The sequence below is a fragment of the Atopomonas hussainii genome (assembly GCF_900109735.1).
Taxonomy (GTDB): Bacteria; Pseudomonadota; Gammaproteobacteria; order Pseudomonadales; family Pseudomonadaceae; genus Atopomonas; species Atopomonas hussainii.
In genome coordinates this window covers 1-56,105 of record NZ_FOAS01000002.1, presented here as the reverse complement: position 1 = coordinate 56,105, position 56,105 = coordinate 1, and the positions used below count along the sequence as shown (strand labels likewise).

55 protein-coding genes and 3 tRNA genes (1 of these 58 running past the window's edge) are annotated in these 56,105 nt (G+C 59.4%); 35 read left to right on the top strand and 23 right to left on the bottom strand.

Translation table 11 applies throughout. The features are described from left to right. The 3 genes in view from BMX80_RS01945 to BMX80_RS01935 are tightly spaced (at most 34 nt apart) and all read left to right on the top strand, a layout consistent with a single transcriptional unit that may run on beyond the window. Positions 1-226, top strand: the final stretch of a protein-coding gene (locus BMX80_RS01945; protein ID WP_074864506.1) for a DUF1365 domain-containing protein. The gene continues 572 nt to the left of window position 1, outside the view; only the last 226 of its 798 coding nucleotides appear in the window; its start codon lies beyond the left edge, outside the window; its stop codon occupies positions 224-226. A gap of 8 nt (positions 227-234) precedes the next feature. Further along, positions 235-1,521 carry an SAM-dependent methyltransferase gene (locus tag BMX80_RS01940; RefSeq protein ID WP_074864503.1) on the top strand — a complete coding sequence of 429 codons (1,287 nt, stop codon included), beginning with the start codon at positions 235-237 and terminating at the stop codon, positions 1,519-1,521. A 34-nt stretch (positions 1,522-1,555) separates the two neighbouring features. Further along, on the top strand, positions 1,556-2,077 hold the full coding sequence (locus tag BMX80_RS01935; RefSeq protein ID WP_074864972.1) for a DUF2878 domain-containing protein: 522 nt from the start codon (positions 1,556-1,558) through the stop codon (positions 2,075-2,077). A gap of 71 nt (positions 2,078-2,148) precedes the next feature. Here BMX80_RS01935 and ccoM read toward each other — a convergent pair whose 3' ends face one another. Then, on the bottom strand, positions 2,149-2,265 hold the full coding sequence (gene ccoM / locus BMX80_RS18030) for a cytochrome c oxidase subunit CcoM (protein ID WP_302848131.1): 117 nt from the start codon (positions 2,263-2,265) through the stop codon (positions 2,149-2,151). A gap of 296 nt (positions 2,266-2,561) precedes the next feature. On the opposite strand from ccoM, the gene BMX80_RS01930 reads away from it, so the two are divergent. Then, complete coding sequence (locus tag BMX80_RS01930; protein ID WP_074864501.1) at positions 2,562-4,442, top strand: methyl-accepting chemotaxis protein; 1,881 nt, start codon at positions 2,562-2,564, stop codon at positions 4,440-4,442. Between the two features lie 75 nt (positions 4,443-4,517). Here the strand turns inward: BMX80_RS01930 and BMX80_RS17660 are convergent, their stop codons facing one another. Next, entirely contained in the window at positions 4,518-4,697 is a 180-nt protein-coding gene (locus BMX80_RS17660; RefSeq protein WP_139213994.1) for a hypothetical protein, read from the bottom strand. Between BMX80_RS17660 and BMX80_RS01925 the strand changes: the two genes are divergently transcribed. Continuing rightward, positions 4,696-6,849: a TonB-dependent receptor gene (locus tag BMX80_RS01925; RefSeq protein WP_074864499.1), complete on the top strand. Its 2,154-nt coding sequence runs from the start codon at positions 4,696-4,698 to the stop codon at positions 6,847-6,849. The two genes, BMX80_RS17660 and BMX80_RS01925, sit on opposite strands and share 2 nt — an antisense overlap. A 112-nt stretch (positions 6,850-6,961) precedes the next feature. On the opposite strand, the gene BMX80_RS01920 is transcribed toward BMX80_RS01925, so the two are convergent. After that, a complete protein-coding gene (locus BMX80_RS01920; RefSeq protein ID WP_074864498.1) occupies positions 6,962-9,106 on the bottom strand; it encodes a 3-hydroxyacyl-CoA dehydrogenase NAD-binding domain-containing protein in 2,145 nt (714 codons plus the stop codon). A 14-nt stretch (positions 9,107-9,120) separates the two neighbouring features. Continuing rightward, the gene (locus BMX80_RS01915; RefSeq protein WP_074864496.1) at positions 9,121-10,326 is read right to left on the bottom strand and encodes an acetyl-CoA C-acetyltransferase; all 1,206 of its coding nucleotides are present in this window, start codon (positions 10,324-10,326) and stop codon (positions 9,121-9,123) included. Positions 10,327-11,059: 733 nt separating this feature from the next. On the opposite strand from BMX80_RS01915, the gene BMX80_RS01910 reads away from it, so the two are divergent. The 5 genes from BMX80_RS01910 (at position 11,060) to phnE (ending at position 15,311) form a co-directional block, all read left to right on the top strand. After that, complete coding sequence (locus BMX80_RS01910; RefSeq protein WP_074864495.1) at positions 11,060-11,992, top strand: LysR family transcriptional regulator; 933 nt, start codon at positions 11,060-11,062, stop codon at positions 11,990-11,992. A gap of 88 nt (positions 11,993-12,080) precedes the next feature. Further along, positions 12,081-12,932 carry a putative selenate ABC transporter substrate-binding protein gene (locus BMX80_RS01905; RefSeq protein WP_074864493.1) on the top strand — a complete coding sequence of 284 codons (852 nt, stop codon included), beginning with the start codon at positions 12,081-12,083 and terminating at the stop codon, positions 12,930-12,932. 3 nt (positions 12,933-12,935) lie between these two features. Further along, positions 12,936-13,730, top strand: a complete 795-nt coding sequence (locus BMX80_RS01900; RefSeq protein ID WP_074864491.1) for a phosphonate ABC transporter ATP-binding protein — start codon at positions 12,936-12,938, stop codon at positions 13,728-13,730. Position 13,731: 1 nt separating this feature from the next. Then, on the top strand, positions 13,732-14,550 hold the full coding sequence (locus BMX80_RS01895; RefSeq protein WP_074864489.1) for a PhnE/PtxC family ABC transporter permease: 819 nt from the start codon (positions 13,732-13,734) through the stop codon (positions 14,548-14,550). Then, entirely contained in the window at positions 14,547-15,311 is a 765-nt protein-coding gene (phnE, locus tag BMX80_RS01890; protein ID WP_074864487.1) for a phosphonate ABC transporter, permease protein PhnE, read from the top strand. Before BMX80_RS01895 ends, phnE begins: the two co-directional genes overlap by 4 nt. Before the next feature lie 15 nt (positions 15,312-15,326). Here phnE and BMX80_RS01885 read toward each other — a convergent pair whose 3' ends face one another. Further along, on the bottom strand, positions 15,327-15,680 hold the full coding sequence (locus BMX80_RS01885; RefSeq protein ID WP_074864485.1) for a DUF5064 family protein: 354 nt from the start codon (positions 15,678-15,680) through the stop codon (positions 15,327-15,329). 45 nt (positions 15,681-15,725) lie between these two features. After that, positions 15,726-16,043 (bottom strand): DUF2288 domain-containing protein, encoded by a 318-nt coding sequence (locus BMX80_RS01880; protein WP_074864483.1) that lies wholly within the window; start codon positions 16,041-16,043, stop codon positions 15,726-15,728. A 287-nt stretch (positions 16,044-16,330) separates the two neighbouring features. On the opposite strand from BMX80_RS01880, the gene BMX80_RS01875 reads away from it, so the two are divergent. From BMX80_RS01875 to BMX80_RS01855, 5 genes are all read left to right on the top strand, one after another. Then, a complete protein-coding gene (locus tag BMX80_RS01875; protein ID WP_074864481.1) occupies positions 16,331-17,449 on the top strand; it encodes a branched-chain amino acid ABC transporter substrate-binding protein in 1,119 nt (372 codons plus the stop codon). 208 nt (positions 17,450-17,657) lie between these two features. After that, positions 17,658-18,581 carry a high-affinity branched-chain amino acid ABC transporter permease LivH gene (livH, locus tag BMX80_RS01870; RefSeq protein ID WP_071871874.1) on the top strand — a complete coding sequence of 308 codons (924 nt, stop codon included), beginning with the start codon at positions 17,658-17,660 and terminating at the stop codon, positions 18,579-18,581. Beyond that, positions 18,581-19,834: a high-affinity branched-chain amino acid ABC transporter permease LivM gene (locus BMX80_RS01865; RefSeq protein WP_071871875.1), complete on the top strand. Its 1,254-nt coding sequence runs from the start codon at positions 18,581-18,583 to the stop codon at positions 19,832-19,834. The genes livH and BMX80_RS01865 overlap by 1 nt, the downstream gene beginning before the upstream one ends. Continuing rightward, complete coding sequence (livG, locus tag BMX80_RS01860; protein ID WP_071871876.1) at positions 19,831-20,598, top strand: high-affinity branched-chain amino acid ABC transporter ATP-binding protein LivG; 768 nt, start codon at positions 19,831-19,833, stop codon at positions 20,596-20,598. The genes BMX80_RS01865 and livG overlap by 4 nt, the downstream gene beginning before the upstream one ends. Positions 20,599-20,604: 6 nt before the next feature. After that, complete coding sequence (locus tag BMX80_RS01855; protein ID WP_071871961.1) at positions 20,605-21,306, top strand: ABC transporter ATP-binding protein; 702 nt, start codon at positions 20,605-20,607, stop codon at positions 21,304-21,306. A 130-nt stretch (positions 21,307-21,436) separates the two neighbouring features. Here BMX80_RS01855 and BMX80_RS01850 read toward each other — a convergent pair whose 3' ends face one another. The 6 genes from BMX80_RS01850 to hemA all read right to left on the bottom strand — a co-directional run bounded on the left by BMX80_RS01850 (position 21,437) and on the right by hemA (position 26,774). Then, complete coding sequence (locus BMX80_RS01850) at positions 21,437-21,952, bottom strand: acyloxyacyl hydrolase (protein WP_074864479.1); 516 nt, start codon at positions 21,950-21,952, stop codon at positions 21,437-21,439. An 87-nt stretch (positions 21,953-22,039) separates the two neighbouring features. Then, positions 22,040-22,840: a glutamate racemase gene (murI, locus tag BMX80_RS01845; protein WP_074864477.1), complete on the bottom strand. Its 801-nt coding sequence runs from the start codon at positions 22,838-22,840 to the stop codon at positions 22,040-22,042. Then, positions 22,830-23,588 (bottom strand): molybdopterin-synthase adenylyltransferase MoeB, encoded by a 759-nt coding sequence (moeB, locus tag BMX80_RS01840; RefSeq protein ID WP_074864969.1) that lies wholly within the window; start codon positions 23,586-23,588, stop codon positions 22,830-22,832. The genes murI and moeB overlap by 11 nt, the downstream gene beginning before the upstream one ends. Beyond that, a complete protein-coding gene (prmC, locus tag BMX80_RS01835; RefSeq protein WP_074864475.1) occupies positions 23,575-24,414 on the bottom strand; it encodes a peptide chain release factor N(5)-glutamine methyltransferase in 840 nt (279 codons plus the stop codon). Before prmC ends, moeB begins: the two co-directional genes overlap by 14 nt. Before the next feature lie 2 nt (positions 24,415-24,416). Next, complete coding sequence (prfA, locus tag BMX80_RS01830) at positions 24,417-25,499, bottom strand: peptide chain release factor 1 (RefSeq protein WP_074864472.1); 1,083 nt, start codon at positions 25,497-25,499, stop codon at positions 24,417-24,419. A gap of 6 nt (positions 25,500-25,505) precedes the next feature. Continuing rightward, positions 25,506-26,774, bottom strand: coding sequence for a glutamyl-tRNA reductase (gene hemA / locus BMX80_RS01825; RefSeq protein WP_074864470.1), 1,269 nt, complete (start codon positions 26,772-26,774; stop codon positions 25,506-25,508). A 171-nt stretch (positions 26,775-26,945) separates the two neighbouring features. On the opposite strand from hemA, the gene BMX80_RS01820 reads away from it, so the two are divergent. The 10 genes from BMX80_RS01820 to BMX80_RS01775 all read left to right on the top strand — a co-directional run bounded on the left by BMX80_RS01820 (position 26,946) and on the right by BMX80_RS01775 (position 34,438). Next, positions 26,946-28,679, top strand: a complete 1,734-nt coding sequence (locus tag BMX80_RS01820) for a tetratricopeptide repeat protein (RefSeq protein ID WP_074864469.1) — start codon at positions 26,946-26,948, stop codon at positions 28,677-28,679. After that, positions 28,676-29,296, top strand: coding sequence for a lipoprotein insertase outer membrane protein LolB (gene lolB / locus BMX80_RS01815; RefSeq protein WP_074864467.1), 621 nt, complete (start codon positions 28,676-28,678; stop codon positions 29,294-29,296). Before BMX80_RS01820 ends, lolB begins: the two co-directional genes overlap by 4 nt. A 2-nt stretch (positions 29,297-29,298) precedes the next feature. Continuing rightward, a complete protein-coding gene (gene ispE, locus BMX80_RS01810) occupies positions 29,299-30,150 on the top strand; it encodes a 4-(cytidine 5'-diphospho)-2-C-methyl-D-erythritol kinase (protein ID WP_074864465.1) in 852 nt (283 codons plus the stop codon). Between the two features lie 9 nt (positions 30,151-30,159). Further along, positions 30,160-30,234 (top strand) — tRNA-Gln (locus BMX80_RS01805). 15 nt (positions 30,235-30,249) lie between these two features. Beyond that, positions 30,250-30,324: transfer RNA gene (locus BMX80_RS01800), tRNA-Gln, on the top strand. A 42-nt stretch (positions 30,325-30,366) separates the two neighbouring features. Next, on the top strand, positions 30,367-31,308 hold the full coding sequence (locus BMX80_RS01795) for a ribose-phosphate pyrophosphokinase (protein ID WP_071871886.1): 942 nt from the start codon (positions 30,367-30,369) through the stop codon (positions 31,306-31,308). 91 nt (positions 31,309-31,399) lie between these two features. Then, positions 31,400-32,047, top strand: a complete 648-nt coding sequence (locus BMX80_RS01790; protein WP_071871887.1) for a 50S ribosomal protein L25/general stress protein Ctc — start codon at positions 31,400-31,402, stop codon at positions 32,045-32,047. 32 nt (positions 32,048-32,079) lie between these two features. Then, positions 32,080-32,664 carry an aminoacyl-tRNA hydrolase gene (gene pth, locus BMX80_RS01785; protein WP_074864464.1) on the top strand — a complete coding sequence of 195 codons (585 nt, stop codon included), beginning with the start codon at positions 32,080-32,082 and terminating at the stop codon, positions 32,662-32,664. Between the two features lie 29 nt (positions 32,665-32,693). Continuing rightward, the gene (gene ychF / locus BMX80_RS01780; protein WP_074864462.1) at positions 32,694-33,794 is read left to right on the top strand and encodes a redox-regulated ATPase YchF; all 1,101 of its coding nucleotides are present in this window, start codon (positions 32,694-32,696) and stop codon (positions 33,792-33,794) included. Positions 33,795-34,027: 233 nt separating this feature from the next. Further along, entirely contained in the window at positions 34,028-34,438 is a 411-nt protein-coding gene (locus BMX80_RS01775) for an HPF/RaiA family ribosome-associated protein (RefSeq protein ID WP_074864460.1), read from the top strand. A 64-nt stretch (positions 34,439-34,502) separates the two neighbouring features. Here BMX80_RS01775 and BMX80_RS01770 read toward each other — a convergent pair whose 3' ends face one another. Both BMX80_RS01770 and rlmE read right to left on the bottom strand, forming a co-directional pair. Further along, complete coding sequence (locus tag BMX80_RS01770; RefSeq protein WP_074864459.1) at positions 34,503-34,784, bottom strand: peptidylprolyl isomerase; 282 nt, start codon at positions 34,782-34,784, stop codon at positions 34,503-34,505. Positions 34,785-34,860: 76 nt separating this feature from the next. Then, positions 34,861-35,481: a 23S rRNA (uridine(2552)-2'-O)-methyltransferase RlmE gene (gene rlmE / locus BMX80_RS01765; protein WP_071871892.1), complete on the bottom strand. Its 621-nt coding sequence runs from the start codon at positions 35,479-35,481 to the stop codon at positions 34,861-34,863. 205 nt (positions 35,482-35,686) lie between these two features. On the opposite strand from rlmE, the gene BMX80_RS01760 reads away from it, so the two are divergent. The 4 genes from BMX80_RS01760 to BMX80_RS01745 all read left to right on the top strand — a co-directional run bounded on the left by BMX80_RS01760 (position 35,687) and on the right by BMX80_RS01745 (position 38,681). Further along, positions 35,687-37,318, top strand: a complete 1,632-nt coding sequence (locus BMX80_RS01760; RefSeq protein WP_074864457.1) for an NAD(P)/FAD-dependent oxidoreductase — start codon at positions 35,687-35,689, stop codon at positions 37,316-37,318. Further along, positions 37,315-38,052, top strand: coding sequence for a TrmH family RNA methyltransferase (locus tag BMX80_RS01755; protein WP_074864455.1), 738 nt, complete (start codon positions 37,315-37,317; stop codon positions 38,050-38,052). The genes BMX80_RS01760 and BMX80_RS01755 overlap by 4 nt, the downstream gene beginning before the upstream one ends. 91 nt (positions 38,053-38,143) lie before the next feature. Next, positions 38,144-38,220: transfer RNA gene (locus BMX80_RS01750), tRNA-Met, on the top strand. 80 nt (positions 38,221-38,300) lie between these two features. Next, positions 38,301-38,681 (top strand): DUF7079 family protein, encoded by a 381-nt coding sequence (locus BMX80_RS01745; RefSeq protein ID WP_074864453.1) that lies wholly within the window; start codon positions 38,301-38,303, stop codon positions 38,679-38,681. 15 nt (positions 38,682-38,696) lie between these two features. Here the strand turns inward: BMX80_RS01745 and BMX80_RS01740 are convergent, their stop codons facing one another. Then, positions 38,697-39,104 (bottom strand): hypothetical protein, encoded by a 408-nt coding sequence (locus tag BMX80_RS01740; protein ID WP_074864451.1) that lies wholly within the window; start codon positions 39,102-39,104, stop codon positions 38,697-38,699. 366 nt (positions 39,105-39,470) lie between these two features. Here BMX80_RS01740 and BMX80_RS01735 point away from each other — a divergent pair, with 366 nt between their 5' ends. From BMX80_RS01735 to BMX80_RS01715, 5 genes are read left to right on the top strand one after another with little or no spacing between them, the layout of a single operon-like run. Then, positions 39,471-41,708 (top strand): TonB-dependent receptor, encoded by a 2,238-nt coding sequence (locus BMX80_RS01735; protein ID WP_074864450.1) that lies wholly within the window; start codon positions 39,471-39,473, stop codon positions 41,706-41,708. 36 nt (positions 41,709-41,744) lie between these two features. After that, complete coding sequence (locus tag BMX80_RS01730; protein ID WP_074864448.1) at positions 41,745-42,512, top strand: ABC transporter ATP-binding protein; 768 nt, start codon at positions 41,745-41,747, stop codon at positions 42,510-42,512. A 5-nt stretch (positions 42,513-42,517) separates the two neighbouring features. Further along, positions 42,518-43,420: an ABC transporter substrate-binding protein gene (locus BMX80_RS01725; RefSeq protein WP_074864967.1), complete on the top strand. Its 903-nt coding sequence runs from the start codon at positions 42,518-42,520 to the stop codon at positions 43,418-43,420. Then, the gene (gene fhuB, locus BMX80_RS01720) at positions 43,417-45,387 is read left to right on the top strand and encodes a Fe(3+)-hydroxamate ABC transporter permease FhuB (RefSeq protein ID WP_074864446.1); all 1,971 of its coding nucleotides are present in this window, start codon (positions 43,417-43,419) and stop codon (positions 45,385-45,387) included. Before BMX80_RS01725 ends, fhuB begins: the two co-directional genes overlap by 4 nt. Then, positions 45,384-46,169 (top strand): hypothetical protein, encoded by a 786-nt coding sequence (locus BMX80_RS01715; RefSeq protein WP_074864444.1) that lies wholly within the window; start codon positions 45,384-45,386, stop codon positions 46,167-46,169. Before fhuB ends, BMX80_RS01715 begins: the two co-directional genes overlap by 4 nt. Here the strand turns inward: BMX80_RS01715 and BMX80_RS01710 are convergent. The 7 genes from BMX80_RS01710 to ppc all read right to left on the bottom strand — a co-directional run bounded on the left by BMX80_RS01710 (position 46,166) and on the right by ppc (position 55,121). After that, positions 46,166-47,164 (bottom strand): isocitrate/isopropylmalate dehydrogenase family protein, encoded by a 999-nt coding sequence (locus BMX80_RS01710; RefSeq protein WP_074864442.1) that lies wholly within the window; start codon positions 47,162-47,164, stop codon positions 46,166-46,168. The genes BMX80_RS01715 and BMX80_RS01710 overlap by 4 nt on opposite strands. A 44-nt stretch (positions 47,165-47,208) precedes the next feature. Beyond that, positions 47,209-48,099: a DMT family transporter gene (locus BMX80_RS01705; protein ID WP_074864965.1), complete on the bottom strand. Its 891-nt coding sequence runs from the start codon at positions 48,097-48,099 to the stop codon at positions 47,209-47,211. Between the two features lie 8 nt (positions 48,100-48,107). Then, positions 48,108-48,749, bottom strand: coding sequence for a carbonate dehydratase (gene can, locus BMX80_RS01700; RefSeq protein ID WP_074864440.1), 642 nt, complete (start codon positions 48,747-48,749; stop codon positions 48,108-48,110). Positions 48,750-48,827: 78 nt separating this feature from the next. Continuing rightward, on the bottom strand, positions 48,828-50,747 hold the full coding sequence (locus tag BMX80_RS01695) for a bifunctional metallophosphatase/5'-nucleotidase (protein WP_074864438.1): 1,920 nt from the start codon (positions 50,745-50,747) through the stop codon (positions 48,828-48,830). A gap of 111 nt (positions 50,748-50,858) precedes the next feature. After that, positions 50,859-51,545: a tRNA (adenosine(37)-N6)-threonylcarbamoyltransferase complex dimerization subunit type 1 TsaB gene (gene tsaB, locus BMX80_RS01690; RefSeq protein WP_074864435.1), complete on the bottom strand. Its 687-nt coding sequence runs from the start codon at positions 51,543-51,545 to the stop codon at positions 50,859-50,861. Between the two features lie 69 nt (positions 51,546-51,614). After that, positions 51,615-52,262, bottom strand: coding sequence for an adenylate kinase (gene adk / locus BMX80_RS01685; RefSeq protein WP_074864433.1), 648 nt, complete (start codon positions 52,260-52,262; stop codon positions 51,615-51,617). A gap of 222 nt (positions 52,263-52,484) precedes the next feature. Then, a complete protein-coding gene (ppc, locus tag BMX80_RS01680) occupies positions 52,485-55,121 on the bottom strand; it encodes a phosphoenolpyruvate carboxylase (protein ID WP_074864431.1) in 2,637 nt (878 codons plus the stop codon). A 187-nt stretch (positions 55,122-55,308) separates the two neighbouring features. Here ppc and BMX80_RS01675 point away from each other — a divergent pair, with 187 nt between their 5' ends. Next, complete coding sequence (locus BMX80_RS01675; protein ID WP_071872060.1) at positions 55,309-55,653, top strand: pilin assembly protein; 345 nt, start codon at positions 55,309-55,311, stop codon at positions 55,651-55,653. Positions 55,654-55,889: 236 nt separating this feature from the next. Here the strand turns inward: BMX80_RS01675 and BMX80_RS01670 are convergent. After that, on the bottom strand, positions 55,890-56,105 hold a 216-nt coding region (locus BMX80_RS01670; RefSeq protein WP_139213993.1), incomplete at its 5' end, for a transposase.

Below are 56,105 nucleotides of genomic sequence, written 5' to 3'. Positions count from 1 at the left end.
TGGCCAGCCTGAGCACAAGCAGTTCGACGCCACGCTGAAGCTAAGCCGCCAGCCACTCACCCGCGCCAGCGTGCACGCTTATCTGCGCCGCTACCCGCTCAATGCGCTGACCACCTTATGGCGCATTCACTGGCAAGCCCTGCGTCTACTGATCAAGCGCATCCCGATTACCGATCACCAAGCACTCACCGACATTCCGCATCTGCCCTTGCAGCGCAAGCCCTAGGAGGCACCATGAACGCTTCGGATAAGAGCCCCGTTTACCAAGTAAAACCCGCCCTGCCGTTGGCCAGCCAAGGGCTCGGCAGCGGTTTGCTCAAGCGTTTGGTCGAGCGCCAGCTGAATGCCTTACAACATGGTTTTCTAGAGGTTTGCGACAACGGCCAAGTCACCGGCTATGGCAACAGCAGCGCCGGCCTGCGTGCGCGGATCGAGATTCACGACAGCGCCTTGTGGGGCATGGTGGCCAGCAATGGCTCGATTGGCGCAGGCGAAGCGTACATTTTGGGTCATTGGTCGACGCCTGACCTTACCGCCGTGGTGCGCGTGTTTGTGCAAAACCTCGATGTGTTGGATGCCATGGAACGCGGCCTCGCCACCCTCGCCCGCCCGGCGCTGCACTGGCTGCATTGGCTCAATCGCAACACCCGGCGCGGCTCGCAGCGCAACATTCGCGCGCACTACGACTTAGGCAACGAGCTGTTTGAGGCCTTCCTCGACCGCACCATGATGTATTCCGCCGCGCAGTTCTTATCCCCCGACGACACCCTAGAGCAGGCGCAACTGAATAAGCTCGAACGCATCTGCCAAAAGCTTGAGCTTAAAGCCAGCGATCACCTGCTGGAGATCGGTACCGGCTGGGGCAGCCTGGCCATCTATGCCGCCACCCACTATGGCTGCCGCGTGACCACCACCACACTGTCGCACGAGCAATATGCCTACACGCAAAGCCGTCTCGAACAGCTGGGCTTAACCGAGCAAGTCACCCTGCTGCTTAAGGACTACCGCGAGCTAGAAGGCCAATACGACAAGCTGGTGTCGATTGAGATGATCGAAGCGGTCGGCCATCAGTTTTTACCCGACTACTTCGCCCGTTGCGGGCAGCTACTCAAGGCCGATGGTTTGATGCTGCTGCAAGCCATCACCATTCGCGATCAGCGCTTCGAGCAAGCCAAGCGCAGCGTCGACTTTATTCAGCGCTATATCTTCCCCGGTGGTGCACTTCCCTCGCCCAGCGTGTTGCTGGATGCCGCACACCGGCATGGCGATATGAACGTGCACCACCTCGAAGACTTCGGCCAGCATTACGCGCGCACCTTAAAGCTCTGGCACCAGCAGTTTGAAGCCGCTTGGCCACAACTGGCGGCGCAGGGTTACGACAGCTACTTCCGCCGTTTGTGGCAGTTTTACCTGTGTTACTGTGAGGGCGGTTTTCTTGAGCGCACCATTGGCACCGTGCAACTGCTGTTGGCCAAGCCGGATGCGCGCCCACAACCGCTGTTGGAAAAACTCAATGCCTGAACCCCTGCCGAGCACGGCCCTGCTCAGCACCGAGCTGCGCCGCACGCTGGCCAATGCCGCGTTGTTTCAACTGGGCTGGTTTGCCTGCGTGTTTAGCACCAGCTACCCGGCGCTAATCGGCGTGGCGGTGCTGGCACTGCTCTGCCACTTTATCTTCATCGGCAGTTGGGCACGCGAGGGCAAGCTAGTGGTTAGTGTGCTGTTAGCCGGCAGCGCGCTCGATAGCTTCTTGCTGCAACTGGGCGTGTTCGACTTTGGCGAAGAACGCCGCCTGCTGCCCGTGTGGCTAGCGCTGATGTGGGCCTTGCTGGCCACCACGCTCAATCACTGCCTCGCCTGGAGCGCCAAACCGTGGTGGCGCGCCAGCCTGCTCGGCGCTGTCGGCGGCCCTGCGGCGTATTACGCCGGCAGCCAAATCGCCGGGGTTAGCCTGCCATTGGGGCAAACCTTCACCTTAGGCTTATTGGCGATTATCTGGGCCATTGCCCTGCCCCTGCTGCATGGCTTTGCTCAGTTATACGAGCAGCAATTTCGCCTGCGCCAAACGCGGCGCTAAAACGAAAAAAGGCGGGCTTCCATGAGCCCGCCAAACCTTGCGTGGGTGTACCTGTGCTTCCAAAACGCCGGTTAAGACTTACGCTTACCCTGCGCATCCTTCCACACGAAATACCCCACAGCCCCGAGAAAACCGATCATCAGGCCAACGGTGATCACACCGGCTAAAACCACTTCATCAATAAACATGGCTCGCTCCTTAGGATGTCTGCCTGCTTGCTTTGCGATGGGCTCACAGTAAGGCGCGAGGCCCGAAAACTTATTGACCTTGATCAATAAATAATCAGTCGCGCGTTTAACCCCCTTGCAGGCGCAATGCGCCGTTAGCGTCTAGGCTCAATACACAAGCGCGCTGCTGATGCGGCACGTTCTGCTGCGAAGGAGTGCCAAGGCGCCACGCACAAAAACCGTGCAGCGCCCTCAAGGAAGTGCGGTATATGCCGATTTAAACGGCATCTAAGACATCCAACCAACAGGGCACCCCGATGAAAATCACCCATAAAGTGGGCCTTGCCGCCGCGACAGTGCTGTTTCTCACCGCCGCTTTGCTGTCGTGGTCGCAAGTCAGCCAAGTGCGTGACACCTTGCGCGCCGAAGCCAACTCTTCCATTCGCGAATCCAGCAGCGCGCTGGCCACGCAGATCGAAAACTGGCTGAACGGCAAACTGCACCTCATCGACATGATGGCGCAGAGCATCGACGGCAATTTCAGCGCCGAACAAATTCAATACGTGTTTGACCGGCCCATTTTGAAGGGTGAGTTCTTGCTCATCTTTGGTGGTCTAGAAACCGATGGCGCACGCATCACCAACGACACCTCGTGGAACCCCACCAACTGGGATGCCCGTCAGCGGCCGTGGTACAGCACCGCCAAGCAAGCCAGCCGCGCCGTGCTGACCGAACCGTATGCCGATGCCGGCACTGGCGAAATTCTGATTTCCGCCACCGCCAAGCTCACCGACAAGGGCCAGTTTATGGGTGCCTTTGGTGGTGACCTGTCGCTGCAAACGGTGTCCAAAGCGGTCAACACGCTGGACTTCAACGGCGCCGGTTATGCCTTCTTGCTGAGCAAGAACGGCAACATCATTTCCCACCCCGATGCCAAGCTAAACGGCAAAGCCTATAGCGAGTTGTTCGATGGTCAGCGCCCGGCGCTTAACCCCGAACTCACCGAAGTGAGCACCAAAGCCGGCGACCGTTTAGTGTCTTTTACCCACCTCGATAACCTGCAAGGCATGGACTGGTATATCGGCGTGGTGCTGGATGAAGACATCGTCATGGCTTCGGCCAACAGCCTGCGCTGGAAAGCCGTGGTGGGCACTGTAGTCGGCGTGCTGATCAGCATTGGCCTGCTGACCCTGCTGATGAGCAAATTGCTCGCCCCACTGACTGAGTTGCAGCGCTCGCTGTCGGAGATCAACCGTGGCGAAGGCGACCTCACCCGCCGCCTGCCAGTGACCGGCAACGACGAGCTGACGCAAGTCTCGCAAGAGTTCAACAGCTTCCTCGAAAGCTTGCAGAAACTGATCAGCGAAGTGCTGGGCAGCGCCAGCCAAGTGCGCCAAAGCACAGTGCTGACCTCCAACGCCGCCGAGCATGCCTCCAGCCACTTGCAGCAGCAGTTGCAAGAGCTTGATCAACTGGCCGCTGCGATGCACGAAATGGCCGCCACCGCCGAAGAAGTGGCGCGTAACGCGCAGGCAGCCGCCAGCGCCGCCAATGCCGCCAACGAAGAAACCGCCAAAGGCGTGCGCGTGGTGTCACGCTCGACCGACGCCATCAAGCAGCTGGCCAATGACATGGACGACACCAGCCATGCGATTAACGAACTGGCCAAAGTCAGCCATAACATCGAGTCGATTCTCTCGGTGATCACCGGCATTGCCGAACAAACCAACCTGCTGGCCTTGAACGCGGCGATTGAAGCGGCGCGCGCCGGTGAATCTGGCCGAGGCTTTGCTGTGGTGGCCGACGAGGTGCGCTCGCTGGCCTCGCGCACACAAGAATCCACCCGCGAAATTCGCGAGATGATCGACCAGCTGTCCAGCGGCGTGAAACAAGCCGAAGAGAAGATGCGCATCAACCGCGACAGCGCCACGCAAACCGCCGAAGAAGCCAGCGCGGCCAACGAATCGCTGCACAAAATTCGCGACGCGATTACCCGCATCAACGACATGAACCTGCAGATCGCCACGGCCGCCGAAGAGCAAAGCGCCACCACCGAGGAGATCAACCGCAACACCACCAATATCCGCGACATCAGCCAAGACGTCGCCGGTGGTGCCGAGCAGCAAGTGCAGCAATGCGGCCTGATGGGCGACCAAGTGAGCCAGCAAAACAAACTGCTGGGGCGCTTTAAGGTGTAACGCCGCCACGGCTAAGCCCCACCCGCCAGCGCAAAACGCCTGCACAGCCCTGTGCAGGCGTTTTTCTTTGCAGCACTAAACCGCTTCACGCGGCAAAGCAGCACAGCCCAACACACCTATGACAGGCCAATATTGACCAAGGGCAAGACTGAAAATTAAAGCTAAATAATATCTAAGTGATATTGCTAATAATTCTTGATTGTGAAGAATAGCGGCGAAATTTCCTCCCCCGCCTTTTTGAGGTGCTTCGCCCATGTCTCGCCCTGCTTTCCAGCTGCTGCCTTTGGCCGCGGCCCTGTGTGCTGTGTCTGTCTCGTTGTCCAGTCATGCTGCTGAGCGTACCCACAGCATGGGTACTGTGGATGTCGTCGGCGAACAACAAAGCGACACCCGTCCGGTCAAAGGCTACAACGCCAAACAAAGCCGCACCGCGACCAAGACCGACACCGCGCTGATCGACGTACCGCAAAGCGTCACCGTAGTGCCGCAAGACCTGATCAAAGACATGTCGTTGCAAAGCGTCAGCGAAGTGGTGCAATACGTGCCGGGCGTGCAGGCCTCGCAAGGCGAAGGCAACCGCGACGCGGTGAACTTCCGTGGTGCAGGCGTCAGCACCGGCGACTTCTACCTCGACGGCATGCGCGACGACGTACAAACCTACCGCGACCTGTACAACACCGACCGCATCGAAGTGCTCAAAGGCGCTAACGCGATGATCTTTGGCCGTGGCGGCGCCGGCGGGGTGATCAACCGCGTGAGCAAAGAAGCCGGCTGGGACCCAGTGCGCGAAATCAGCTTGTCGTACGGCTCGTGGGATCACCGCCGCAGCACGCTAGACGTTGGCAGTCCAGTCAACGACAACGTCGCCCTGCGCCTTAACGCCGTCTACGAAGACAGCCACAGCTACCGCGATGGCGTTGATCTCAAACGTTACGGCCTCACCCCCACCATGACCCTGCGCCCCAGCGAGCAGACCAAGGTAGTGCTGAGCGCCGAATACTTTAATGACCAGCGCATTGGTGACCGTGGCGTGCCGTCGGTTAACGGCGCGGGCAACAGCAGCTTAGGCAACCGCCCTTGGCAGCTGGGGGAAACCGACACCTTCTGGGGTAACGCCGCACAAAGCCCCAACGAAACTGACACCCACGCGTTTAACGCATTGGTCGAGCACGAGTTCAATAACGGCGTCACCCTGCGTAACCGCCTGCGCTACGCCGATTACGACAAGTACTACCAGAACGTCTACATCACCCGCGCCATGCAGAACGATGGCAACGTGCGGATCGGTGCCTACCGCGACGAAACCGAGCGGGAAAACCTGATCAACCAAACCGACCTGCTCTACACCCTGCACACCGGCAGCATCACCCACAAACTGCTGTTGGGTACTGAGTTCGGCCAGCAAGACACCGATAACCGCCGGTTGATTCCGCAAAGCGGCGAAACCCTCGGCAACGTCACTGCAGCTAACCCTACCTATAACGGCCCGGTGAGCTTCACTAAGCTGTCGCGCGACCGTCAGAGCGAGGCCGACATTGCCGCCGTCTACCTGCAAGACCAAGTGGTGCTGTCGGACCAGTGGGAACTGGTGCTGGGCCTGCGTCAAGACCGCTTCAAGGTGGATCACCGCGACAATCTGGCCAACACCCAAACCAACACCACCGACGACAAACTGTCGCCGCGTGCCGGTTTGATCTTCAAGCCGATTGAGAACGTCTCGCTATACGCCAGCTACAGCGAAACCTTCGTGCCGCGCGCCGGCGATCAAGTGGTGGATCTCACCCCCAGCAGCAGCGCACTGAGCCCGGAGAAGTTCATCAACCATGAAGTGGGCGCCAAGTGGGACATCACCCCAGCACTGGCGGTGACCGCCGCGCTGTATCAACTGGAGCGCCAGAACGTAGCCATCCAAGACCCGAGCAATCCGACCCAGAGCATTTTGGTCGACGGCCAACAAACCCAAGGCTTTGAGCTGGGCGTGAGCGGGAATATCACCGAGCAGTGGAGTATGTTCGGCGGTTACGCTTGGCAAGACGGTGAAATCACCGAAGCCCAAGGCACCGGCAGCAGCGCGATTGCCGAAGGCGCCGAGCTGGCACAAACCCCGGAAGAAACCTTCTCGCTGTGGAACCGTTACGACCTGAACGACCGTTGGGGCGTGGCGCTGGGCATGATCAGCCGTGCGCAAATGTACGCGGCGGTGCCCACCGCCTCGCAAAGCACTCTGCTGCCGGGCTACACCCGCTTTGACGCGGCGGTTTACCACACCATCAGCGCAGACTTAGCGCTGCAAGTGAACGTGGAAAACCTCACCAACAAGGAATACGCGCAAAGCGCGCACAACAATAACAACATCGTGCCCGGCGCTCCGTTGAACGCACGTGCCACTTTGATCTACAGCTTCTAAGCAGGCGCCGATTTAATCAGCGCCTATCTAAACAGAAGCTAAAACTCGCAAAAACAACAACGCCCCGGTCACCACAACCGGGGCGTTGTCGTTGTAGGCGCTAAAGGCTCCGTTAAAAGCCTTCGCCTTTAGCCGCTTTCTCCAGCAACAGTGCTGGCGGCTGGAAGCGCTCACCGTACTGCTCAGCCAAGTACTCGGCGCGGGCGACAAAGTCTTTCACGCCGTATTGGTTGATGAACTGCAGCGCACCGCCAGTCCACGCAGCAAAGCCGATGCCGAAGATCGAGCCGATGTTGGCGTCGGCCACGCTTTTCAGCACGCCCTCTTCCACGCAACGCACGGTTTCAATGGCCTGAATAAACAGGATGCGGTCGCGCACGTCTTCGGCAGAAATCTGCGCCTCGGCTTTTTCAAAGCGCTGTTTCAACTCCGACCACAGGCGCTTTTTGCCACCTGCTGGGTAGTCGTAGAAACCACCGCCAGCGGCTTTGCCGGGGCGTTTGAACTCGTGCAGCATCAGGTCGATCACGGCAAACGCAGGGTGCTCGGGCACGGCTTTGCCTTCGGCTTGCAGGTCGGCCACGGTTTGCTGGCGGATGTGCGCCATCAGGCTCATCGACACTTCGTCGCTGATCGCCAGCGGGCCAACCGGCATGCCGGCTTTGCGCGCTTCGGCTTCGATCATCGCCGCCGACACGCCCTCGCCCAACATGGCCAAGCCTTCGTTGGTGAAGGTGCCGAACACGCGTGAGGTGAAGAAGCCACGGCTGTCGTTGACCACGATTGGCGTCTTCTTGATCTGCAACACGTAGTCGAAGGCGCGGGCCAAGGTTTCGTCATTGGTTTGCGCGCCACGGATGATTTCCACCAGCGGCATTTTGTCCACGGGGCTAAAGAAGTGCAGGCCAATAAACTTTTCAGCCTGCTTAACGGCCGTGGCCAAGCCGGTGATCGGCAAGGTCGAGGTGTTCGAGGCAATCACCGCATCACTGAGCGCTGCGCTTTCCGCCGCCGAAGTCACCTTGGCTTTCAGGTCGCGGTCTTCAAACACGGCTTCGATAATCAAGTCGCAACCGGCAAAGTCGGCTTCGCTGGCGGTTGGCGTGATCAGGCTCAAGAAGGCATCGCGTTTCTCGGCCGTCATGTGGCCCTTGGCGACTTTCTTCTCCAATAGTTTGGCAGAGTAGTTTTTACCCTTCTCGGCCGCTTCCACCGACACGTCTTTGAGCACCACCTCGATACCCGCTGCGGCGGACACATAGGCAATGCCTGCGCCCATCATGCCGGCGCCGAGCACACCGACTTTCTTGGTCGGGCGCACGTCGAAACCTTGCGGACGCGACTGGCCGGCGTTGATCTCGTTGAGCTGGAACCAGAAGGTGTTGATCATGTTCTTCGCCACTTGCCCGGTGGTTAGCTCGGTGAAGTAGCGGGCTTCGATCAGCTGCGCGGTGTCGAAGTCGACCTGCGCGCCTTCCACGGCGGCGGCGAGAATTTTCTCCGGCGCCGGGAAGCAGCCCTTGGTTTTGCTGCGCAGCACACTGGGCGCAATCGCCAGCATTTGTGCCACCGCCGGGGTACTCGGCGTGCCACCGGGAATCTTGTAGCCCTTCACATCCCACGGCTGCGCCGCTTGCGGATTGGCGGCAATCCAGGCGCGGGCCTTGGCCAGCATGTCATCGGTGTTGTCGGCCAATTCGTGGACTAAACCGGCTTTTAGCGCCGCATCAGGGCGCACTTTTTTGCCTTCGGCCAAATACGGCAGGGCTTTTTCGATCCCCAGCAGGCGCACCATACGCACCACCCCACCGCCACCGGGCAGCAGACCTAAGGTGACTTCCGGCAGGCCCAACTGGATGCTGGCGTTGTTCAGCGCAATGCGGTGATGACAGGCCAAGGCAATCTCCCAACCCCCGCCCAGCGCCGCGCCATTGATGGCGGCGACCACCGGTTTGCCGAGGGTTTCCAAACGGCGCAGGTCGCCTTTGACCTGCAAAATCATGCGGTAGAAGGCTTCGGCGTCGGCTTTGGTCACTTTGACCAATTCATTCAAGTCGCCGCCGGCGAAGAAGGTTTTCTTCGCGCTGGTGACAATCACCCCGGCGAGGCTGTCTTTTTCCGCCTCAAGGCGCTCAACCACCTTGGCCATGGCTGCGCGGTACGTCGCGTTCATGGTGTTGGCACTTTGGCCGGGCATATCCATGGTCAGCACGACAATGTTGTCCTGACCTTTTTCGTAACGGATGGCGTCAGTCATTTTCTTCTCCCGGCTCACACGCGTTCGATAATGGTGGCAATACCCATACCGCCGCCCACGCAAAGGGTGGCGAGGCCGTAGCGCTGTTTACGCGCTTCCAGCTCATCGAGCAGGGTGCCGAGAATGGCGCAACCGGTGGCGCCCAGCGGGTGGCCCATGGCGATGGAGCCGCCGTTGACGTTGACCTTGTCTTCGCTGACGCCCATGTCTTTCATGAACTTCATCACCACCGAGGCGAACGCTTCGTTGACTTCAAACAGGTCGATGTCCGACACCGACAAACCGGCTTTGGCCAGCACTTTGCGGGTGGCCGGCGCGGGGCCAGTGAGCATGATGGTCGGGTCGGTGCTGGTCACCGCGGTGGCGACAATGCGCGCACGGGCTTTTAGGCCCAGCTCTTTGCCCTTGGCCTCAGAGCCGATCAGCATCAGAGCGGCACCGTCGACAATGCCGGAGCTGTTGCCGGGGGTGTGCACGTGGTTGATGGCCTCAACGTGCGAGTACTTACGCAGCGCGGTGGCGTCAAAGCCCATCTGGCCCATCATTTCAAAGCTCGGCTTGAGCTTGCCGAGGCCCTCTAAGGTGGAGTCGCCACGGATGAACTCGTCGTGATCGAGCAAGGTGATGCCGTTTTGGTCACGCACCGGCACCAAAGATTTGCTAAATGCGCCCGAGGCCGAGGCCTTGGCAGCTTTTTGCTGCGAGCGCAGGGCAAAGGCGTCCACATCCGCACGACTGAAACCCTCCAGCGTGGCAATCAGGTCGGCACCAATACCTTGCGGCACGAATTCGGTTTGCAGGTTAGTGGCCGGGTCCATCGCCCAAGCGCCGCCGTCCGAGCCCATAGGGATGCGCGACATGGATTCCACCCCGCCGACCACGACTAAATCTTCGAAGCCTGAGCGCACTTTCATCGCGCCGAGGTTCACGGCTTCAAGGCCCGAGGCGCAGAAACGGTTGATCTGCACGCCCGCCACGCTCTCATCCCAACCGGCCACCATGGCAGCGGTTTTGGCGATATCGGCACCTTGGTCGCCCACCGGGGTCACGCAGCCGAGCACCACGTCATCCACATGGCTGGTGTCTAACTGGTTACGCTCGACCAGGGCTCGCAGCAGGCCAGCCGCTAAGTCCACGGGCTTAACGCTGTGCAGGGAGCCGTCTTTTTTGCCTTTGCCACGCGGTGTGCGCACGGCATCGAAAATGTAGGCTTCGCTCATGGGAATCAAAATCCTCAGGCTTGGTTATGGTTATGCAGCGCGACAGACGCACCGTGCCATTTACCTTGCGCTTAGCGATGGCAGCCGACAATGACAGATCAGCTCAAGGCCATTGACCAAATTGGCCTGCCTGCAAACCCCGCGCGTGACGCGTGCAGCCCAGCTATTGGCCAAAAAGCCGCGCCAAGCCCGCATGCCAGAGCGGCTATTTTCCAAACCATGCGCTTTTGTTGCGATTGGTTCTAAGCCTGCACAGCCCCCGAACTAGACTAATAACCAGACCGCTCGGGGCTTTGCCGAGGGTCTGCACAATCATCCAGCGGTGTTTTGCTTTCACCGTTTAATGCCACTGCCGAGCGGGCCGACACCACCAGCCAACGCCCAGCAGCCAACAACAACAAAGGCATACGTCTATGAGCCAGCAACAACAAAAAGCTGTGCGGCAGGTTGGCGTCGTGGCTGTTGCGATTTACTTGCTACTGATCTTGCCCAACCTGTCTGCCGTGTTCTAACCACCCGCCGTGGTTGTCTTTCCCTGCAAAAACGCTGAGCCCAAGCTTGGGTTCAGCGTTTTCATGCGCAGCCATCGGCTAATCGGTTGAACGGCACACCCAACAGGCTAAGCGCGGCAACGCCCGCCACTAGCCAATCTCGGCCACCAATAAGCCATGACTAAGAGCGCGATTCGTTTTGCTACAGTGAGCGAGTCATTCCGCCACCGACAAACACAACCATGCGCGCCTTTGACCTCAACCTGCTGCGTGTTTTTGACGCAGTGATGACCTGCGGTACCGTGACTCAAGCCGCCGAGCAGCTGCACATGACAGCCCCGGCGATCAGCCAAGCGTTAAGCCGTCTGCAAGAACACATCCACGAGAGTTTGTTTGTGCGTCATGGCCGGGGCATTGCGCCCACTGCCACCGCCTTGGCCTTGCATGAGCAAGTGCAAGGCGCACTGCAAGAGCTAGAACGCGGCATTGAACTGAATAGCCAGTTCAACCCGGCAAGCAGCCCACGGCATTTTCGCATTGCCAGCCATGCGGATATCGACGCGCGCTTGGTCGGCCCCTTGCAACAGATCATCAGCGAGCAAGCGCCGCACATCACCATCGAGTGGGTCAACGACAAGATCATGGACGACGACCGCCACCACGCCCTGCGCATGCGCGCGGTGGATCTAGCGCTGACCTCAGTACCGTTTGAAACCCGTGGTTTTGTCGATGAGCTATTGCTCAAAGACGAAATGGTCGTGGTCTGCCGCAAGGCACACCCGCGTATTGGCAAGAAAATCGGTTATGAGCAGTTCTTCGATGAGCCGCACACCATTTGGAGCACGCGCCGGCATAACACTTGGCTGCTCAATTCGCTCACCGATCAAAACCTGCCGCCGCGCCGCGTGGCTTATGAGTGCGACTCGATGAGCACCCTGCTGTTATTAACCAGCATGAATGACTGGCTGTGCGTCACCTCGCGCTGGCATTACCACCACTTTGGCCAAGCATTAAACCTGCGCCAATTCGAGCTACCCTGGCCCACCCGACCCTTCCCCGTTTACCTAAGCTGGCACAGCGGTCGCACTCAAGAACCCGCCCTGCAATGGCTACGCAGCGCGCTAACCCAAGCGGCACGCAATGCCATGCAAACCATCGAAGCGAGCCACGGCTAAGTCGCCGTAAGGCAGGGCGTGCGGTGGCAATTGACGGTAAAACCCTTACACTAGCGGCCTTTTCCGCTATTGAACCGGAGATACCGTGATGATCCGTCGTACCCTGTCTTGGGCTGCGGGCGTAGCCCTATGCCTGTCCTCTTCTTTCTCGCTGGCCGCTGATGTTTTAAACGTCTCGGCGATTCCTGACGAAGCCCCCACTGAACTGCTGCGCAAGTTCAAACCGCTCGGCGCCTACCTTGAGCAACAGCTCGGCATGCCGGTGAAGTTCACCCCGGTGACCGATTACGCTGGCGTGGTTGAAGCACTGGCCAGTGATCGTGTGGACTTGGCGTGGCTGGGCGGTTTCACCTTTGTGCAGGCGCGGATCAAAACCGGCAACGCCATCCCACTGGTGCAGCGTGAGCAAGACGCCACCTTCACCAGCAAGTTCATCACCAGCGATGCCAGCGTAAAAAGCGTTGCTGACCTTAAAGGTAAGACCTTTGCCTTTGGCTCACCGTCGTCCACCTCGGGCCACCTGATGCCGCGCTACTTTATGCAGCAAGACGGCCAAGTGCCGGAGCAACTGTTCTCGCGCATCGCGTTTTCTGGCGCGCATGACGCCACCGCCGCGTGGGTCGAGTCCGGCAAGGTCAGCGCTGGCGTGCTGAATGCTTCCGTTTGGGACAAGCTGGTCGCTGCCGGCAAAGTCGACACCAACAAAGTACAAGTATTTGCCACCACTAAGCCCTACTACGACTACAACTGGACGGTACGCGGCAACTTAGACCCGGCTCTAACCGCCAAGATCAAAGCCGCGTTTTTGGCCTTAGATCCGGCTAACCCCGAGCACAAAGCGATTCTCGATCTGCAAGCGGCCAGCCGCTTTATCGAGACTGCGCCAGAAAACTACCAAGGCATTGAAGACGCCGCGCGCAGCGCAGGCCTGTTGCAGTAAGCCATGCAGCTACAACTGACCGGCATGGGTTTTACTCATGCCGGCAGCCGTGCTGGCCTTGCGCCACTGGATTTAACCATCGCCCACGGCGAACACGTGGCGATTATTGGCCCCTCCGGCGCGGGCAAAACCACCCTGCTACGCCTGCTCGGCTGCCAACTGAAGCCCACCCAAGGGCAATACCTGCTCGATGCGCAAGCACCGTGGCAACTCAGCGCACGTGGCCTGCGTGAGCTGCGTAGCCGCATTGGCTTGATTCATCAGCAACCGCCGCTGCCGCCCCGGCAACGGGTGATTAGCGCGATCGGCGCTGGACGCTTGGGGCAGTGGTCGTTACTGCACAGCCTGCGCAACTGGTTTAGCCCGCAAGACCTCGACGGCCCGCGCCGCATCCTCACCCAGCTGGATATCAGCGAAAAACTCTTCGAGCGCTGCGATCAGCTTTCCGGCGGCCAACTGCAACGCGTCGGCATCGCCCGCGTGTTGTATCAGCAAGCCCAGTTAATCTTGGCCGACGAACCCGTCTCGGCGATGGACCCACACCTCGCGCAACACACCTTGCGCACCCTCACCGAGCAGGCACGCAAGCACAGCGCCACGCTGGTGGCCAGCCTGCATAACGTCGATTTAGCGTTAAGCCTGTTCCCACGGGTGATTGGCCTGCGCGATGGCGTGGTGGCGTTTGATCTGCCGAGTAACGAAGTCAGCCCCGCACAACTGAAAGCGCTGTACGCCAACGAGCGCCTTGGCAGCCCTGTGCCGAGCAACCCCACCGTGATTCACATTCCGCGCTGCTGATATGGCCACGCTCCGCGACCCCGCCAGTTTGCCGCGCCTTGCCATCAGCCTATTGGCCATCGTGCTGCTATGGCCGGGCCTGCAACTGAGCGAGTTCAATCCTGCCCTGCTGTTAGCGGCTGAGAACCGGCAGAACATGGGCCAGTTTCTCGACGGCTTTTGGCCACTGGCGCACGATCGCGAGTTTTTAACCTTAGTGCTGCACGCCACGCTAGAAACCTTAGCTATGGCCACCGTAGGTATGGCACTGGCGTTTTTACTCGGCATGCCCTTGGCGCTGTTAGTGACGCGGGTGTTATCGCGCCGGCACTTCAGCGGCCGTGCGGCCAGCGCGGGCAGTTTTGTCCGCGCGCCGCTGCGCTTGTTGTTAGTGGTGCTGCGCAGCATTCCAGAAATTGTCTGGGCTTTGCTGTTTGTGCGCGCCGTCGGCCTTGGCCCCACGGCCGGCGTATTGGCTATCGCCATCACCTACGGCGGCATGCTCGGCAAGGTGTATGCGGAGATTTTTGAATCCACCGACCCCAAGCCCGCGCGCGCCCTGCTCGCCGCCGGCAGCTCACGCCTGCAAGCGTTTTGCTACGGCGTGCTGCCCAGCGCTGGCGATGAACTGGTGTCGTACAGCGTATACCGCTGGGAATGTGCACTGCGCGCCTCGGTGGTGATGGGCATTGTCGGCGCCGGCGGCTTGGGCCAGCAGGTGGAGCTGTCGCTACGCATGTTTGCCGGCGCAGAAGTCGCCACCTTATTGCTGGCCTTTATTCTGCTCGTCGCACTGGCCGATGGATTGAGCCGCGTGCTGCGCAAGGCGCTGCTGACATGAGCCGCCGCGCGGGCTTAGCCCTGCTCTTTATTCTGCTCGCGGTGGCCAGCGCCTATGCCTATTTGCCGCTGAACCTGAGCGAGTTGGCGGCTAGCCGCACCCCAGCGCTATTAGTCGACTACGCCGGACGCTTCTGGCCACCGGCGTTACCCGGCGGGCAATGGACAGGGCTGCTGAATGCCGCACTCGAAACCTTGGCCATGTCCGCCATCGGCACTTTAGCTGCCGCGCTGCTCGGTTTAGCCCTGGCACTGCCGGCCAGCGGCCGCTGGGGCGCTGCCGCACTAGCCATCAGCCGTTTACTACTGAATGCCTTGCGGGCGATTCCCGAACTGGTCTGGGCCATGTTGATGGTATTGGCGGCGGGGCTAGGCCCGAATGCCGGCACCCTGGCGCTGGCCCTGCATACCGCCGGGGTACTCGGCCGTCTATTTGCCGAAGCCCTAGAAAACACCCCCAGTAGCAGCGCCGATGCACTGCGTATGGCCGGCGCCAGTCGCCTGCAAGCCTTTATCTACGGCACCTTGCCGAATCTATGGCCACAGTTGTTGGCGTATACCTTGTATCGCTGGGAGAACAACATCCGCATGGCCAGCGTGCTGGGTTTTGTCGGCGCCGGCGGCTTAGGGCAAATGCTCTACGTGCACCTAAGCCTGTTTCAAGAAAGCCACGCCAGCGCGGTGATCTTGGCCATGTTGCTGTTAGTGATCGGCGTCGACGGCTTAAGCCAATGGCTGCGCCAACGCTGGGTGGTGCGCTAAGTGCGCAACGCGGCGTTACTCGAACTCGCGCAGATCTACTGCTTCACCCGCTTCGCCGTGCACTAAGCGGCGCACATCGGCAAACACCTGATCATATTCATCATGGAAGAACATCACCGGCCCGCCACGGCTAGGCAAACCATGCTTGGTCAAAATCAGATTAACTTCGTGAGCGAAGTTAAACGCCGAATCACGCGGCAAAAAAAACCGCTCATTAAGCGTCTGCGTGCCTAGGGTGCCAAACAACACAAAGTCAACACCTTCGCCCTGCCGCTCATCATGGCCTAAGGTGTATTCAAAGGTCAGCGCCAATGCTGGGCGGTCGCCCTCAGCAATAAGGCTGCGGTGTAAATGTCCGGGGCGAAACATGGCGAACTCCTTTCTTGATTGAACACGCTTAGGCTAGCGCAGCCTTTATTGCTGCGCACTAGCCTCGCGCGCTTGCACTAACACCCAAGGCGATAGCACCACGGCCCACAGATTATCGGGGTCGTTTTCGCTCCACTGGCTTGCGTGCTCATCGCTTAAGCGCTGCAGCTGCCCAGCTTGCATCCACGCAGCCACTTCTTGGCCGCGATCTTCAGCCATGGCTTCAGCCACGCCGACTAAATCTAAGCTTGGCGCCACCCACAAAACTTGGCCCTTGGCGAAAAACGGCATCAACTCAGCCCAGCCAATACGCGCGGTTTCGCCCAGCAGATTGGCGTAAAGCGTGCTAACTTCTTCAGTCATGTTGCGACTCCTGCGGTAAGGGCGCCCATGATAGCCCCTGCCGCCGGTCGAACAAGGTTGAGTGTATGCCCGGTAGACCGCCACGACCGCCACGCCGTTTTGCTGTAACTTTTTTACAGCCATGCGACATGCCGACACTGGCCATCTGCCAAGCGCTAGGCAGCCTGCGCCCTCGCCCCTAAACTGTTCCGGTACAGTTGTTGGGGGTTGCTGGGACGCCGGCACGAGGGTTACTCCCAACCACAATAAAAACGATTCAAACACTAAAAAAAGAGAGTGGAGCACGCATGAAAGCGACCAAACTGTCCAAGCTGTTTGCCGCCATTGCCCTGGCTGGCGTTGCCGCCCAAGGCTATGCCGCCGATACCATCAAAATTGCTCTGGCAGGCCCGGTAACCGGCCCGGTAGCGCAATACGGCGAAATGCAGTTCGTTGGTGCCAAGATGGCCATCGAACAAATCAACAAGGCCGGCGGGGTTAACGGCCAGCAACTCGAAGGCGTGATCTACGACGACGCCTGCGAACCTAAGCAAGCCGTAGCCGTTGCCAACAAAATCGTTAACGATGGCATCTCTTACGTGGTTGGCCACCTGTGCTCCAGCTCCACTCAGCCAGCGTCTGACATCTACGAAGACGAAGGCATCCTGATGATCACCGCGGCTTCTACTAGCCCGGAAATCACCACCCGCGGCTACCAGCTGGTATTCCGCACCATCGGTCTGGATAGCCTGCAAGGCCCGACCGCCGGTAACTACATTGCCAACACCGTGAAGCCGAAAGTCATGGCCGTTATCCATGACAAGCAGCAGTACGGTGAAGGTATCGCTACCGCCGTTAAAGAAACCGTTGAAGCCGCTGGCATCAAGGTTGCCCTGTTCGAAGGCATCAACGCTGGCGACAAAGACTTCTCCGCGCTGATCGCCAAGCTGAAGAAAGAAGGCGTCGACTTCGTTTACTACGGCGGCTACCACCCAGAGCTGGGCCTAATCCTGCGTCAATCGGCGGAAAAAGGCCTGAGCGCCAAGTACATGGGCCCGGAAGGCGTAGGTAACAAAGAGATCTCCGCGATTGCTGGCGAAGCGTCGGAAAACCTGCTGGTAACCCTGCCGAAGTCGTTCGACCAAGACGCCAAGAACGCCGCGCTGGTTGAAGCATTCAAAGCCAAAGGCGATGACCCAAGCGGCCCGTTCGTCTTCCCGGCTTACGCTGCGGTACAAGTGATGGCTGAAGGCATGACCAAAGCCGGTGGCACCGACACCGAGAAAGTCGCTGCTGCGCTGCGCGCCAACAGCTTCGACACCCCGACTGGCACCCTGGCCTTTGATGAAAAAGGCGACCTGAAGGACTTCTCCTTCGTGGTGTACCAGTGGCACGCCGACGGCACTAAGACTGCTCTGACCGAGTAATCTCAGCCTGCCAACAAAGCCCACTGCGACCCTGCAGTGGGCTTTGTTTTAACCAAGGCAGCAGAAATACAGCTGCCGACGGCTCACGATGAGCCGCGATGAACCGCACCGGTTCAGCCCAGACGTTGCAGCACCCCTGCAACACCTTGCGTACAGCACGGACTCTGCACGTAACACCTTTACTGCGGGCACCCCCCGAGGTTTAGAGATGCTTGAGCACTATCACTACTTACAGCAGCTGATTAATGGTTTGACCATTGGCAGCACCTACGCGCTGATCGCCATTGGTTACACCATGGTGTACGGCATTATCGGCATGATTAACTTCGCCCACGGCGAGGTGTACATGATCGGTTCCTACGTAGCCTTTATCGTCATCGCTGGCATGACCATGTTCGGCTTAGACAGCGTGCCCTTACTGGTCACCTGCGCCTTTGCCGCGGCGATTATCGTCACCAGCGCCTACGGCTACAGCATCGAGCGGGTTGCTTACCGGCCGCTGCGCGGCAGCAACCGTTTGATCCCCCTGATTTCAGCGATCGGCATGTCGATCTTCTTGCAGAACGAGGTACTCCTCGCGCAAGGCTCGAAGAACATGGCCATCCCCAGCCTGATCACCGGCAATGTGGTGATTGGTGCTGACGAGGCCACCGGCGTGGTGATCTCCTACATGCAGATCATGATCTTTGTCGTGACCTTTATCTGCATGGCCGGCCTGACCGCGTTTATCTCTCGCTCGCGCCTTGGCCGCGCCTGCCGCGCCTGCGCGGAAGACTTGAAGATGGCCAACCTGCTGGGCATCAACACCAACGGCATCATCGCCCTGACCTTTGTCATCGGCGCTGTGCTGGCAGCGGTAGCCGCCGTGCTGTTGGGCATTCAATACGGCGTGGTCAACCCGCACTTGGGCTTCTTGGCCGGCATTAAAGCCTTTACCGCTGCGGTATTGGGCGGCATCGGCAGCATTCCCGGCGCTATGCTCGGTGGCCTACTGCTAGGCGTTGCCGAAGCCTTCGGCGCCGACTTGTTTGGCGATCAGTACAAAGACGTGGTGGCCTTCAGCCTGCTGGTTCTGGTGCTGTTGTTCCGTCCCACCGGCATTCTCGGCCGTCCGGAAGTGGAGAAAGTCTGATGGCCAAGAATTTCAAGTTCGCCTTCTTCAGCGCCTTGCTGGTATTTGCGCTGGCCGTGCCAGTGCTCAACCTGCGCTTAACCCTCGACGGCATCACCCTCGTGGTCACCGGCGCCAGCGCTAAAGTGCAGTGGTCTATCGTTGCCTGCGCCATCGGTATCTTTGTTTGGCAGCTGCTGCGTGACGGCATTGCCGGTCTGATCCCGCAGCGCCAAGGCCCGCTTGTGCCGGAGGGCGTCAGCAACTTCCTGACCCTGCCATCCACCCAGCGTTGGGGCTTAGTCGCGCTGATCGTGATCGGCTTGATCTGGCCGTTCTTTGCCAGCCGTGGCGCGGTCGACTTGGCCACCCTAGTACTGATCTACGTGATGCTCGGTCTCGGTCTGAACATCGTGGTCGGCTTGGCCGGCCTGTTGGACTTAGGCTACGTGGGCTTCTACGCCGTGGGTGCCTACACCTACGCCATGCTCAGCGAATACGCAGGCTTCGGCTTTTGGACCGCGCTGCCGATTGCCGGCATCATGGCGGCCATCTTTGGCTACCTGCTGGGCTTCCCGGTGCTGCGTTTGCGCGGTGACTACTTAGCCATCGTGACGCTCGGTTTTGGTGAAATCATCCGCATTCTGCTGCGTAACCTCACCGAATACACCGGCGGCCCTAACGGCATCAGCGGCATCGACAAGCCGACCCTGTTTGGCCTGAGCTTCGACCGCCGCGCCGCCGAAGGCATGCAGACCTTCCACGAGTATTTCGGCATTGCTTACAACTCGGTGAACAAGGTGATCTTCCTCTACCTGATCGCCTTGCTGCTGGTGCTGATTACCCTGTTCGTGATCAACCGCCTGCTGCGCATGCCGATTGGCCGCGCGTGGGAAGCGCTGCGCGAAGACGAAATCGCCTGCCGTGCGCTGGGCATGAACCCCACCACCATCAAGCTCTCGGCCTTTACCTTAGGCGCCAGCTTTGCCGGTTTCGCTGGTTGCTTCTTTGCTGCTCGCCAAGGCTTGGTGACCCCTGAGTCGTTCACCTTTATCGAGTCGGCAATCATTCTCGCCATCGTGGTGCTCGGCGGCATGGGCTCGCAGCTGGGAGTGATTCTCGCCGCAGCGGTGCTCACCCTGCTGCCAGAAGTGGCACGCGAATTTAACGAATACCGCATGCTGATGTTTGGCGCCCTGATGGTGCTGATGATGATTTGGCGTCCGCAGGGCTTGTTGCCCATGCAGCGCCCCCACTTGGAGCTAAAACCATGAGCCGCCCGATTCTAGAAGTCAGCGGGCTGACCATGCGCTTTGGCGGTCTGCTGGCCGTCAACAATGTCGCGTTGAGCGTGCAGCCCAAGCAAGTGGTGTCGATTATTGGCCCCAACGGCGCCGGTAAAACCACCGTATTTAACTGCCTGACCGGCTTCTACCAGCCCACCAGCGGCGTGATCCTGCTTGACGACGAGCCGGTACACCAACTGGCCGGCCACGAGATTGCCCGCAAAGGCGTGGTGCGTACTTTCCAAAACGTGCGTCTGTTTAAAGAGATGACCGCGGTGGAAAACCTCTTGGTAGCCCAGCACCGTCACCTCAACACCAGCTTCTTGGGCGGTCTGTTGAAGACCCCGAGCTTCCGTCGCAGCGAAAAAGCCGCCATGGAATACGCTGCCCACTGGCTGGAAGAAGTGGATCTGGTGGATGTTGCCAACCGCCCCGCCGGCACCTTGGCCTATGGCCAACAGCGCCGCTTGGAAATCGCCCGTTGCATGATGACGCGCCCGCGCATCCTGATGCTCGACGAACCCGCCGCTGGCCTAAACCCGAAAGAAACCGAAGACCTCAAAGCCCTGATCGCCCTGCTGCGTGACGAGCACGATGTCACTGTGATGCTGATTGAGCACGACATGAAGTTGGTGATGAGCATTTCTGACTACATCTACGTGATCAACCAAGGCACACCGCTGGCCGATGGCACGCCGGACGAAGTTCGTCAGAACCCGGCGGTGATCAAAGCCTATCTGGGTGAGGAGTAAGGCATGCTGCTGGAATTCGATAAGGTTTCGACCTTCTACGGCAAAGTGCAGGCGCTGCACGATGTCAGCGTTAAAGTCGATCGCGGCGAAATCGTCACCCTGATCGGCGCCAACGGCGCAGGCAAATCGACCCTGCTGATGACCCTGTGTGGCGACCCGCGCGCCGCCAGCGGACAGATTCGCTACAACGGCGAAGACATCACGCAGCTGTCCACCGCCGAGATCATGCGCAAAGACATCGCCGTGGTGCCGGAAGGCCGACGCATCTTTGCCCGCTTAACCGTGGAAGAGAACCTCGCCATGGGCGGGTTCTTTACCGCCAAGAGCGACTTCGACACCACCCTTGAGCACGTGCTGGAGCTGTTCCCGCGCTTGAAAGAGCGTTACGACCAGCGCGGCGGCACTATGTCTGGCGGCGAACAACAAATGCTCGCCATTGCCCGCGCCTTGATGAGCAAACCCAAACTGCTGCTGCTCGACGAGCCGTCGCTGGGCTTGGCGCCGATCATCATCCAGCAGATTTTCGACACCATCGAAAAACTGCGCAGCGAAGGCATGACCATCTTCTTGGTCGAGCAAAACGCCAACCAAGCGCTGAAGCTGGCTGACCGTGGCTACGTGCTGGAAAACGGCCGCATCGTTATGGAAGACACCGGCGCAGCGCTGCTGGTGAATGAGGATGTGCGTAAGGCCTATCTGGGCGGCTAAGGATTTAATGGCTGCGCAGTTCAACGCTGTATGTGAGCTGCTCGCTGATTAAATCCACTGCCTGCCAGCCATAAAAAACCGCCGAATCATCGGCGGTTTTTTATTGGCTCAAGCCCGTTGCGGAACAGGCTTAAAAACTCAAGCGATAGCGCAGGGTGACATTCTCTACCCCGTCGTTGGGGTCTTTAATGCCCGCATTAGAGTAGTGATACACGCGCAAACCAAGGTCATGCTGATCGCCAAAGCGCAGGCCGACACCTAAGCGATCTTCAAACTGAAAGGCTGAACCCAAACGCTGATCTTCCAGCTCGGTAGAGCTAAACACAGCCGCGCCGATGCCGAACTCAAGGTACGGCTTGACCGACTCACCGGCAAACTCATACACCAGCACCGGGCTAAACGACACGCTGTGGTTGCTGCTGGCGTCATCGCCATCCCAATAGGTGTAACCCAAATCCCAATAGCCGCTTAAATGCCCCGTTTCAGTGGCATACCACTGGCTGTCGAAAGCCCACTGCGCACCCGCGCGCAAGGTGGTGGTCGATTCACTGCTGCTGCCGGCCTCGACAGAAATATCCGCTGCTTGAGCACTGCCTGCCGCTAAGGCAGCAACCAGCAGTAACGAGAGTGTTGATTGGTTGGCCATAACCCACTCCTTGTCAGTCAAAACCTTGCTCTACAACTATAGCCCCGATCGCCGTACATGGCGCAGGCAAGCTTGGTCTTACGTGGTTTAGACCGGCAGTTTGGCCACTTCGCCCGCCTCGCCCCACAACAGCGGCAAGGCGCGCTGCAGTGGCGCGAGTTCGCCGCTGGTCCAAAAGCGGGTTGCCGCAGGCAGCGGCTCGGCGGCGGCCAACAAACCATGCTGACTGAGCTGACGCTGTAACTGCCGCGCCACGGCAGCGCCGGTATCGATCAGGCTGATCTCAGCGGGCAATAACCGCGTGAGCAAAGGCCGCACGAAGGGGTAATGGGTGCAGCCCAGAATCAGCGTGTCACAACCGGCCGCCAGCAAGGGCGTGGTAAAGGCGGTGAGCAGTTCAGCGGTGCGCGGGCTGTCCAGCTCACCCGCTTCGATTTGCTCCACTAAGCCTGGGCAAGGCTGGGTATGCACCTCAACGTTTTGCGCAAAACGGTCGAGCAAGGCGGCGAACTTGGCGCTTTTTAACGTGCCGGTGGTCGCTAACACACCCACTTTACCGCTGCGCGTAGCCTGCGCGGCGGGCTTAACCGCGGGCTCCATGCCAACAATCGGCACCTGCGGATAGGTTTCGCGCAGCGCCGCCACGGCAGCGGCTGTGGCGGTATTACAAGCCACCACCAGCGCTTTGGCGCCTTGCGCTAACAAAAACTGGCTGATCAGTGCGCAGCGCTCGCGGATAAACTCCGGCGTGCGCTCGCCGTAAGGCACAAAGCCCGAATCGGCAACGTACAACAACGACTCGTGTGGCAACTGCTGACGAATTTCGCCCAGCACCGACAAACCGCCGACGCCGGAGTCGAACACGCCAATCGGCGCGTTAGTGACCATCACCGCCACACACCGCGCAGGCCGGGTCGCGACGCACTTTTAGCTCGCGGAACTGGCTGTTTAGTGCATCAAATAACATCAAACGACCTACCAAGGGCTGACCGAAACCGGCTAACAGTTTCAACACTTCCAGCGCTTGCAGGCAACCGATAGTGCCGACCACCGGGCCAAGCACGCCCGCTTCGGAGCAGGTCAGTTGCTCTTCGCTGCCATGCCCGTACAGGCAGTGGTAGCAGGGGCTGCTTGCCTCACGCGGGTCGAACACGCTGAGCTGGCCTTCCAAACGAATCGCCGCGCCGCTAACCAATGGTTTTTTCGCCGCCACACACGCGGCATTGATCGCTTCGCGGGTGGTGAAGTTATCGGTGCAATCGACCACCACATCCACCGCCGCCACGGCAGCGCTTAGGCTGTCGGCATCCAAACCGCGCTCATGCAACACGCAGCGCACTTGCGGATTCAGCGCGGCAATGCGGCTGCTGGCAGAAATCACCTTCGACTGGCCGAGCGAGTCGCCATCGTGAATCACTTGGCGTTGCAGGTTGGTTAAATCGACCCGATCGAAATCGGCCAAATGCAGCTCACCGACCCCGGCAGCGGCCAAGTACAACGCCACTGGCGAGCCAAGCCCGCCCAAGCCAATCAGCAACACGCGGCCAGCGGCCAAGCGCTGCTGACCTTCGATATCCACTTGCTTTAACAGGATCTGCCGGCTGTAGCGCAGCAGGTCTTCGTCATTCAGTTGCATGCGGCCACTGCCCTCCCGTCACGCGGATGTGCCCGGCTAAATCTTCCCGCTGAGTAATCTGCACAAAGCCTTGCTCGACCAGCAGTGCAGCCACGGCGGCGGCTTGATCGTAGCCGTGTTCGAATAACAACCAACCGCCAGCGCTTAACCACGATGGCGCTTGGGCAATAATCTGGCGGATATCGGCCAAGCCATCGTGGCCGGCGGTGAGCGCCGAGCGCGGCTCAAAGCGCACATCGCCTTGCTCAAGGTGCGGATCGGCCTCGGCGATATACGGTGGGTTACTGACGATCAGCGCAAACCGCTGCGGCGCTAAGTCGGCAAACCAATTACTCAACGCAAACTGCGCATTACTGACCTGATTGCGCTGCGCGTTAGCCTGCGCCAGCGCCACGGCCTCGGCGATACGGTCGACACCCAACACCTGCCAGCCGCGCTGCTCTTTGGCCAGCGCCAAGGCAATCGCGCCGGTGCCGGTGCCTAAGTCGAGCACACGGGCCAGCGCGGGCAAGTTAAGCGCCAGCGCGGCTTCCACCAAGCTTTCGGTATCGGGGCGGGGAATCAAGGTATGCGGCGCTACGGCTAAGTCCAAGCTCCAAAAGCCTTGGCTGCCGAGCAAATAGGCCACCGGCTCGCCCTGTTGGCGGCGCGCTAACAGCGCCTGAAACGCCGCTGCCTGTTCAGTCGATAACTCACGCTCTGGCCACGTGCGGAGGTAAGTGCGGTTCTTCTGCAGCACATGGGCCAGCAATAACTCGGCATCCAACGCGGCGCTGTCCGAGTTCGGCAAGTGAGCCTGCGCTAATGCCTCGGCAATGCTCGCCACGCTTAATCGCCCAACGCAGCCAACTGGTCGGCTTGGTACTCTTGCAGCAGCGGCTCGAGCACCGCGTCTACGCCGCCGGCAACGATGTCATCCAAGCTGTACAGGGTCAGGTTGATACGGTGATCGGTCACGCGGCCCTGCGGGTAGTTATAGGTGCGGATACGCTCGGAGCGATCCCCCGAGCCGACCAGCAAGCGGCGGGTTTCCGATTGCTCACGATCAGCCGCTTCGCGCTGTGCGCTTTGCAGCCGCGAGGCCAGCAGCGACATGGCCTTGGCGCGGTTCTTGTGCTGCGAGCGCTCTTCTTGGCACTCCACCACCAAGCCAGACGGCAGGTGAGTAATGCGAATCGCCGATTCGGTTTTGTTCACGTGCTGACCACCGGCACCGGAAGCGCGGTAGGTGTCGACGCGCAAATCCGCCGGGTTGATCTCCACGGCAGCTGCTTCATCCAGCTCGGGCATCACCGCCACAGTGCACGCCGAGGTATGAATGCGCCCCTGCGACTCGGTGGCCGGCACACGCTGCACGCGGTGCGCGCCAGACTCAAACTTGAGCTTGCCGTACACGCCATCGCCACTCACTAGGCTGATCACTTCTTTATAACCACCGTGCTCGCCGGGGTTTTCGGAGAGAATCTCGACCCGCCAGCCCTGGCGCTCGGCATAGCGCGAGTACATGCGAAACAGGTCACCGGCAAAAATGGCCGCCTCGTCACCGCCGGTGCCGGCGCGTACTTCTAAGAAGGCATTGCGGCCATCGTTAGGGTCGCGCGGCAAGAGCATCTTTTGCAGCTCGACTTCCAGCTCGCTAATCAGCGCCTCGCAGCGCTGGATTTCTTCCGCGGCCATCTCGCGCAAATCGGCGTCGCTGTCTTTGCTCAGCACGTGCGCCTCGGCCAAATCGGCCTGCGCGGCGCGGAAGGCTTCATAGGCTTTCACCACCGGCTCAAGCTCGGCGTACTCCTTGGAGTAAGCGCGAAAGCGCGTTTGATCCATGATGATTTCGGCATCGGCCAGCAGCGCGGCGAGCTCTTCAAAGCGCTCAGCCAGCGTATCTAACTTGGTTAACAGCGAGGCTTTCATAGCACCTCAAGTCAGGGAATCGGGAGTGTTCAGCGCGAGTAACTCTTGCGCTAGGGTCAGGGCGTCTTGGCGCCCCGCAGCGGAGAGTTTTTTCAGCTGCACGCTGGGCGAGTGCACCAACTTATTGGTCAGGCCGCGGGCTAATTGTTGCAGTGCCTGCTCGGCAGACGAGCCATTACGCAGCGCACGTAGGGCCTTGGCCAACTCTTCATCACGCAGGCTTTCGGCGCGCTCACGGTAGCTGCGCACCACATCCACCGCCGACAGCGCGCGCATTTGCTGCATAAAGTCGGCAACGCATTGCGCGACCAGCTCTTCGGCGGCTTGCGCGGCCTGCTGGCGGCTCTTGAGGTTTTCGTTGATCACCTCTTGCAGGTCATCGACGCTGTACAAGTACACGTCATCCAGCTCGCCAACTTGCGGCTCGATATCGCGCGGCACGGCGATATCCACCATAAAAATCGGCCGGTGCTTACGCTTTTTCAGCGCACTTTCCACCATGCCTTTGCCCAAAATCGGCAACTGGCTGGCGGTCGAGCTGATCACGATGTCGCTATTGACCAACTCTTGCGGGATTTCTGAGAGCAGCACGGCATGCGCGCCGAACTGCTCGGCCAAAGCACGCGCGCGTTCTAGCGTACGGTTGGCCACCACGATGCGCTTAATGCCCTGCTCGTGCAGGTGCCGAGCAACCAAAGTAATGGTTTCGCCCGCGCCGATCAGCAGCGCTTGGCTATGGCGTAAATCACTGAAAATCTGCCGCGACAGGCTAACGGCGGCAAACGCCACCGAGACCGGGTTCTCGCCAATCGCCGTGCTGGAGCGCACTTGCTTGGCGGCATTAAACGTCGACTGAAACAGACGCCCGAGCATAGGGCCAACGGTGCCGGCCTCGCGCGCCACGGCATAGGCCGATTTCATCTGACCGAGAATCTGCGGCTCGCCAAGCACCATAGAGTCGAGCCCGCAAGCCACGCGCATCATGTGCTGCACCGCGTGCTCTGCCGGGTGGGCATAGGCGCAGGCGCTTAAATCACCGAGCGGCACGCCGTGATAATTCGCCAGCCAGTGCAACAAGGGCTGCGGGTCAGCATGCTCGTGAGCCAAGTACAGCTCGGTGCGATTGCAGGTGGAGAGAATCGCCACCTCGTGGCTGCCGGTTTCGCTGCAAAACCGCTGCTGCGCCTCAACCATACGCTCAGGCACAAACGCCACTTTTTCGCGCACCGAAACCGAGGCTGTTTTGTGATTGATACCAAGGGCGAGAAATGCCATGCAGCCGCTACAGACCTAACCTACTTATAAGCGGGGTATTTTCCCCGTTAAGCGCACGCCCTACAACCACCCGCGCTTGACGGCTATCAATCAAACACATGTCAGCAGGCAAGAATGCAGCGCATATGTCATCATTCAAGCATTCTTAAGGACAGCCTGCCCCACCGCATCATGACTAAACCTCTCGCGTTAGTGTTCGCCAGTCTCACTCTGTTTGGCTGCCAAAGCTTCACCACGCCACAGGCGCCGGTGACGGCACCGCTCACCGACACAGCCAACAACAACACCAGTAGCGACGCCAAGCCCCAGCACTACCGCAACTTCGAGCGCGACACCTTGTATAGCCTGCTGGTGGCCGAACTGGCCGGGCAGCGCAATCGCTTCGACATTGCCTTAGGCAACTATGTGCAACAGGCCCACCTGACCCAAGATGCTGGCGTGGCCGAGCGCGCTTATCACATCGCCGATTACCTAGGCGCCCATCAAGCCGCGCTGGATAGCGCCGAGATTTGGGTGAAGCGCGCGCCGGACAACATCGCCGCGCAACGTGCTGCTGCCGTGCAACTGGCCCGTGCCGGTCGTTTAGACGAAGCGCTGGAACACATGGAAGTGGTGCTCAACGCACAAGGCAAAACCCATTTCGATTTTCTCGCCTTATCTGCCGCAGAAACCGACCAAGACACTCGCGACGCCTTGCTGCAAAGCTTCGAGCGCCTACTGGAAAAACACCCCAACAACAGCCAACTGATCTTTGCCAAAGCCCTGCTGCTGCAGCAAAGCGGACAAAAAGCCGACGCGTTAACCCTGCTAGAAAGCCAATCGGCGAGCGAACAGGAAACCCCGGCGATCATCCTCCGCGCCCAGCTGCTGAACGAGCAAAAACGCAGCAAAGCCGCTCGCCAGCTGATGGCCGACGCCGTCGCAGCCAAGCCTAACAACAAGCGCTTGCGTTTAACCTACGCGCGCCTACTGATCGAGCAAGGTAAAGAAGACCTCGCCCGCGACGAGTTCGCCAGCTTGGTTGACTTGTACCCCGGCGATAATGACCTGCTGTTGTCGCTGGGCCTGTTGGAAATGCAGCAAGGCAACCTCGACAGCGCCCGCGAGCAACTCAGCGTACTGCTCAACCGTGGTGAGCATCTGGATACCGCCCACTACAATCTGGGCCTGATTGCCGTGGAGCAAAAGCAGCCAAACCTTGCCATCGAACACTTCAGCCAAGTGCGCCCCGGCAACGAATACCTGCCTGCGCAAATGCAACTGGCCAATCAACTGTTTGCCACCGCACGCTTTGCCGAAGCGCAGCAAATTCTCGCCCACGCCCGTCAAGAACAGCCCGACTACGCCATTCAGCTGTACTTGATTGAGGCCGAAGGCTTGGCCGAGCACCAGCAAATCAAGCGTGCCTGGCGCATTTTGGCCAAGGCCCTGCTGGAAAACCCCGACAACCTCGACCTGATTTACACCCGCGCCATGCTGGCGGAAAAACGCGGCGACCTTGCCGGTCTTGAGCAAGATCTGCGCTTTATCATCGACCGCGAACCGAACAATGCCATGGCGCTCAACGCACTGGGCTACACCTTGGCCGACCGCACCACGCGCTACCAAGAAGCGCTGGAGCTAATCCAAGCAGCCTACGAACTGAACGGCAACGACCCGGCGATCATCGACAGCCTTGGCTGGGTGAATTACCGCCTTGGCAATCTGGATGAAGCCGCACGCTTACTGCGCCAAGCGTATGAGCAATTCCCCGACCACGAAGTCGCCGCGCACCTTGGCGAAGTGCTCTGGCAACAAGGCAAGCGCGATGAAGCGCAGCAAGTCTGGCAAGACGCCCTTAAAGGCAAGCCCGACAGCCCCGTTTTGAAGAGCACCATCGAACGTCTGCAAGGAGCGCAGCCATGAGAGCGTTGCAACACCTCGCCCTAGCCGCCTTGCTAGGGCTGCTCACCGCGTGTGCCACTCACACCCCGCAAGAACAACTGCAAGGCGATGCCGACCCAAAGCGCTGGCAAGCGCATAGCCAGCAAATCAAGACCATCAATGCCTGGCAAATCAGCGGCAAACTGGGCGTACGCACCCCCGCCGAATCCGGCAGCGCCACGCTGTTTTGGCTGCAACGCAATGATTATTTCGACATCCGCCTGGCCGGCCCGCTCGGCCAAGGTGCCGCGCGCCTGCACGGGCATCGCCAGCAAGTCACCCTAGAGCTGGCCAACCAAGGCCAATTCAGCGCCGCCAGCCCTGAAGCCTTACTCGAAGAGCGCCTCGGCTGGCGTTTGCCGGTGTCACATTTACTCTGGTGGATTCGTGGCCTACCGGCCCCAGACAGCCCCAGCCAGCTGACCCTCGACAGCGACAGCCGCTTAAGCCAACTGCGCCAAGATGGCTGGGACATTCGCTACACCCGCTATCAACCCAGCGAGCTGGGCGATTTACCGGCTCGCCTAACGCTAAGCGGCCATGACCTAAACATCACCTTGGTAGTGAAAGAGTGGCAACCTCGCCTGCTGGGTCGTTAACCATGCTGCGTGAAATCAGCCTGCCGGCACCGGCCAAGCTCAACTTGTTTTTGCACATCCTCGGTCGCCGCGCCGACGGTTATCATCAATTGCAAACGCTGTTTCAGTTTCTCGACTACGCCGATGAACTGACCTTTAGCCTGCGTGATGACGGCGTTATTCAACTGCACGACGCCCTGCCCGGCGTCGCGCACGACGACAACCTCATCGTCAAAGCCGCAAAAATGCTGCAACAAGCCAGCGGCAGCATACGCGGCGCGGATATACGCATCCACAAGCGCTTACCCATGGGCGGCGGCATCGGCGGCGGTAGCTCCAATGCCGCCACCACCCTGTTGGGGTTAAACCTGATTTGGCAGTGCCAGTTCGACCTCGATCAGCTCGCCAGTCTGGGGCTACAACTGGGTGCTGATGTGCCGGTATTCGTGCGCGGCCACGCGGCCTTTGCCGAAGGCGTGGGCGAGCAACTCACGCCGGTCACCTTAGACGAGCCTTGGTTTGTCGTCGCTGTGCCGCAAGTGCATGTAAGTACTAAAGAAATTTTCTGTGATGAGCGGTTGACACGTAACACACCCGCCATTACATTAGCCGCCGCTCAAACGCAGGAGGGGCACAATGATTGCCTGCCAGTGGTTGAGCTGCGTTACCCGGAAATTCGTAACGCATTGATGCAGCTGAACAAATTTGCTTCAGCCAAGCTAACAGGTACCGGAGCTTGTTGTTTTACAAGCTTTCCAAGCCAGCAAGAAGCTGATAAAGTTTCGCGCTCTCTTGAGGGTGGCCTGCAGCACTTTGTCGCCAAGGGCAGCAACATTTCCATGTTGCACAAGGCACTGCAAAGCTTGCATCAGTAAGAGATATACAGGGGCGTCGCCAAGCGGTAAGGCAGCAGGTTTTGATCCTGCCATGCGTTGGTTCGAATCCAGCCGCCCCTGCCATATTTTTAAAGTTACAGGGGCGTCGCCAAGCGGTAAGGCAGCAGGTTTTGATCCTGCCATGCGTTGGTTCGAATCCAGCCGCCCCTGCCATTTTCCAGCATCCCCCTGACACAGCCCTACAGGTACTGCCGCGTGTCCAAGATGATGGTCTTCACGGGGAACGCCAACCCCGATCTGGCCCGCCGAATCGTTCGTCAACTGCACATCCCCATGGGTGATGTTTCCGTTGGCAAATTCTCTGACGGCGAAGTCGCCGTAGAAATCAATGAAAACGTGCGTGGTAAGGACGTGTTTATCGTCCAGCCGACCTGCGCGCCGACCAACGACAACCTGATGGAACTGATCGTGATGGCCGACGCCCTGCGTCGCTCTTCTGCCACACGTATCACCGCCGTGGTGCCGTATTTCGGCTACGCCCGTCAGGATCGCCGTCCTCGTTCAGCGCGTGTACCGATCAGCGCCAAGGTGATTGCCGACATGTTCAATGTCGTCGGCGTGAACCGTGTACTGACCGTCGACCTGCACGCCGACCAAATTCAAGGCTTCTTTGATATCCCCGTAGACAACATCTACGGCTCACCGACCCTGGTGGACGATATCCAAGCCCAGCGCTTTGAAAACCTCATGGTCGTTTCACCGGACATCGGCGGCGTAGTTCGCGCCCGTGCCGTGGCGAAGAACTTGGGCGTTGATCTGGCGATCATCGACAAGCGCCGTCCGAAGGCTAACCAGTCTGAGGTGATGCACATTATTGGTGACGTACAAGGCCGCACCTGCGTACTGGTCGACGACATGGTCGACACCGCAGGCACTCTGTGCCACGCCGCCAAAGCGCTGAAAGATTTCGGTGCCGACAAAGTCTGCGCCTACGCTACACACCCGGTGTTGTCTGGCCGCGCGATTGAGAACTTGGAAAACTCCGTTCTCGACGAGCTGGTCGTCAGCAACACCATTCCGCTGTCGGCCGCTGCGCAAAATTGCACGCGCATTCGCCAGCTCGACATTGCCCCGGTGATCGCCGAGGCCATGCGCCGCATCAGCAACGAAGAATCCATCAGCGCGATGTTCCGCTAATCGCACTGATTTAACGCTGCCTCGGCAGGATCAACGCCCGCAACGCTGGTCGCAAGTGTTGCGGGCGCGTTTTTACTTTAGGAGTCTTAACATGACTAACTTTGCCCTTAACGCTCAAGCGCGTTCTGACATGGGGAAAGGTGCGAGCCGCCGCCTGCGTCGTAACGCCAACCTGGTTCCCGCTATCGTTTACGGTGCCGACAAAGCCCCCCAGCCGATCAGCCTGGTTTTCAAAGAGCTGGTTAAACTGCTGGAAAACGAAGCAGCCTTCTCGCACGTTCTGGAACTGTCTATCGACGGCGCCAAAGAAAGCGTACTGATCAAGGACCTGCAGCGTCACCCGGCGAAGAACAGCGTGACTCACGTTGACTTCATCCGCGTAGTGAAAGGCCAGAAGCTGACCGTTACCGTACCGCTGCACTTCATCAACGAAGAAGACTGCGTGGGCGTGAAGCAACAAGGCGGCGCTATTTCTCACACTGCCAACGACATTGAAATCGAAGTTCTGCCGCGCAACCTGCCGGAGTTCATCGCCGTTGATATGTCCAAGGTAGAGCTGGGCCAGGTAGTTCACCTGTCTGACCTGAAGCTGCCGGAAGGCGTTGAGTCTGTAGCACTGAGCCACGAGAACGACCTGGCTATCGCCAACGTTCACCAGCCGCGTGTTGCTGAAGAAACTACCGCTGAAGAAGCTCCGGCCGCTGACGCTGCCGAAGAAGAGCAGAAAGACGAGGAGTAACAGGCTCGCCTGTTACTGGCTAGGCTCCGCGCGTGACCGCTATCCAACTGATCGTAGGCTTGGGCAACCCAGGCGTCGAATACGAGCAGACGCGGCATAACGCCGGAGCCTGGTTCGTCGAACGTGTGGCGGCGGCCGAGGGTGTGACCCTCGCTGCCGACCGCAAGTATTTCGGCCTGACTGGGCGCTTTCGCCATCAAGATCAGGACGTCCGCCTCCTCATCCCCACCACTTACATGAACCGCAGCGGCCAAGCCGTGGCTGCACTGGCGGGTTTCTTTCGCATCCCCATCGAGAGCATTCTGGTCGCGCATGACGAACTGGATATGCCGCCGGGCGTGGCGAAACTCAAACAAGGTGGCGGCCATGGCGGACACAACGGCCTGCGCGACATCATTGCGCAAATGGCCAACCAGAACAGCTTTCAGCGCCTGCGCATTGGCATTGGCCATCCGGGCGACAGCAAGCTGGTCTCCAACTACGTACTTGGCCGCGCCCCGCGCAACGAGCAAGAACTGATCGAAGCCAGCATCGCCAACAGCTTGGCCGTGCTGCCGCAACTGCTCGACGGCGACCTAAAAACCGCCATGCAACGCCTGCACAGCCAAAAAGCCTGATTACACGCCCACCGGCGGAGGAACACACCATGGGATTTAACTGCGGCATCGTCGGCCTACCCAATGTCGGCAAGTCCACCCTGTTCAATGCTCTGACCAAAGCCGGTATCGGCGCAGAAAACTTCCCCTTCTGCACCATCGAGCCCAACAGCGGCATCGTGCCGATGCCCGATGCCCGCCTGAACGCGCTGGCGGAGATCGTCAAACCTGAGAAGGTCATCCCCACCAGCATGGAATTCGTCGACATCGCCGGCCTCGTCGAAGGCGCCAGCAAGGGCGAAGGCTTGGGTAACAAATTCCTCGCCAACATCCGCGAAACCGACGCCATCGCCCACGTGGTGCGCTGCTTCGAAGACGACAACGTGATTCACGTCAGCAACAGCGTAAACCCCAAGCGCGATATCGAAGTGATCGACCTTGAGCTGATCTTCGCTGACCTAGAAAGCTGCGAGAAACAACTGCAGCGCGTCACGCGTAATGCCAAAGGCGGCGACAAAGAAGCACTGGCGCAGAAAGCCGTGCTGGAGCAGCTGATCCCGCACTTCCAAGAAGGCAAGCCGGCGCGCAGCCTGCTGAAAAACGCCAGCACCGAAGAACGCGCCATTGCTCGCGGCTTTCACCTGCTGACCAGCAAGCCAGTGATGTACATCGCCAACGTCAGCGAAGAAGGCTTCGAAAACAACCCGCACTTAGATGCGGTCAAAGCCATCGCCGCCGAAGAAGGCGCCGTGGTGGTGCCGGTGTGCAACAAGATTGAGGCCGAAATCGCCGAGCTGGATGACGACGAAGAAAAGCAAATGTTCCTCGAAACCATGGGCATGGAAGAACCCGGCCTAAACCGCGTCATCCGCGCCGGTTACGAGCTACTCAACCTGCAAACTTACTTCACCGCTGGCGTGAAAGAAGTACGCGCCTGGACCGTGCAAATCGGCGCCACCGCACCGAAGGCCGCCGCAGTAATCCACACCGATTTCGAGAAAGGCTTTATCCGCGCCGAAGTCATCGGCTACAACGACTTCATCCAATACAACGGCGAAGCCGGTGCCAAAGAAGCCGGCAAATGGCGCCTAGAAGGCAAGGACTACATCGTCAAAGACGGTGACGTGATGCACTTCCGCTTTAACGTCTAAGCCGCTATTCCGGCACCTTAGTGTCATTACAAAGCCTCTTGCCGGCAATGCCGCAAGGGGCTTTGTTTTTGTCTTAGATCAGACAAACGTATTTCTGAATGCAACAAAGCTCCCCAAAGCACGCAACATGGCGTAGGCTGAAAGTGTCGATGCAGCGATCACTGCGCACCGTTAGCGCTTAAGTGCGCTGCCGACGTGAAGACTAAGTTGTTGAGTTGAATAAGGAATGCCCTATGCAAATCCAGGTTCATAGTGACAACCACATCCAAGGCAGTGCTCGTTTAGCCGATTGGGTAAGTGCAACCGTTACCGACAAATTTGACCGCTACGGCGATGATCTCACCCGCGTTGTTGTGCACCTAGCCGACGAAAACGCCCACAAGTCTGGCGCCACTGATAAGCGCTGCCACATCGAAGCCCGCCCCAAAGGGCAAGCCCCGCTCTCCGTCACGCACAAGGCAGAATCACTGGAGTTCGCCTTAGACGGTGCACTGGAAAAACTCAGCCACGCGCTTGACCACCACATGGGCAAACTGCGCGCCAAACGCGCCGCCGCGCAGCGTGAAGAAAACATCGGCATCAGCCACGCCGACCACCTGTTAGAAGAAGACTTCCTAGAAAACCAGATGGCGCGTAGCGCTTAAGCAGCGCGCATAAAAAAACCGCCTTGGCCGAACGCCTTGGCGGTTTTTTAGTGCCTAGAAAAACTCAGTCTTGGCGACTGGTCACTTCCAGCAGGTGATAACCAAACTGGGTTTTCACCGGACCTTGCACCACACCCACCGGCGCGCTGAACACCACAGCATCGAACTCTTTCACCATCTGCCCACGACCAAAGGTGCCCAAGTCGCCGCCCTGACGGCTAGACGGACAGCTGGAATTGTCTTTCGCCACTTGAGCGAAATCGGCACCACCTTCGATAGCGGCTTTCAGTTCGTTGCACTTGGCCTCGGTGGCCACCAGGATGTGACGTGCGCTTGCGCGAGCCATGGGGGAACTCCTCAATTCATTCGATGAACAGCCGCCCAGCGGCAGCCGCGTTAGCAAACACTGAGACAACAGAGCCTCAGCCTTTAAAACCCTTTCCGACCATGTATACCTCACGCGAGCGTGAGCGCGAGGCATCGGGCTTGCGGATCATCACCTTGTCGAACGAGGTGCGCATGTCTTTCAAAAACTGATCCGAACCATCGCCTTGGAATACTTTGACCACATAATTGCCGCCAGGCTTGAGCACTTGACGCACCATGTCCAACGTCAATTCGACCAAGTACATCGCCGCCGCTTGGTCGGCCACCGCCACGCCGCTGATATTCGGCGCGATATCGGAAATCACCAGATCCGGCTGGCGGCCATCCAACATATCCAACAACTGTTGGAAGACCTTATCGTCGGTGAAGTCGCCTTGAATAAAGTCGACGTTTTCCAGCGAATCCATCGGCAAGATATCGGTGGCAATCACCCGCCCCTGATCGCCCACCATACGCCCGGCGATTTGCGACCAGCCACCGGGGGCCGAGCCTAAATCCATGATCAGCATGCCGGGACGAATCAGGCGGTCTTTTTCATCCAGCTCAATCAGCTTGTAACTGGCGCGCGAGCGCAAACCATCTTTTTGCGCTTGCTTAACGTAGGGATCGTTGACGTGTTCATCCAGCCAACGACGGCTGCTTTTCGAGCGTTTCATTCGCGAACTAACCACCGAAATCAATGTGCGGGCCAGACGCGATGAAACCGCGCGACCACAAAGTGGCGGCAATTATAGGCCCAGAGGCGCCTGCAGGTTAAATCGCCCAGGCGACAAACTGACAGCCGCCAGATCCGGCGCGTACAATAGCGGCCTGCTTTTTGTCCTTATTCCCTTTGCCGGAGTCACCGGCCAGGCTTGCCCTATGATTCGTATTACCGAACTGTCTTTGCCGCTGGATCACCCTGCCGACGCGCTGCGTGAAGCCATTGTTACCCGCCTGCAGATTAGCGCTGCCGAGCTGATCAACTTCACTGTGTTTAAGCGCAGCTACGATGCGCGGAAAAAGAACAGCGTGATTTTGTTTATCTACATCATCGACGTCGAAGTGCGCGATGAGGCCGCCCTGCTGCAACGCTTCGCCGATGACAAACACATTCGCCCAGCGCCGGACACGCACTACTACCCTGTCGGCCACGCGCCAGACTCGCTCAGCGAACGGCCGATTGTGGTGGGCTTTGGCCCCTGCGGCTTGTTTGCTGCCCTGCTGCTGGCACAGATGGGCTTTAAGCCGATTGTGCTCGAGCGCGGTAAAGATGTGCGCCGCCGCACTAAAGACACCTGGGCGCTGTGGCGCAAGAAAACCCTGACCCCCGAGTCCAACGTGCAATTTGGCGAAGGCGGCGCAGGGCTGTTCTCCGACGGCAAGCTGTATAGCCAGATCAAAGACCCGAAGTTTTACGGCCGCAAGGTGATGCACGAGTTCGTCCGCGCCGGCGCGCCGGAAGAAATCATGTACGTCAGCAAGCCACACATCGGCACCTTCCGCCTGACGGGCGTGGTGTCAACCATGCGCGAAGAAATCATCGCTTTGGGCGGCGAAGTGCGCTTTGAAAGCAAAGTCACCGACTTGGTGATTAACGATGGTCAGCTTGAAGGCGTGGTATTAGCCAACGGCGAAACCCTGCACAGCCGCCACGTGATTCTGGCCTTAGGGCACAGCTCGCGCGATACCTTCCGCATGCTGCACCGGCAAAACGTCTTCATTGAAGCCAAACCGTTTGCCGTGGGCTTCCGTATTGAGCACCCGCAATCGCTGATCAACCAAGCGCGCTTGGGCAAATACGCCGGCCATCCGCAGCTGGGTGCCGCCGACTATAAACTGGTACACCACGCGCAAAACGGCCGCGCGGTGTACAGCTTCTGCATGTGCCCGGGCGGCACTGTGGTGGCGGCGACCTCGGAGCCTGAGCGCGTGGTCACCAACGGCATGAGCCAATACTCGCGCAACGAACGCAACGCCAACGCAGGCATCGTGGTGGGCATCAATCCTGAGCAAGACTTCCCCGGTGGCCCGCTGGCTGGGGTGGAGTTTCAAGAACGCCTAGAGTCGCGCGCCTATGAACTTGGCGGCAGCGACTACTGCGCCCCCGCGCAATTGGTCGGCGACTTTATACGCGGCAAGGCATCGCGCGAGTTTGGCGAAGTCGAGCCGTCGTACAAACCCGGTGTACGCTTGGGCGACTTGGCACCATCGTTACCCGACTACGCCATCGAGGCAATCCGCGAAGCCCTGCCGGCCTTCGGCAAGCAAATTCGCGGCTTTGATCGTGACGACGCCATCCTCACCGGCATCGAAACCCGCACCAGCTCACCGGTGCGCATCACCCGCGATTACGAAACCCTGCAAAGCCTTAACCTCAAAGGTCTGTACCCTGCTGGTGAAGGCGCAGGTTATGCCGGCGGCATTCTTTCTGCCGGGGTGGATGGCATCAAGGTCGCCGAAGCCGTCGCGCGCTCTATGCTCGCCACTCACAACGATACGGCACCGGCATGAAGCTCGACGACATCAAAAAACTGCAGCAGAAAAAGTACCGCGCCCAGTTCGGCCACTTTCTGCTCGAAGGCGAGCATTTAGTGCTGGAGCTTGAAAAAGCCGCCCAGCAAAACCCCGCGCTGCTACGCAGCCAGCTGTATGTCAGCGCCGCCTACGAACATTGGCAAAGTCCATTTAAAACCCAGCTGATCAGCCAAAAGCAGATGGCCAGCATTGCCGACACCCAAACCCCGCAGGGCATCATCGCCGTGGTGCCTATGCTGCCGCAGAGCAGCAGCCCTGCAGGCAACAATGAGCGGGCGATTTACCTGCATGAGATCCAAGACCCCGGCAACCTCGGCACTATCTTGCGCACGCTGGCGTGGTTCGGCGGCTTTCGCTGCCTGCTGAGCCCCGGCAGTGTCGACCCCTACAACCCCAAAGTGGTGCGCGCCAGCATGGGCGCGATCTTCCACACGCCCTTGGAGTTAGATGTCAGCCTAGACAGCTTGCCGGCGCGCTTTAAGCACATCGCCTGCCTCGACATGCACGGCGACAGCCTACAAAGCCCCGCCTTCCACGCCAGCGACTGCTACCTGTTCGGCAACGAAGCCCGCGGTGTACCCCGCGAGCAACTGGCTGCACTGGGCGCGCAGGCCTTTACCATTGCCGGCAGCGGCGCGATTGAGTCGCTCAACCTCGCCAGCACAGTGAACATCTGCGCTTATGAGTTAAGCCGTTCATCGGCCAAATAGGCTTAGCGCTAAGCACTTGATCAAAAACGCATTATTCCCTTTTCCAGGGGTTGACACCCCAAGCCAAGATGCGAATAATGCGCGCCATTGCGGCAACGTAGCTCAGTTGGTTAGAGCACGGCATTCATAATGCTGGGGTCGGTGGTTCAAGTCCACTCGTTGCTACCATATAAATCAAAGGCTTACCTCCGGGTAGGCCTTTGTGCCTTATGGAGAAGTGACTACATCGTGACTACGGACGCTCACACATGGACGACCTCTTAAGCCCGGACGAGCAAATCAAAATTTGGGCCGCGCTTTCAGACGCATTTCTAGATACCGAAGTTAACTACCAGCACATTGCCAAACAGATTTGTGATTACCCACTTCCTGTTCTGGAGCACATGTTTTTCACCGAAGTGACACCTGTGTGTGCAGCCAATGCATTTGCGGTAATCCCTACCGTCTGGGCGGCATTTGATGAAAAGTGGCTCGCCGAAGAAATCAGCAAAAACCTCAGTAAAAAGCGCACTGTGCTCGGCAAAATCGCCGGGCACATCAAACTGAAGTTCTTGCGTAAATACTTTGCCGAAGAGTGGCAGGAGATTGCCCGCGCGATCGAAGCCGAGCGAATCAGCAGGCGCCCGTAGCCTAACGCGCCACTATCAATCCGCTGCCTCTGGCTTTGTATCTGCACTGGCTGACAAACTCGCCAAACGAGCCTTCATTAAGCGCTCTTGAGTCTCAAGCAAAACCGGCGCGCTGTATCCCACGATGATCGACAGGGCTACAACCTTGGCAAAAGTGCCAAGGGTTTCGTGCAGTGCGCCGACGAAATAGAGCCCCAGCACCAAGCCGATTACGCCGCCCAAAAAGCAACGAAGAAATAACCAAGCGCCTCGTTTTTCTTGCAGGTCTTTAGATGCCCAAGTTAGCTCGCTTTCATGGCGCGGCGGCCCCTCTAAATTAATGGTATGCCGTACCGCATTAGCGAAGCTGCCTAACACCCCGCCAAGCACACCGCTGATCACCAAGCCGTTACTGAAACCAATAACTGCCAAAAAAGCTTCCATGCATCCCTCCTCCATAAACGTTGCGATTTAACGACACCAAGCGCTCAACATCACCCGACCGCCTCGGCTTCACCGGACCTACGCACCCACAGCAAGTGGGGCAGCAAACTCTATGCATAGCACATGCTCATATAGTTGCCTCTCCAACACCCTACGGAAGAGGATGTCAGCGCGCTCCTGCGTCTAATCGTGCATCCAGCGAAGGCTCGCGGGTGCCCCTCAATCGTCAACCAAGAGAAACGAACACACACTCACCAAGAGCCTGACAACATGAGCTAGAACAACCGCAAAATATTTACGGTTGATATTCGTTCTCACTTGCACTAAGTTTCGCATCCTCTTTAAAGCCACCCAGGGATCGAACTCATGCAGTACCTGTCCGCTGTGCGTAAACCGCCTTTTGCTTTGAGCCTGCTTGCCGGTGTTTGTTTGTCGTCGGTAGCCAGCGCTGCCACGCAACTCGACGAAGTCGTTGTAGTCGGCGCGCGTACCCCAACACAAATCAGTGAGCTGCCCGGCACTGTGTGGGTGGTGGAAGAAGAACAAATCCAGCAGCAGGCACGCGCTGGCGTACCGCTGAAAGAAGCGCTGGGCCAGTTGATTCCGGGCCTGGATATTGGCGCACAAGGCCGTACCAACAACGGTCAGAACCTGCGTGGCCGCAGCGTGCTGGTGATGATCGACGGCGTGTCCCTAAACAGCGCGCGCGGCATTAGCCGTCAGTTCGACTCGATTGATCCGTTCAATATTGCCCGTATCGAAGTGCTCTCCGGCGCCAATGCGCTGTACGGCGGTGGCGCCACTGGCGGCATCATCAATATCGTCACCAAGAAAGGCCAGCCGGGTGCGGCTAAGTTTGATAGCCAAGTGGGCCTGCGCAGCGGCTTTGAAACCAGCGAAGACCTCGACTGGCGCGCCGCCCAAGCCATCTCCGGTGGCAGCGAGAATGTCTTTGGCCGCCTGTCGGTGGCCTATCAACAAAACGGTGCCGCGTACGATGGCAACGGCGACCGCGTGCTGATGGACATCACCCAGACCGACCTGCAGTACAACCAGTCCACCGACATCATGGGCAACTTGGACATCGTGCTGCCCAACGGCCACAGCATCAACTTGGGCGCGCAGATCTATGACTCGGGCTACAACGGCGATGACGGCCTGTATCTGGGGCAGAACTTCAGCGCTCTGCGCACCGGCCAAGGCTTTGGCGTGGAAGATGGCTGGGACAGCGATCTCGACCCAGAAACCAATCGCCAGATGTACAACGCCACTTACCACATTCCGGAAATTCTCGGTCATAGCGCCTACATTCAGGCCTATTACCGTCAGGAAGAGATGGCCTTTAACCCCTTCCCCAGCGTGCGTTTCTCGGGCACTAACGTAAACCCCTTCCAGTCGTACTATTCGGCCTCACAGCAAGACACCGATGCCTTTGGCGTGAAACTGGTGCTGAACAAGAGCTGGGATCGCTTCGACCTGACTTACGGACTGGATGCCGACAAAGAAAACTTCGACTCCAGCCAGACCCTGTTCGACCTCAACAAAGCAGCGCAAAGCGGCGGTCTAACCGCTGATAAATACGCCTCTGTGGGCCGCTATCCGGGCATCGACATCAAAAGCGTGTCGGCCTTCTCGCAAGCCAGCTTTAAGGCCACTGACAAGCTGACCCTATCCGCCGGTGTACGTCATCAAAAGATGGAAACCGAGGTCGGTAGCTTTGTCGGCGCGCAGCAGCAAATCGCCATTGCTGCCGGTAAAGCCATGGGTACAACAGCACTCGGCGTGAGCGCTGATGCGATTCCCGGCGGCGAAAAAGACTACGACGTCACCCTGTATAACGCCGGCGCCGTGTACAAGCTGGACGACCAACAACAGACTTGGCTGAACTACTCGGAAGGCTTCGAGCTGCCCGACCCAGCCAAGTACTACGGCTTTGGCAACTACAGCTTGGTTGCTGGCCACTGGCGCTTAAACAAAGGCGTAAGTGTCGATGACTCCCCTCTGGACGGCATCAAAACCAAGCAAGTCGAGTGGGGCTATCGCTACAACGACGGCGCCTTGGATGCCCAAGCGGCGCTGTTCTACGCCTGGAGCGATAAGAGCATCACTTACGACAGCAGCACCTTGGCCGTGCAGCAGCTGGATGACAAAAAACGCAACTATGGACTTGAGGCGCAAGTCAGTTACTGGCTGAACGACGCCTGGCAGATTGGCGCCAACGGCTTGGCCCTGCGCTCGCAGCAAAAGACCGACGGCAGCTGGGATAAGCAAGACGTCACCAGCGCCAGCCCGTCTAAGGCCGGTGCGTTTGTGGGCTGGTATGGCGCCGAGCAAAGCGTGCGTTTGCAAGGCGTACGCTCCTTTAACTTGAGCGACGAGAAGAGCAACAGCATCGACGGTTATGCCTTGTTCGATCTACTGGCCACGCAAAAGCTGCCGGTCGGCGATTTGACCTTCGGCATCCAGAACCTGCTCGACAAGGACTACACCACCGTGTGGGGCCAGCGTGCGCAAGTGTTCTACGGCGCCTTGGCACCGGTCGGCCTGTTCGACTACCACGGTCGTGGCCGCACCTACAGCCTCACCTACAACGTGTCGTTCTAAGGAGTGCGCCCCGGCTGTGGCCGGGGCCGCCTAGTTATGTTTGAACTGGATAAGGTGACGTTTCGCGCCGGCAGCCGCACGCTGCTGGCGCCTTTGTCGTTGCAGCTTAAACCGGGCTGCATCACCGGGTTGCTGGGCCATAACGGCTCGGGCAAATCCACGCTGCTTAAGCTACTGGCCCGCCAACACTCGCCCTCAAGCGGCGACATTCGCTATCAAGAACAACGCCTCGCCAACTGGTCGGCACGCGCCTTTGCCCGCCAAGTGGCTTATCTGCCGCAGCACCCGCCGCTAACTGATGGTTTAACGGTGCGCGAACTGGTCGCCCTAGGCCGCTACCCTTGGCACGGCCCGCTGGGGCGTTTTAGCCACGACGATCAACAACACGTCGAGCAAGCCATTGAGCGCACGGGGCTAAGTAGCCTTAGCCATGCCGCAGTGAACTATCTCTCCGGCGGCGAACGCCAGCGCGCGTGGCTGGCCATGTTGTTGGCGCAAAACAGCCGCTTTATGTTGCTGGATGAGCCAACCTCAGCGCTCGATGTCGCCCATCAACTGCAAGTGCTGCAGCTGATTCGTCAGTTGTGCGATGAGCTACAGCTGGGCGTCATCATCGTGCTGCACGATGTGAACCTCGCCAGCCGCATTTGCGACGACATTATCGCCCTGCGTCAAGGCCAGCTGGTGTTTCAAGGCACCCCGGCCGATCTGCTCCAGCCCGCGCAGCTCACCGCCTTGTATGGCGTGCCTATGCAAACCCTCTTCGCCCCCGGCAGTGCGCTGCCGCTGGCGTTTATCGAGTAATGCCCATGTTTCGTTTCCCCTTCCCCGCGCTGCTTGGCGGCCTGTGCTTAGCGCTGTCTGGCTTCACTCACGCCGCCACCTATGCCCATGAAAACGGCAGCGTCACGCTGGATAAAATCCCGGAGCGCATCGTCACCCTCGAATGGAGCCTCGGCGAGATCGCCTTGGACTTAGGCGTCACGCCCATCGCCATGGCCGAAACCGATGGCTACCGGGAGTGGGTCGCCGAGCCAGCACTGCCCGACAGCGTGGCCGATCTAGGCTCACGCCGCGAACCGAATCTCGAAGTACTACAAGCCCTTAAGCCCGAGCTCATTCTGGTGCCGCGCGACTATGCGCCGCTGCTGGATAAGCTGGAGAAAATCGCCCCGGTGATGGTGCTCTCTATCTACACCGAAGACCGCCAGCCGTGGCAACGTGCCGAACAGATCACCCTACAGATGGGCGAAGTGCTGGGTAAAGAAGCCGAAGCACAAGCACTACTGACCCGCATCAACGAACAATTCGCTGGCTATCGCGCGCAGCTGGGCGATGCCCAAGGGCCGGTGGCGCTGGTGAATATCGTCGACCCGCGCCATCTGCGCGTGCATGGCGGCGAGGGTTTGTATCAAGCCACGCTGGATAAACTCGGCCTGAAGAATGCGTGGCACGGCGAAACCAACTATTGGGGTTTCGCCACTCAAGGGGTTGAGCAGCTGCAAGTGCAGCCCAACAGCACACTGTTTTACTTCCAGCCGGTGCCGGACAAAACCCTCGAAATCATGACCAACAGCCCACTATGGCGCGCGCGTGAGTTTGTCCGCGAGCAACGTGTGCACAGTCTAGAACCGGTATGGGCCTTTGGCGGTCTGCACGCGGCCGAGCGCTTGGCGCGCTTGCTTACCGAGCAACTGACGAGCACACCATGACCCCCAGCGTGCGCTTGCCGTTACTCGGTAGCGGCCTGTTTTTACTCTGCGCAGGCCTTTTGGCGGCGCAAGTTGGCCAAGTGCTGCCGTGGCAAGAATGGCTCACCAGCCTGCGCCAGCCCAGTAACGACGACTATCGCCAACTGTTGATCTGGTACAGCCTGCTGCCTCGCTTAACCGCCGGTGCTTTAGCCGGTGCGGCGCTGGCATTGGCCGGTTTAGTGTTGCAGCAAGTGCTGCGCAACCCGATTGCCTCGCCCAGCACGCTGGGCATCGCCGGTGGCGCACAGCTGGCAATGGCCGCCGGCAGCTTGTTTCTGCCCGCCAGCCTAAACCCCGGCAACGAATGGCTGGCCCTAATCGGCGGCTTAGGCGCACTGGCGCTGGTGCTAAGTTTGGCTTGGGGACGACAACTATCGCCGCTGGCCGTGGTGTTGGCTGGTTTAGTGGTGGGCTTGTACTGCGGCGCCTTAAGTGGCGCATTGATTTTGCTGCATGAGCAGCGCCTGTCCGGCTTGTTCTTGTGGGGCGCCGGCTCGCTGAATCAGCAAGACTGGAGTGCGGTGAGCTTTCTCTGGCCGCGCCTGCTCATCGGCGCACTAGCCATTGTGCTAATCAGCCGCCCGCTGGGGTTATTGGCCCTGCAAGATGAACAAGCACGTGGCCTAGGCATTCCGCTTTTTTGGCTACGCCTCGCCGCCTTGCTGGCTGCCGTATGGCTGTGCGCCTGCATCACCAGCGCACTGGGCGTGTTTGCCTTTATTGGCCTCGCCGGCCCTGCGCTAGCACGCCTGCTGGGCGCACGACGCTTTAGTCAGCAACTGTTTTGGGCACCGCTGTGCGGCGCGCTGATCCTCACCCTCACCGACCAAGCGCTGCAATGGGCCGAGCAACTGGGCAGCGGCTGGCTGCCCACCGGCGCCGCCACCGCACTGATCGGCGCACCGCTGCTGTTATGGCTATTGCCGCAGGTGCGCGGCTTAAACGGCGGGCAAGACAGCCTAGCGCTGAACACACGCCCCGCGCGCATTGGCCTAAAAGGTTTAAGCGCTTTGCTGGTCGGCATTCTGTTGCTCGCATTGTTTAGCGGCGCAGGCCAAGCGCACTGGCTGATCGACACCACTAGCTGGGCGCAAACCTTGCCGTGGCGCTTGCCACGCGTGTTGGCCGCGTTAGCCGCCGGTATCTTGCTGGCTTTGGCCGGTACAGTTTTGCAGCGCTTGGCCAACAACCCGTTGGCCAGTCCTGAAGTGTTAGGCATCAGCGCCGGCAGCGCGCTCGGCTTAATCGCACTGGTGTTGCTGTGGGCCGATGCTGGACGCAGCGCCCAGTTGCTAGCCGGCGCAGTGGGCAGCGCGCTGACCTTAGGCTTTTTGCTCAGCCTGTCGCGGCGCAGCCAATATTCACCGCAGCGCTTGTTACTGGCGGGGATTGCCATCGCCGCCCTGCTCGATGCCGTGCTGCACTTACTTCTGGCCAGTGGTGATCCACGCTTGCAGCCATTGTTGTTCTGGCTGGCCGGTTCGACCTATCACACTAGCCTCACTCAGTCGCTCAGCCTGCTAGCACTGGCCCTAGTGCTCGGTGCGCTGTGCTGGGCGGGCAGCCGCTGGCTAACCCTGCTCGGCCTCGGCGCCGAAGCCGCGCGCGGTCTAGGCCTGAATCTCGGCAAGGCCCGCTTGAGCCTGCTGAGTTTGGCAGCACTGTTAACCGCCAGCGCCACCTTGCTGATCGGCCCGTTGAGTTTTATTGGCTTGATGGCCCCGCACATGGCGCGCTTGCTCGGCGCGCAGCGAGTGCGCCAACAACTGCTGATCGGCAGCCTGATCGGCGCTTGCTTAATGGTGTTGGCCGACTGGCTGGGGCGTAACGTGCTCTACCCCTTCCAACTGCCTGCCGGGCTGCTGGCTACGTTAGTCGGCGGTTTGTACTTTTTAATTGGCCTACGCGGAGGGCGCGCCCAATGAACTTTACCGCCCTATACCACCAGCTATTGCCCAACGACGCGCACGTACAAGAAGAAATAGCCGAGCTGCGTGATCTTCCTGCGCCGCAACGACAAGAACATTGGCCAACCATCAGCGCCAGCCGCGACGCCTTGTGGCAAGCCAGCGCACCACTGCGCGCACAACTGGGCATCGACAACGCTACGGTATTAGTCAGCGTGTTGCATAAACAGTACTGCCAACAAACCTTCGCCCGCCAAGCGCTGCTGAGCTTGTTGCAACAGCCAGCTCTTGAGTTGGGCGCGCAGGTCGGCCTGTGCCCCGCACACAAACGCTGGCTCTGGACATACCCGCAAGGCAGCGCCGTGTTTAGCCATGCCGAACTCATCGCATGGAGCCAAGCACAGCTAAAACACAGCTACCCGCTGTGGCGACAACTGGGCCTTGGCCCTGGGGTGTTTTGGAGCAATGCGGCGCTAAGCCTAGTGATGCCGTGGAATTTTATTCTTGGCCACACCGCTGCCAGCGAAGAACTCGGGCAGATCAGTCAGGCCTACCTCGCCAGCTTTGGCGAGAAAATCAGCCAGCAGCTGCAATGGATTGGCGTGCGCCGCCAAGGCTTACGCCACTGGCTACCCAAGCGCGAAGGTTGCTGCCTGCAATACCAATGCAGCAACAGCGAAGGCCAATGCGGCACCTGTTCGCTACGCAGTAAAGACGAGTTTCTCACCCTGATTCGCGCGCACTACGGGCCTGTGGAGGAAGACAGCAGCCCCGCACCGCTCGCTTTCGCGCTGGGCTAACCCAGCGCCGCCAGCACACCCATGGTGATACGCCGCGTGGTTTGCCCGGCGAAATCCACTTGGCGCTCTTTGGCCAAGAAGCGCTCCACGGCGTTTTCGATCAGCTCAGCCTCGTTATTCAGGCCCCAGTGATGGCGCAGCAACAAGGCCGCGCTCAGCATCGCTGCCAGCGGATTAGCCCGCCCCGTGCCGACAATATCTGGTGCCGAACCATGCACCGGCTCGGCCAAGGCGCAGCCATTACCCCAGTTCAGCGACGGCGCCATGCCTAAGCCACCGGCCCAGTGGGCGGCCAAGTCGGACAAAATATCGCCAAACAAGTTAGTGGTCAGAATCAGATCAAAGCGCTCCGGTGCTTCGGTGAGTTGCAGGGCGGCCACATCCACCAAACGCTCATCGACTATCGCCTCGAAACCGGCATCTTTGAGCACCGCACGGCAGGTATCGCGAAACAAACCGCAGGTCAGCGGCAGCACGTTGGCCTTGTGCACTAAGGTGATGCGCCACGCGCCACGCTCTTTGGCCACCTTCACCGCACGCTCAGCCAGCGCTAAGCAGGCCTCACGAGTGATCACCCGCTCGGCCACCGCCACGCCTTCGGCGCTTAAGTGCTCGCGACCGCTGTACAGGCATTCGCTGTTCTCGCGCAGAATCAGTAAGTCCACCCCAGGCTTAGGCGACACCAAAGGCCGACTGCGCACTGGGCGCACGTTCACTGAGAGTTTTAAGCGCTGGCGTAAGGTGATGATCGCGCTGCGATAACCTTCGACCTTCATGGTCGGCGACTGCACTGCACCAAACAGCCCCGCGCCGCAGCGTTGCATGGCGTCTAAAGTCGCCTGCGGCACCGCCTCACCGCAGCGCTGAAACGTGCCCCAGCCGGCCTCGGCATGTTCTATGTGCAGATCAGGCAGCACGGCTTGCAGCACTGTCACAGCGGCTTCGGTAACTTCTGGACCAATACCGTCGCCGGGGATAACGCAGAGTGAATGCATGGCTAGACCGAGTGAGCTAAATGAGCCACCAGAGTAACAAATCCTTAACGGCGCTGGCCCCACCACAGGCCAAACAGAATCAACCCACCGCCAATGGCATGCGCGCTGGTGAGTTGCTCACTAAGCAGCAATACCGCCAACACAGCGGTGATCACCGGCATTAGGTAGTTAAACACCGCCGCCGTGCCCGCCCCCAGCACGCGAACGCCTTGGTTCCAGCCGTAATACGCGAGCAGCGAGGCAAACACGGCGGTGTAGGCAATACCACCTAGATTAGCGGTAGTTAAAGCGAAACCACCTACGGATTGCCACTCCCACAGATACAAAGGCAACAGCGGCGGCGTGCCGATCAGCACCAGCGCAGCCAACAACAGCCATGGGCTAAAACCTTGCAGGTGCGTGGCCCAGCGCTTGAGCAGCACGCTGTACAGGCCCCAATCGAGCACCGCCAAGAGCATCAGCAAGTCGCCCTGATTAAACTCCAGCGCCGCCAAGCGCTGCCAGCTGCCGGCGCTGATCAGCCACAACAGGCCCAGCATCGCCAGCCCGGTACCCAGCAGGTTGCGCCGCGTCGGCCACTCACTCAGCAGCCAGCCACTTAAGGCAAACACAGCAATCGGCAGGCTGGTGTTAACCAAGGTGATATTGATCGCCGTGGTGCTCACCGCCGCGTGGTAAAGAATGCTGTTAAACGCGCTGATACCCAGCAGCGCCAGCACCACCAAGCGCCAGCCGGCTTGGCGCAGCAAGGCGCGCTGGCGCCACAGCGGCAGCGCCATCAGCGGAATCAAGATGAGAAAGGCGCCGGCCCAGCGCCAGAAAGACATGGCCATCGGCGGCACGCTGCCAGCTAAAGCGCGCGCTACCAAGGCATTACCCGCCCAGCTACTGATCGCCAGCAGCAGCCACAGCGCCGCTGTGCTGCGCGGCGACACACCCACGTTTATTGCCCCAGCGGTAACACGCGATATTGCGGCGCTACTTGCTCGGGGCCGGTAATGGTCACGTTAAGGTTTTTCAGGCGGCCATCTTTAATGCCGTAGATAAAACCATGCACCGACAACGGCTGGCCACGGTGCCAAGCGTTCTGCACGATATTGGTGTGGCTCACGTGTGCCACTTGATGCACCACGTTCAGCTCACAGAGGCGGTCCACCTGCTCTTCCTCAGTGGGCAGCTTGTTCAGCTCATCGCTGTGCTCGTAATAAATATCGCGGATATTGCGCAGCCAGCAGTCGATCAGGCCGTATTGGCGATTGTTCATCGCCGCGCGCACACCGCCACAGCCGTAGTGGCCGGTAACGATGATGTGCTTAACCTTGAGCACTTCCACGGCGAACTGCATCACTGACAGGCAGTTGATATCGGTATGCAGCACCACGTTGGCAATATTACGGTGCACGAACAGCTCGCCGGGCATCATGCCGACGATTTCGTTGGCCGGTACCCGTGAATCGGCGCAGCCAATCCACAGGTACTCAGGGCTTTGCTGCTTGGCGAGTTTTTCGAAGAATTGCGGGTCTTCATCCGTGATGGCCTCTGCCCAACGCACGTTGTTATTGAACAGTTCCTGCAATTCATTCATCGCTTAGCTCCAAGCCTTAATTGTCCGCCGCCACTTTAGGCAGCCAGTGGCAGTGTGACAAGACAGCCCACGCCAAAGTCACGCACGCAAACGGCGATATAACCACCAGCCTAGCAGCAGGAGCACTAGCAGACCGCCGACGCTGACACTCCACTGCAACGCACCGGCATTACGCAGCAGGCTGCGCGGATCGAGGCTGGCGTGGCGAATCATGCGCAGCTCGTTGGCGGCGTCATCATCGGCGATATCGGCCAAACCATCGCCATTGCTGTCCGGCAGGCTGCGCAGGTGATCGAGCAGCGCCTGCCACTCTTTATATTCCTGCACGCCGTCTGTGCTGGCATCACGGTCGATCAGCGCGGCTTGCACGTTCTCTAGCGGTTGGCCGTCGGCGGTTTTCGGCACCACGCTGAGCAAGCCCTTAGAGATATCCGGAATCAGCCAGGTAAAGCTGCCCACATAGGTGGTCGCGCCGATGCTGTACAGCGTGGTGTTGGCAGCCGAAACATCCAGCTCGCGATAGCCGTCTTGCGGATTACCCAGCCACACCTGCTCGACCCGATCAAACGGCACGCGGTAGGGGTTGTAGGTGAACTTCAGCCCCGACAAACGCGGGTAGTAGCTGTCATCGCGCAGCTGATACGCCACCAGCAGCACTTCCAGCACATTTTTGATTTCTTCGCCGGTGACGTAAGCCTTCATCAGCGGATAGCCGGGCTGGTCGTCCAGCTCGCCGATGCCCAGCGGGGCAATGCGGAATAAATCCGACACACTCTGCACGCCGTCACGACCGTGGATCACATCATCACGGATGGTGCCGTTGCCGGTAAACGCCACATCACTGCCGGTGGCGTGGCGGATGGCGTCGGTGACTAGGTTGCCCAGTGCTTGATCGTCGTAAGCGCGAGTTAACGTGCGCGGCGCCTTGGCCAGCGGTTGATCGAACTCGTAACCGCTGGGGGCGAGCATCTGCTCGGTCACCACCTGTTTAAAGCTATCCACTTCAGCGGTGATGCTCGGCTTGCCCGGCAGTGTGTCGTTGATGGCGTGCAGGCTGTAATCAATCACCTCGGGGCCATTGGCGGTGAGCTTCATGCGTAGCTCGCCAAGGTGCTGAATTTCTGAACCGGCCTGCATCACCGGGGTTTTGCCGTTGACCATAATCGGCTGCGGCAAGGCGATGTGCGAGTGGCCGCCCACTACAATATCGATGCCCGGCACTTGCTCGACCAGCTCGACTTCTTCACCGCGCCAAGTGCCGTCGGCCTCCTGCTTGATGCCCATGTGCGAGAGCAGGATCACCACGTCGACTTTCTCGACCTCGCGCAGCTGCTTGACCATCGCCTGCGCGGCTTCCAGCGGCTTAACAAAGTGCAGCGGTTTAGTCATAGGGCTGACTTCCACAGCGTTTTCACCCAGCAGGCCGAACAAGCCAAAGCGGATGCCGCCGCGCTCCAGCACCTTGTAAGGCGCAATCAGGCCGGCGTCGTAATGCACCTTGAGGCTGTCATCAGCTTTATTGTCAGTACTGAACTGCATATTGCTGGAGAGCAACTGCGGTAGCTGGCCGGAGCGCGCTTTAGCGGCGGCGCTGATCATCATCGCCAAACCGTGCGGGCGGAAATCAAACTCGTGGTTACCCAGCACCGCAGCGTCGTAGCCCAGCTCGCTCATCAAGCGCAGCTCGCCGCCCACCTCGCGGGTCACGGTGTGAAACAGCGTGCCCATGGTGAAGTCGCCGCCATCCAGCAGCAGCACCGGGGTATCCCCTGCAGCCGCACGACGCGCATCCAACAAGCTGGCCAAGCGCGCCACGCCGCCAACGGTGTCGTCATCATTGACCGTGGCTGGAGTGAATTCGTTATTCGGGCCAAAGCCGAGCAGGCGCGATTGCCAGTCGTTGGTGTGCAGAATAGTGAAGGTTTTGTCGGCAGCCTGCGCCACAGCCGCCAACGGCAGGCAAACGGCGAGGCACAACGCAGACAGGCGAAGGCGCATGGGGCGAGTCCTTTTTGTTCTGATTAAAGCGCCAGTGTAGCCAGTGCTTAACGCCAACGCGCTGTTATAAGCGGCCACTGGGAGCGGCAAATCAGGACAACACGCCCAGAATTACACTGGCGCGTTTTTCGGCGTGGCCACTTTATCGCGCAGGTACACCGGCTGCGCATCGGCGGCACCTACCGCTTCGCCGCGTTGCCAAGCGGCTAAGCCTAGGCTCAGCAAGTCTTCGGCATGCGGCAGCAGGCTGGCATCACACTGCGCCGGTTTTACCGCCAAACGCTCGGCATAGGCCCAGCCGGTGCCAGCACCAAAACAGTGCTCAGCGAGCATTTCGCGCGGCAGGCTGACTTGCTCCGGCGGCAGCACGGCTTCAAGGCCTTGCAGCTGCATCACGCTGTGTTCATCGAGGCGATAACAGCCCCAGTAAACTTCATCCATGCGTGCATCAATGGCCGCGGCCACCTCACGCGCGCTGTGCTCGCGCCAAGCACGCTGGGCCAGCAAGGCCAAGTTGGATACCGCGAGCACCGGGCGATCTAGCGCCAGCGCCAAGCCTTGCACCATGCCGGTGGCAATCCGCACGCCGGTAAACGCGCCGGGGCCACGACCAAAAGCCAGTGCATCCACGGCACTCATCGGCACACCCGCCTGCGCCAGCAAAGCTTGAATCATCGGCAACAACTGCTGCGCGTGCTGACGCGGTATCACCGCGTAATCGCTGTAACGCTCGCCGTTATGCAGCAGCGCCACCGAGCACGCTTCGGTCGCGGTATCGAGGGCCAACAAGGTGGTCATAGAGCAATCTCAAACAGTAGAAACAACAACGGCCCGCTGACGGGCCGTTGTAGGGTAACGCAAAACCGCTTAGCTCAGCGCAGCCAGCACCTTGGCGGTAATGGCTTCAACCGAGCCGACACCTTCAACCTTGCTGCACTTCGGCGCGCCGGTGGCGGCAGCTTGCTTGGCGTAGAAATCAACCAGCGGCTTGGTTTGCTCGTGGTACACGGCCAAACGCTTGCGCACGGTTTCTTCGCTGTCGTCAGGACGTTGCAGCAGGTCTTCGCCAGTTTCGTCGTCTTTGCCTTCTACCTTCGGCGGGTTGAAGGTGACGTGGTACACGCGGCCAGAGGCTTCGTGCACGCGGCGACCCGAAATACGCTGAACGATTTCTTCGTCGTCTACGGCGATTTCCAGCACGTTGTCGATGGCCACACCGGCTTCCTGCAGCGCTTCGGCTTGCGGAATAGTGCGCGGGAAACCATCGAACAGGCAGCCTTGAGCACAGTCCGGCTGAGCCAGACGGTCTTTGATCAGGGCGATGATCAGGTCGTCGGACACTAAGCCACCGGTGGCCATGATGTCTTTCACCTGCAGGCCCAGCTCAGTGCCAGCCTTAACGGCAGCACGCAGCATGTCGCCGGTGGAGATCTGCGGAATACCGAACTTCTCGGTGATAAAACGGGCTTGGGTACCTTTACCGGCGCCCGGTGCTCCCAGCAGGATTACGCGCATGGGTGTGCTCCTCAAGTGTGCTAAAGACTAAGGAGCACGCCGGCACAAGGCGAACTCCCGGAATTCGGTACGCAGTCACAAAACGCGAAAGGCCGGACAAGATACACAGCGCCCCCGTTCTGCACAAGCATTGGGCAGTAGAGCCCCAAAACATGGCATTTGTGACTGCACATTATAGATCAGTCACAAATGCACTTTAACCCAGCAACACAGTCAGGTTTTTTAACCGGTGTTGCGCAGGCCTGCGGCAATGCCCGCCACAGTCACTAACAACGCCCGTTCCACGGGGCTATCCAACGCGCCTTGTTGCTGCCGTGAACGTGCCAGCAGCTCGGCCTGCAGCAAGTGCAGCGGGTCCAGATAGCTATCGCGCACGGTCAGTGCCGCGCGAATATCCGGCGACGCTTGCAGCAATTCGGTTTGCCCGGTGAGGGTCAGCACCACTTGCTGCATGCGCTGTAAGCGCTGGCGCAGGGATTCTCCCAAAGCTTTGTGCTCGTCGGCTACCAGCCGTTCGTCGTAAAGACGTGCGATGGAGGCATCGGCTTTGGCCAAGACCATCTCCAGCATGTCGATACGGGTACGGAAGAATGGCCACTGCGCACGCATGGCTTGCAGGGTTTTGCCATGCCCATCGGCCAGCGCTTGCTCCAGCGCCACTTCCCACCCCAGCCACGAGGGCAACATGAGACGGGTTTGCGTCCACGCGAAGATCCACGGAATGGCGCGCAACGATTCGATACCACCGGCGCGGCGTTTCGCCGGGCGACTACCCAGCGGCAAACGCCCTAATTCTTGCTCCGGCGTAGCTTGGCGGAAGTAGTCAACAAAGGTTGGCTCACCACGCACCACGCCGCGATAAGCCTCGACGCCTTGCTCGGCAAGCTGGTCCATCAGCTTGCGCCACGCAGGCTTAGGCGGCTTGGGCGGCGCGAGCGTTGCCTCCAACACCGCCGCTACGTACATCTCCAAGCTCTGCACAGCCAGCTCGGGCAGGCCGAACTTGAAGCGAATCATCTCGCCCTGCTCGGTCACGCGGAAACGCCCTGCCACCGAACCCGGCGGCTGCGAAAGGATCGCCGCGTGCGCTGGGCCACCGCCACGCCCCACCGTACCGCCACGACCGTGGAACAGGATCAGCTCTACTTCATGGTTGCGGCAGACTTGCACTAAGCGCTCTTGCGCGCGGTATTGCGCCCATGTGGCGGCCAAGGTGCCGGCATCTTTGGAGGAATCCGAGTAGCCGATCATCACCTCTTGCGGGCCCGCTAAACGACGGCGATAGCCATCCAGCCCCAGCAAGGTGTTGATGCATTTACCGGCAAACTCGAGGTCGTCCAGTGTTTCAAACAAGGGCACCACGCGCATCGGCCGTTGCAAACCAGCTTCTTTGAGCAACAGCTGCACAGCGAGCACATCCGAAGGCGCGCCCGCCATAGAGATGACATACGAACCCAGTGCGCCAGCGGGCGCCTCGGCCGCCACTTTGCAGGTCGCCAGCACCTCAGCGGTATCCGGCGTAGCGCGGAAATGCCCTGGCAGCAGCGGACGCGGGTTTTCCAGTTCTTTGAGCAAGAAGGATTGGCGCTTGGCCTCCGTCCACTGGCTGTAATCGCCAAGGCCCAAAAATTGGGTGATCTCGCTCACCGCTTGGCTGTGACGGGTGGATTCCTGACGTAAATCCAAACGCACTAAGAACAAGCCAAAGGTGGCGACACGGCGCAGGGTATCGGTCAGATGGCCGTCGGCAATCAAACCTAAGCCACTGGCTTTTAAAGAGTCGTAACACAGCTGCAGCGGTGCTAGCAGCTCGGCATTGTCGCTGAGCACCTGTGCCGGGGCGGGGATGTCGGCATGCAGGGCGTCTTGCGCCCATTGGCGGGTTACCCGCAGGCGCTCGCGCAGCTGTTTGAGCACCGCGCGGTAAGGCTCGCGGCTGTCACCGGCTTGCGCCAATAGCGCCTTGCTGGCGGCGTGCATCGACAGTTCCGCCGCTAGCCCATCGACATCACGCAGGTACAAATCCGCCGCCATCCAGCGCGCTAATAGCAGCACTTCACGGGTGACGGTCGCGGTGACGTTCGGGTTGCCGTCGCGGTCGCCGCCCATCCACGAGGCGATGCGCACCGGCGCAGCATCTAGCGGCAAGCGCTCGCCGATGCTGTCTTGCAGGGTTTGATCGATCTTGCGCAGGTAATTGGGCACCGCCTGCCAGAGCGAGTTTTCGATCACCGCGAACCCCCACTTGGCTTCATCCACCGGGGTGGGCCGTTCGTGGCGAATTTCGTCGGTATGCCAAGCGCTGGCGATTAACCGTGCTAAACGGTCGCGGCAGCGGGATAACTCCGCCGGGGTAAGGTCGTTATGGTCACGCCACGCCAGCTGCTCAGAGATAGCATCGTACTTTTGAATCAGCGTGCGGCGGCTCACTTCGGTGGGGTGCGCGGTGAGCACTAACTCGATTTCCAACTTGGCCAGTTGCTGCGCCAGCGCCGAGGACTCATGCCCTGCTTGCTGCAAGCGCGCTAACAACTCGCTCAGCACGCGGTCTTCAAAACGCGCTTCTTCGCCATCGCGCAAGCGGCGGATGCGTTGGTACTGTTCAGAGATATTGGCCAAGTTCAAAAACTGGTTAAACGCGCGTGCTACTTGCACCACTTGCTCGTCATCCAGCTCGGCCAAGGCCTGTTGCAGTACTTTGGCGCCTTCGTCGCTGCCCTGCCGGGCCGACTTGGCACCCAAGCGAATCCGCTCGATGCGCGCCAACATATCAGCGCCTAGATGGCTGCGAATCACCTCGCCAAGCAACTCGCCCAGCTGACGGACGTTCTCGCGCAGGTGGGCATCAATCTCAAACATGCACAGCTCCTTGTTGCGACAGGGCAGAAGAACACCAGCTTGCCCACCGCGACGCCCCCTTACAAGGGCGCGACACCAGCAAGCAGCGTTGAATAATGCTGACTAACCTTAGCCTATGGATGTCTTGTGCAAGCAAGGCATCCGCCCGCCTAGGCAAACAGGGCCGGAGTGCCCGAGGAGTAGGACGATGAAAATTCGTCAATTGGTCGAACAGTGGCAAGCCCATGACCAAGGCCGCTTAACCCGCCGCGACTACGCCATCCCCCTAACCCTAGAAGACGCCGCCCGGCTAGCCGCCTTAAGTGAGATGTACCCCAAACGCAGCCCCGAAGACTTGCTCGGCGACTTAGTCAGCGCCGCACTGGAGGAGCTCGAAGGCAGCTTCCCCTATGTGCAAGGCAGCAAGGTAGTCGCCACCGATGAGTTAGGCGACCCACTGTATGAAGACATCGGCCAAACGCCGCGCTATTTGGCGCTATCACGCAAGCATCTGGCAGACCTGCTCAAGGCCACAGACAAGCCTGCGCATTAACGATCACGAGAAGCTTTCAACACAAGCTGATCGCTACATATATAAGTAGCGATCACATCCAGTCCGAATACGCTCGTTTGCATCAGCTTATTTGCATGGCTAAGGAAACGCTGATTTATTAAGCCTCACACCAGCACCAGTGCCGATTCGCAGCGCAAAATCAGAAAACCAGCTCGATTCCCCGCATGACTAGCGCCTTTTGGCGTTAGCGCAGCCTCCGTAGAGGCCATTTCCCGTCAGCAAGACGGATTTATCCCGTGAGCACGCATCAAATGTCGCTTGGATAGCAGCAAATTCGCGAAGCCAAACAGGCTGAACAGCTGCGCCGTGTTTTTCGTCAGACCGCGATAGCGCGTTTTGCGGTAATGAAACAGATTTTTAACCACGTGAAAGGGATGCTCGACTTTGGCGCGCACTTTGGCTTTCAGGCGTTCTATTTGCTCTTGCAACTG

Excerpts from the sequence above, each read along its gene's own strand:
- BMX80_RS01940 (WP_074864503.1), top strand. The coding sequence starts at position 235 with ATGAACGCTTCGGATAAGAGCCCCGTTTACCAAGTAAAACCCGCCCTG.
- ccoM (WP_302848131.1), bottom strand. The coding sequence starts at position 2,265 with ATGTTTATTGATGAAGTGGTTTTAGCCGGTGTGATCACCGTTGGCCTG.
- BMX80_RS01930 (WP_074864501.1), top strand. The coding sequence starts at position 2,562 with ATGAAAATCACCCATAAAGTGGGCCTTGCCGCCGCGACAGTGCTGTTT.
- BMX80_RS01925 (WP_074864499.1), top strand. The coding sequence starts at position 4,696 with ATGTCTCGCCCTGCTTTCCAGCTGCTGCCTTTGGCCGCGGCCCTGTGT.
- BMX80_RS17660 (WP_139213994.1), bottom strand. The coding sequence starts at position 4,697 with ATGGGCGAAGCACCTCAAAAAGGCGGGGGAGGAAATTTCGCCGCTATT.
- BMX80_RS01920 (WP_074864498.1), bottom strand. The coding sequence starts at position 9,106 with ATGACTGACGCCATCCGTTACGAAAAAGGTCAGGACAACATTGTCGTG.
- BMX80_RS01915 (WP_074864496.1), bottom strand. The coding sequence starts at position 10,326 with ATGAGCGAAGCCTACATTTTCGATGCCGTGCGCACACCGCGTGGCAAA.
- BMX80_RS01910 (WP_074864495.1), top strand. The coding sequence starts at position 11,060 with ATGCGCGCCTTTGACCTCAACCTGCTGCGTGTTTTTGACGCAGTGATG.
- BMX80_RS01905 (WP_074864493.1), top strand. The coding sequence starts at position 12,081 with ATGATCCGTCGTACCCTGTCTTGGGCTGCGGGCGTAGCCCTATGCCTG.
- BMX80_RS01900 (WP_074864491.1), top strand. The coding sequence starts at position 12,936 with ATGCAGCTACAACTGACCGGCATGGGTTTTACTCATGCCGGCAGCCGT.
- BMX80_RS01895 (WP_074864489.1), top strand. The coding sequence starts at position 13,732 with ATGGCCACGCTCCGCGACCCCGCCAGTTTGCCGCGCCTTGCCATCAGC.
- phnE (WP_074864487.1), top strand. The coding sequence starts at position 14,547 with ATGAGCCGCCGCGCGGGCTTAGCCCTGCTCTTTATTCTGCTCGCGGTG.
- BMX80_RS01885 (WP_074864485.1), bottom strand. The coding sequence starts at position 15,680 with ATGTTTCGCCCCGGACATTTACACCGCAGCCTTATTGCTGAGGGCGAC.
- BMX80_RS01880 (WP_074864483.1), bottom strand. The coding sequence starts at position 16,043 with ATGACTGAAGAAGTTAGCACGCTTTACGCCAATCTGCTGGGCGAAACC.
- BMX80_RS01875 (WP_074864481.1), top strand. The coding sequence starts at position 16,331 with ATGAAAGCGACCAAACTGTCCAAGCTGTTTGCCGCCATTGCCCTGGCT.
- livH (WP_071871874.1), top strand. The coding sequence starts at position 17,658 with ATGCTTGAGCACTATCACTACTTACAGCAGCTGATTAATGGTTTGACC.
- BMX80_RS01865 (WP_071871875.1), top strand. The coding sequence starts at position 18,581 with ATGGCCAAGAATTTCAAGTTCGCCTTCTTCAGCGCCTTGCTGGTATTT.
- livG (WP_071871876.1), top strand. The coding sequence starts at position 19,831 with ATGAGCCGCCCGATTCTAGAAGTCAGCGGGCTGACCATGCGCTTTGGC.
- BMX80_RS01850 (WP_074864479.1), bottom strand. The coding sequence starts at position 21,952 with ATGGCCAACCAATCAACACTCTCGTTACTGCTGGTTGCTGCCTTAGCG.
- murI (WP_074864477.1), bottom strand. The coding sequence starts at position 22,840 with ATGGTCACTAACGCGCCGATTGGCGTGTTCGACTCCGGCGTCGGCGGT.
- moeB (WP_074864969.1), bottom strand. The coding sequence starts at position 23,588 with ATGCAACTGAATGACGAAGACCTGCTGCGCTACAGCCGGCAGATCCTG.
- prfA (WP_074864472.1), bottom strand. The coding sequence starts at position 25,499 with ATGAAAGCCTCGCTGTTAACCAAGTTAGATACGCTGGCTGAGCGCTTT.
- hemA (WP_074864470.1), bottom strand. The coding sequence starts at position 26,774 with ATGGCATTTCTCGCCCTTGGTATCAATCACAAAACAGCCTCGGTTTCG.
- BMX80_RS01820 (WP_074864469.1), top strand. The coding sequence starts at position 26,946 with ATGACTAAACCTCTCGCGTTAGTGTTCGCCAGTCTCACTCTGTTTGGC.
- lolB (WP_074864467.1), top strand. The coding sequence starts at position 28,676 with ATGAGAGCGTTGCAACACCTCGCCCTAGCCGCCTTGCTAGGGCTGCTC.
- ispE (WP_074864465.1), top strand. The coding sequence starts at position 29,299 with ATGCTGCGTGAAATCAGCCTGCCGGCACCGGCCAAGCTCAACTTGTTT.
- BMX80_RS01790 (WP_071871887.1), top strand. The coding sequence starts at position 31,400 with ATGACTAACTTTGCCCTTAACGCTCAAGCGCGTTCTGACATGGGGAAA.
- ychF (WP_074864462.1), top strand. The coding sequence starts at position 32,694 with ATGGGATTTAACTGCGGCATCGTCGGCCTACCCAATGTCGGCAAGTCC.
- BMX80_RS01775 (WP_074864460.1), top strand. The coding sequence starts at position 34,028 with ATGCAAATCCAGGTTCATAGTGACAACCACATCCAAGGCAGTGCTCGT.
- BMX80_RS01770 (WP_074864459.1), bottom strand. The coding sequence starts at position 34,784 with ATGGCTCGCGCAAGCGCACGTCACATCCTGGTGGCCACCGAGGCCAAG.
- rlmE (WP_071871892.1), bottom strand. The coding sequence starts at position 35,481 with ATGAAACGCTCGAAAAGCAGCCGTCGTTGGCTGGATGAACACGTCAAC.
- BMX80_RS01760 (WP_074864457.1), top strand. The coding sequence starts at position 35,687 with ATGATTCGTATTACCGAACTGTCTTTGCCGCTGGATCACCCTGCCGAC.
- BMX80_RS01755 (WP_074864455.1), top strand. The coding sequence starts at position 37,315 with ATGAAGCTCGACGACATCAAAAAACTGCAGCAGAAAAAGTACCGCGCC.
- BMX80_RS01745 (WP_074864453.1), top strand. The coding sequence starts at position 38,301 with ATGGACGACCTCTTAAGCCCGGACGAGCAAATCAAAATTTGGGCCGCG.
- BMX80_RS01740 (WP_074864451.1), bottom strand. The coding sequence starts at position 39,104 with ATGGAAGCTTTTTTGGCAGTTATTGGTTTCAGTAACGGCTTGGTGATC.
- BMX80_RS01735 (WP_074864450.1), top strand. The coding sequence starts at position 39,471 with ATGCAGTACCTGTCCGCTGTGCGTAAACCGCCTTTTGCTTTGAGCCTG.
- BMX80_RS01730 (WP_074864448.1), top strand. The coding sequence starts at position 41,745 with ATGTTTGAACTGGATAAGGTGACGTTTCGCGCCGGCAGCCGCACGCTG.
- BMX80_RS01725 (WP_074864967.1), top strand. The coding sequence starts at position 42,518 with ATGTTTCGTTTCCCCTTCCCCGCGCTGCTTGGCGGCCTGTGCTTAGCG.
- fhuB (WP_074864446.1), top strand. The coding sequence starts at position 43,417 with ATGACCCCCAGCGTGCGCTTGCCGTTACTCGGTAGCGGCCTGTTTTTA.
- BMX80_RS01715 (WP_074864444.1), top strand. The coding sequence starts at position 45,384 with ATGAACTTTACCGCCCTATACCACCAGCTATTGCCCAACGACGCGCAC.
- BMX80_RS01710 (WP_074864442.1), bottom strand. The coding sequence starts at position 47,164 with ATGCATTCACTCTGCGTTATCCCCGGCGACGGTATTGGTCCAGAAGTT.
- can (WP_074864440.1), bottom strand. The coding sequence starts at position 48,749 with ATGAATGAATTGCAGGAACTGTTCAATAACAACGTGCGTTGGGCAGAG.
- BMX80_RS01695 (WP_074864438.1), bottom strand. The coding sequence starts at position 50,747 with ATGCGCCTTCGCCTGTCTGCGTTGTGCCTCGCCGTTTGCCTGCCGTTG.
- tsaB (WP_074864435.1), bottom strand. The coding sequence starts at position 51,545 with ATGACCACCTTGTTGGCCCTCGATACCGCGACCGAAGCGTGCTCGGTG.
- adk (WP_074864433.1), bottom strand. The coding sequence starts at position 52,262 with ATGCGCGTAATCCTGCTGGGAGCACCGGGCGCCGGTAAAGGTACCCAA.
- ppc (WP_074864431.1), bottom strand. The coding sequence starts at position 55,121 with ATGTTTGAGATTGATGCCCACCTGCGCGAGAACGTCCGTCAGCTGGGC.
- BMX80_RS01675 (WP_071872060.1), top strand. The coding sequence starts at position 55,309 with ATGAAAATTCGTCAATTGGTCGAACAGTGGCAAGCCCATGACCAAGGC.